At 65.9% G+C, this 56,335-nt stretch carries 50 protein-coding genes (1 of these 50 cut by a window edge); 24 read left to right on the top strand and 26 right to left on the bottom strand.

Features of this window, described 5'->3' with window-relative positions:
- From TSA1_RS25930 to TSA1_RS25920, 3 genes are all read right to left on the bottom strand, one after another.
- A protein-coding gene (locus tag TSA1_RS25930; protein WP_100178802.1) for an ArsR/SmtB family transcription factor crosses the window boundary here: on the bottom strand, positions 1–347 show its 5' portion. The gene continues 40 nt to the left of window position 1, outside the view; only the first 347 of its 387 coding nucleotides appear in the window; it begins with the start codon at positions 345–347; the stop codon falls past the left edge of the window.
- A 152-nt stretch (positions 348–499) separates the two neighbouring features.
- On the bottom strand, positions 500–1,324 hold the full coding sequence (locus tag TSA1_RS25925; RefSeq protein ID WP_100178801.1) for an outer membrane protein: 825 nt from the start codon (positions 1,322–1,324) through the stop codon (positions 500–502).
- Positions 1,325–1,592: 268 nt separating this feature from the next.
- Complete coding sequence (locus TSA1_RS25920; RefSeq protein WP_100178800.1) at positions 1,593–2,297, bottom strand: SDR family oxidoreductase; 705 nt, start codon at positions 2,295–2,297, stop codon at positions 1,593–1,595.
- Positions 2,298–2,398: 101 nt separating this feature from the next.
- Between TSA1_RS25920 and TSA1_RS25915 the strand changes: the two genes are divergently transcribed.
- Positions 2,399–3,241 (top strand): GNAT family N-acetyltransferase, encoded by an 843-nt coding sequence (locus TSA1_RS25915; RefSeq protein WP_100178799.1) that lies wholly within the window; start codon positions 2,399–2,401, stop codon positions 3,239–3,241.
- A gap of 3 nt (positions 3,242–3,244) precedes the next feature.
- Here TSA1_RS25915 and TSA1_RS25910 read toward each other — a convergent pair whose 3' ends face one another.
- Positions 3,245–3,688 carry a hypothetical protein gene (locus TSA1_RS25910; protein ID WP_174719075.1) on the bottom strand — a complete coding sequence of 148 codons (444 nt, stop codon included), beginning with the start codon at positions 3,686–3,688 and terminating at the stop codon, positions 3,245–3,247.
- A gap of 284 nt (positions 3,689–3,972) precedes the next feature.
- On the opposite strand from TSA1_RS25910, the gene TSA1_RS25905 reads away from it, so the two are divergent.
- Positions 3,973–4,254 carry a hypothetical protein gene (locus tag TSA1_RS25905; RefSeq protein ID WP_100178798.1) on the top strand — a complete coding sequence of 94 codons (282 nt, stop codon included), beginning with the start codon at positions 3,973–3,975 and terminating at the stop codon, positions 4,252–4,254.
- Positions 4,255–5,371: 1,117 nt separating this feature from the next.
- Here the strand turns inward: TSA1_RS25905 and TSA1_RS25885 are convergent.
- Positions 5,372–5,608: a DUF1127 domain-containing protein gene (locus TSA1_RS25885; RefSeq protein WP_100178797.1), complete on the bottom strand. Its 237-nt coding sequence runs from the start codon at positions 5,606–5,608 to the stop codon at positions 5,372–5,374.
- Between the two features lie 187 nt (positions 5,609–5,795).
- On the opposite strand from TSA1_RS25885, the gene TSA1_RS25880 reads away from it, so the two are divergent.
- On the top strand, positions 5,796–7,139 hold the full coding sequence (locus tag TSA1_RS25880; RefSeq protein ID WP_100178796.1) for an aminotransferase-like domain-containing protein: 1,344 nt from the start codon (positions 5,796–5,798) through the stop codon (positions 7,137–7,139).
- Positions 7,140–7,163: 24 nt separating this feature from the next.
- On the opposite strand, the gene TSA1_RS25875 is transcribed toward TSA1_RS25880, so the two are convergent.
- Positions 7,164–7,760, bottom strand: a complete 597-nt coding sequence (locus TSA1_RS25875) for a YdcF family protein (RefSeq protein ID WP_174719074.1) — start codon at positions 7,758–7,760, stop codon at positions 7,164–7,166.
- Positions 7,761–7,822: 62 nt separating this feature from the next.
- The gene (locus TSA1_RS25870; protein ID WP_100178794.1) at positions 7,823–8,404 is read right to left on the bottom strand and encodes a hypothetical protein; all 582 of its coding nucleotides are present in this window, start codon (positions 8,402–8,404) and stop codon (positions 7,823–7,825) included.
- A 79-nt stretch (positions 8,405–8,483) separates the two neighbouring features.
- Between TSA1_RS25870 and TSA1_RS25865 the strand changes: the two genes are divergently transcribed.
- Positions 8,484–8,918 carry a hypothetical protein gene (locus TSA1_RS25865; protein ID WP_100178793.1) on the top strand — a complete coding sequence of 145 codons (435 nt, stop codon included), beginning with the start codon at positions 8,484–8,486 and terminating at the stop codon, positions 8,916–8,918.
- A 61-nt stretch (positions 8,919–8,979) separates the two neighbouring features.
- Here TSA1_RS25865 and TSA1_RS25860 read toward each other — a convergent pair whose 3' ends face one another.
- Complete coding sequence (locus tag TSA1_RS25860; RefSeq protein ID WP_100178792.1) at positions 8,980–11,379, bottom strand: bifunctional diguanylate cyclase/phosphodiesterase; 2,400 nt, start codon at positions 11,377–11,379, stop codon at positions 8,980–8,982.
- 223 nt (positions 11,380–11,602) lie between these two features.
- Positions 11,603–12,109 (bottom strand): YciE/YciF ferroxidase family protein, encoded by a 507-nt coding sequence (locus TSA1_RS25855; RefSeq protein ID WP_100178791.1) that lies wholly within the window; start codon positions 12,107–12,109, stop codon positions 11,603–11,605.
- 429 nt (positions 12,110–12,538) lie between these two features.
- On the opposite strand from TSA1_RS25855, the gene TSA1_RS25850 reads away from it, so the two are divergent.
- The 8 genes from TSA1_RS25850 (at position 12,539) to garD (ending at position 23,985) form a co-directional block, all read left to right on the top strand.
- Positions 12,539–13,621: a lysylphosphatidylglycerol synthase transmembrane domain-containing protein gene (locus TSA1_RS25850; RefSeq protein ID WP_100178790.1), complete on the top strand. Its 1,083-nt coding sequence runs from the start codon at positions 12,539–12,541 to the stop codon at positions 13,619–13,621.
- 84 nt (positions 13,622–13,705) lie between these two features.
- Positions 13,706–15,658 carry an SGNH/GDSL hydrolase family protein gene (locus TSA1_RS25845; protein ID WP_100178789.1) on the top strand — a complete coding sequence of 651 codons (1,953 nt, stop codon included), beginning with the start codon at positions 13,706–13,708 and terminating at the stop codon, positions 15,656–15,658.
- Between the two features lie 318 nt (positions 15,659–15,976).
- Positions 15,977–17,329, top strand: a complete 1,353-nt coding sequence (locus tag TSA1_RS25840) for an MFS transporter (RefSeq protein ID WP_100181346.1) — start codon at positions 15,977–15,979, stop codon at positions 17,327–17,329.
- A gap of 123 nt (positions 17,330–17,452) precedes the next feature.
- A complete protein-coding gene (locus TSA1_RS25835; RefSeq protein WP_100178788.1) occupies positions 17,453–18,358 on the top strand; it encodes a LysR family transcriptional regulator in 906 nt (301 codons plus the stop codon).
- Between the two features lie 134 nt (positions 18,359–18,492).
- The gene (kdgD, locus tag TSA1_RS25830) at positions 18,493–19,437 is read left to right on the top strand and encodes a 5-dehydro-4-deoxyglucarate dehydratase (protein ID WP_100181345.1); all 945 of its coding nucleotides are present in this window, start codon (positions 18,493–18,495) and stop codon (positions 19,435–19,437) included.
- A gap of 26 nt (positions 19,438–19,463) precedes the next feature.
- The gene (gene gudD, locus TSA1_RS25825) at positions 19,464–20,822 is read left to right on the top strand and encodes a glucarate dehydratase (RefSeq protein ID WP_100178787.1); all 1,359 of its coding nucleotides are present in this window, start codon (positions 19,464–19,466) and stop codon (positions 20,820–20,822) included.
- 48 nt (positions 20,823–20,870) lie between these two features.
- The gene (locus tag TSA1_RS25820; RefSeq protein WP_100178786.1) at positions 20,871–22,319 is read left to right on the top strand and encodes an aldehyde dehydrogenase family protein; all 1,449 of its coding nucleotides are present in this window, start codon (positions 20,871–20,873) and stop codon (positions 22,317–22,319) included.
- 124 nt (positions 22,320–22,443) lie between these two features.
- The gene (garD, locus tag TSA1_RS25815; protein WP_100181344.1) at positions 22,444–23,985 is read left to right on the top strand and encodes a galactarate dehydratase; all 1,542 of its coding nucleotides are present in this window, start codon (positions 22,444–22,446) and stop codon (positions 23,983–23,985) included.
- 59 nt (positions 23,986–24,044) lie between these two features.
- Here garD and TSA1_RS25810 read toward each other — a convergent pair whose 3' ends face one another.
- A complete protein-coding gene (locus TSA1_RS25810) occupies positions 24,045–24,785 on the bottom strand; it encodes a hypothetical protein (protein ID WP_100178785.1) in 741 nt (246 codons plus the stop codon).
- A 3-nt stretch (positions 24,786–24,788) separates the two neighbouring features.
- The gene (locus tag TSA1_RS25805; protein WP_174719073.1) at positions 24,789–25,682 is read right to left on the bottom strand and encodes a MipA/OmpV family protein; all 894 of its coding nucleotides are present in this window, start codon (positions 25,680–25,682) and stop codon (positions 24,789–24,791) included.
- A 344-nt stretch (positions 25,683–26,026) separates the two neighbouring features.
- Here TSA1_RS25805 and TSA1_RS25800 point away from each other — a divergent pair, with 344 nt between their 5' ends.
- The 3 genes from TSA1_RS25800 to TSA1_RS25790 all read left to right on the top strand — a co-directional run bounded on the left by TSA1_RS25800 (position 26,027) and on the right by TSA1_RS25790 (position 28,533).
- Complete coding sequence (locus tag TSA1_RS25800) at positions 26,027–26,707, top strand: response regulator transcription factor (RefSeq protein ID WP_100178784.1); 681 nt, start codon at positions 26,027–26,029, stop codon at positions 26,705–26,707.
- Entirely contained in the window at positions 26,704–28,068 is a 1,365-nt protein-coding gene (locus TSA1_RS25795; RefSeq protein ID WP_100178783.1) for a sensor histidine kinase, read from the top strand. The genes TSA1_RS25800 and TSA1_RS25795 overlap by 4 nt, the downstream gene beginning before the upstream one ends.
- A 195-nt stretch (positions 28,069–28,263) precedes the next feature.
- Complete coding sequence (locus TSA1_RS25790) at positions 28,264–28,533, top strand: hypothetical protein (RefSeq protein ID WP_174719072.1); 270 nt, start codon at positions 28,264–28,266, stop codon at positions 28,531–28,533.
- Between the two features lie 53 nt (positions 28,534–28,586).
- Here the strand turns inward: TSA1_RS25790 and TSA1_RS25785 are convergent, their stop codons facing one another.
- The 3 genes from TSA1_RS25785 to TSA1_RS25775 all read right to left on the bottom strand — a co-directional run bounded on the left by TSA1_RS25785 (position 28,587) and on the right by TSA1_RS25775 (position 30,924).
- Entirely contained in the window at positions 28,587–28,943 is a 357-nt protein-coding gene (locus tag TSA1_RS25785) for a hypothetical protein (RefSeq protein WP_100178781.1), read from the bottom strand.
- A gap of 250 nt (positions 28,944–29,193) precedes the next feature.
- Positions 29,194–29,790, bottom strand: coding sequence for a DUF2147 domain-containing protein (locus TSA1_RS25780; protein ID WP_100178780.1), 597 nt, complete (start codon positions 29,788–29,790; stop codon positions 29,194–29,196).
- Positions 29,791–29,895: 105 nt separating this feature from the next.
- Positions 29,896–30,924 (bottom strand): NAD(P)/FAD-dependent oxidoreductase, encoded by a 1,029-nt coding sequence (locus TSA1_RS25775; RefSeq protein WP_100178779.1) that lies wholly within the window; start codon positions 30,922–30,924, stop codon positions 29,896–29,898.
- 182 nt (positions 30,925–31,106) lie between these two features.
- Between TSA1_RS25775 and TSA1_RS25770 the strand changes: the two genes are divergently transcribed.
- Positions 31,107–31,577 carry an acyl-CoA thioesterase gene (locus tag TSA1_RS25770; RefSeq protein ID WP_100178778.1) on the top strand — a complete coding sequence of 157 codons (471 nt, stop codon included), beginning with the start codon at positions 31,107–31,109 and terminating at the stop codon, positions 31,575–31,577.
- Positions 31,578–31,593: 16 nt separating this feature from the next.
- Here TSA1_RS25770 and TSA1_RS25765 read toward each other — a convergent pair whose 3' ends face one another.
- Positions 31,594–31,914, bottom strand: coding sequence for a 2Fe-2S iron-sulfur cluster-binding protein (locus TSA1_RS25765; RefSeq protein ID WP_100178777.1), 321 nt, complete (start codon positions 31,912–31,914; stop codon positions 31,594–31,596).
- 164 nt (positions 31,915–32,078) lie between these two features.
- A complete protein-coding gene (locus TSA1_RS25760; RefSeq protein WP_100181343.1) occupies positions 32,079–32,453 on the bottom strand; it encodes an Hpt domain-containing protein in 375 nt (124 codons plus the stop codon).
- A 397-nt stretch (positions 32,454–32,850) separates the two neighbouring features.
- On the opposite strand from TSA1_RS25760, the gene TSA1_RS25755 reads away from it, so the two are divergent.
- The gene (locus tag TSA1_RS25755; protein ID WP_100178776.1) at positions 32,851–38,559 is read left to right on the top strand and encodes an apolipoprotein A-IV repeat region-like domain-containing protein; all 5,709 of its coding nucleotides are present in this window, start codon (positions 32,851–32,853) and stop codon (positions 38,557–38,559) included.
- 280 nt (positions 38,560–38,839) lie between these two features.
- Here TSA1_RS25755 and TSA1_RS25750 read toward each other — a convergent pair whose 3' ends face one another.
- From TSA1_RS25750 to TSA1_RS25740, 3 genes are read right to left on the bottom strand one after another with little or no spacing between them, the layout of a single operon-like run.
- Positions 38,840–39,712, bottom strand: coding sequence for an MlaD family protein (locus tag TSA1_RS25750; RefSeq protein ID WP_100178775.1), 873 nt, complete (start codon positions 39,710–39,712; stop codon positions 38,840–38,842).
- Positions 39,713–39,741: 29 nt separating this feature from the next.
- On the bottom strand, positions 39,742–40,524 hold the full coding sequence (locus TSA1_RS25745; protein WP_174719071.1) for an ABC transporter ATP-binding protein: 783 nt from the start codon (positions 40,522–40,524) through the stop codon (positions 39,742–39,744).
- A 2-nt stretch (positions 40,525–40,526) separates the two neighbouring features.
- Positions 40,527–41,660 carry an MlaE family ABC transporter permease gene (locus tag TSA1_RS25740; RefSeq protein WP_100178773.1) on the bottom strand — a complete coding sequence of 378 codons (1,134 nt, stop codon included), beginning with the start codon at positions 41,658–41,660 and terminating at the stop codon, positions 40,527–40,529.
- Between the two features lie 133 nt (positions 41,661–41,793).
- On the opposite strand from TSA1_RS25740, the gene dgcA reads away from it, so the two are divergent.
- On the top strand, positions 41,794–42,789 hold the full coding sequence (dgcA, locus tag TSA1_RS25735; RefSeq protein WP_100178772.1) for an N-acetyl-D-Glu racemase DgcA: 996 nt from the start codon (positions 41,794–41,796) through the stop codon (positions 42,787–42,789).
- Here dgcA and TSA1_RS25730 read toward each other — a convergent pair.
- A complete protein-coding gene (locus TSA1_RS25730) occupies positions 42,759–43,955 on the bottom strand; it encodes an MFS transporter (RefSeq protein ID WP_100178771.1) in 1,197 nt (398 codons plus the stop codon). The genes dgcA and TSA1_RS25730 overlap by 31 nt on opposite strands.
- Positions 43,956–44,030: 75 nt before the next feature.
- Between TSA1_RS25730 and TSA1_RS25725 the strand changes: the two genes are divergently transcribed.
- Complete coding sequence (locus TSA1_RS25725) at positions 44,031–45,488, top strand: hypothetical protein (RefSeq protein WP_174719070.1); 1,458 nt, start codon at positions 44,031–44,033, stop codon at positions 45,486–45,488.
- Between the two features lie 231 nt (positions 45,489–45,719).
- A complete protein-coding gene (locus tag TSA1_RS25720; RefSeq protein WP_100178769.1) occupies positions 45,720–46,073 on the top strand; it encodes an ADP-ribosylation/crystallin J1 in 354 nt (117 codons plus the stop codon).
- 17 nt (positions 46,074–46,090) lie between these two features.
- On the opposite strand, the gene TSA1_RS25715 is transcribed toward TSA1_RS25720, so the two are convergent.
- Entirely contained in the window at positions 46,091–46,450 is a 360-nt protein-coding gene (locus TSA1_RS25715; RefSeq protein ID WP_245448411.1) for a hypothetical protein, read from the bottom strand.
- A gap of 141 nt (positions 46,451–46,591) precedes the next feature.
- On the opposite strand from TSA1_RS25715, the gene TSA1_RS25710 reads away from it, so the two are divergent.
- The gene (locus tag TSA1_RS25710) at positions 46,592–46,984 is read left to right on the top strand and encodes a VOC family protein (protein ID WP_100178767.1); all 393 of its coding nucleotides are present in this window, start codon (positions 46,592–46,594) and stop codon (positions 46,982–46,984) included.
- A 40-nt stretch (positions 46,985–47,024) separates the two neighbouring features.
- Here TSA1_RS25710 and TSA1_RS25705 read toward each other — a convergent pair whose 3' ends face one another.
- Positions 47,025–47,468: an RbsD/FucU family protein gene (locus TSA1_RS25705; protein ID WP_100178766.1), complete on the bottom strand. Its 444-nt coding sequence runs from the start codon at positions 47,466–47,468 to the stop codon at positions 47,025–47,027.
- Between the two features lie 164 nt (positions 47,469–47,632).
- Between TSA1_RS25705 and TSA1_RS25700 the strand changes: the two genes are divergently transcribed.
- Complete coding sequence (locus TSA1_RS25700; protein WP_174719069.1) at positions 47,633–49,441, top strand: caspase family protein; 1,809 nt, start codon at positions 47,633–47,635, stop codon at positions 49,439–49,441.
- A gap of 115 nt (positions 49,442–49,556) precedes the next feature.
- Here TSA1_RS25700 and TSA1_RS25695 read toward each other — a convergent pair whose 3' ends face one another.
- The 4 genes from TSA1_RS25695 to thiD form a co-directional block, all read right to left on the bottom strand.
- Complete coding sequence (locus TSA1_RS25695; RefSeq protein WP_100178764.1) at positions 49,557–50,540, bottom strand: threonine/serine dehydratase family protein; 984 nt, start codon at positions 50,538–50,540, stop codon at positions 49,557–49,559.
- A gap of 158 nt (positions 50,541–50,698) precedes the next feature.
- Positions 50,699–51,742: a glycosyltransferase family 4 protein gene (locus TSA1_RS25690; RefSeq protein WP_100178763.1), complete on the bottom strand. Its 1,044-nt coding sequence runs from the start codon at positions 51,740–51,742 to the stop codon at positions 50,699–50,701.
- 13 nt (positions 51,743–51,755) lie between these two features.
- Positions 51,756–52,568, bottom strand: a complete 813-nt coding sequence (locus TSA1_RS25685; protein WP_100178762.1) for a UDP-2,3-diacylglucosamine diphosphatase — start codon at positions 52,566–52,568, stop codon at positions 51,756–51,758.
- Between the two features lie 342 nt (positions 52,569–52,910).
- Positions 52,911–53,711, bottom strand: a complete 801-nt coding sequence (thiD, locus tag TSA1_RS25680) for a bifunctional hydroxymethylpyrimidine kinase/phosphomethylpyrimidine kinase (RefSeq protein ID WP_100178761.1) — start codon at positions 53,709–53,711, stop codon at positions 52,911–52,913.
- A 349-nt stretch (positions 53,712–54,060) separates the two neighbouring features.
- On the opposite strand from thiD, the gene TSA1_RS25675 reads away from it, so the two are divergent.
- On the top strand, positions 54,061–56,004 hold the full coding sequence (locus TSA1_RS25675; protein ID WP_430649776.1) for a PAS domain S-box protein: 1,944 nt from the start codon (positions 54,061–54,063) through the stop codon (positions 56,002–56,004).
- 76 nt (positions 56,005–56,080) lie between these two features.
- The gene (locus TSA1_RS25670) at positions 56,081–56,326 is read left to right on the top strand and encodes an Lrp/AsnC ligand binding domain-containing protein (protein WP_018317369.1); all 246 of its coding nucleotides are present in this window, start codon (positions 56,081–56,083) and stop codon (positions 56,324–56,326) included.
- Positions 56,327–56,335 lie beyond the last annotated feature (9 nt).

The raw sequence follows: 56,335 nt of genomic DNA, 5'->3' as shown, positions 1-56,335 counted from the left end.
GCGGCCGCCTGCTCCTTCTCTTTCTTCAGCTTCATCACATAGGCTTCGAACCGGTCGAGCCGTGCCTCCCAGATCGCGCGCTGCTGCTGGAACCAGTCCTCCGCGCCGAGCAGCGCATCGGGACTGAGCCGGCAGGTGCGCACGCGGCCGCTCTTCTCGGATTGGACGAGCCCGCTCGTCTCCAGCACGTGGATGTGTTTCATGAAGCTCGGCAGCGCCATGGCGAAGGGATCGGCGAGCTCGCCGACAGAGGCTTCGCCGGCACACAACCGCATCACGATCGCCCGCCTTGTGGGATCGGCGAGCGCTGCGAAGACCTGGTCGAGCTGGGATAATTTGTTAGCCATGAAGCTAACTATACACGCCGTGCGGCGTGCGTCAATGATTGTTAGCTGATTGGCTTAGTTTGTATCTGCCGGCTTCGCACGCGAGCCGAGCTGCAAAATGAAAAGCCCCGGCCGAGCCGGGGCTTTCCGCACCAGGATGGGACCGGGACAGATCAGTACCTGGCGACGACGGGTCCGCCGAACTTGTAGTTCACGCCGACGCGCGCGATGTTCGACTTGAGATCGACCGAATGTGTGAAGGTCTGGGCCGGCAACGGCCCACCGACGTTGAGATTGTTGCTGGTCACGCTGCTGCGGCCGAGATCGACGTAGAGATATTCCGCCTTCAACGACCAGCCGTTGCCCACGGCGTATTCGCCGCCAAAGCCTGCCGTCCAGCCAACGCGGGTATCCCGGATCGCTCCGGATTCGGTCGCGCCTGCGAAGCTGTCGGTGAAGTTGAAATTGCCCTTGACCTCGGCGATGGCGGCACCGCCGGTGGCGTAAATCAGCCAGCTCGGTGTCGCGAGGAAGCCGATGCGGCCGCGAATGGTGGCGAGCCAATCGGCCGAGACCGAGGAATTAATGGTGAAATTATCAGGCGCGCAGCAGGGATACACCCCCGTGCGGCTCGCACTGCCCTTGAAGCCGAAATAGTTGATGTCGCCTTCGAGGCCGAGCACGGCGTTGTTGACCTGCCAGTTGTAGCCGGCGGTAAAGCCGCCGGTCACCCCGGAGCTGTTGATGTGCTGGGCGCCGACCGCTGCGATCGCGGGCACGCTCGAGTTCGCGAAATAGGCGGCCACCGGAAACAGCGTGGTGGTCTCCGGGTTCGCGCTGCCCCATTGCCCGCCGACATTGCCGCCGACGTAGAAGCCGGTCCAGTTATAGACCGGCGCCATCACCGGCGCCTTGGTGTAATGCGCCGCAAGGTCGGCCGCCTGCGCGGATGCGGCACCCAGTACAACCGACGCGATCGCCAGCCAAAACTTGTTCATTCCAATCTCCTTGCCCCACGCGATTGACCTCGCGTTTCGAATGCGCGCCGATAGAAACCGGCGCAGTGAGGGCATAGGGCGAGCGCCGCGGCTCGTCTTGGGCAGCGACGAAGTTCATAGGGACTGTGGCGTAGTGTGCGCCTTACCTCATGCGAACAGATGAGGAGTGTGCCCCGAGAGCCACGCCTCACCCTTGATCGGCGACGCACCACGCGCGCCCCTGTCGCATCACGACAAGGAGGCGCGAACGCGATTCAAATCTCCCGGCTCAGACCGAGCGCGTCAGGCCGCCATCGACGCGGATGTTCTGGCCGGTGATGTAGGCCGCGCCGTCGGAGGCCAGGAACGCGATCGTCGCCGCGATCTCCTCGACCGTGCCGTAGCGCTTCATCGGCACGCTGTCGCGGCGCGCATCCTGCTGCGGCAGGCTGTCGATCCAGCCCGGCAGCACGTTGTTCATGCGGATGTTGTCGGCCGCATGGGCGTCGGTGAAGATTTTTGTGAAGGCGGCGAGCCCGGCACGGAACACCGCCGAGGTCGGAAACATCGCGCTCGGCTCGAACGCCCAGGCCGTCGAGATGTTGATGATGGCGCCGTCCTTCTGCGCCTGCATGATCGGCGTCACCAGCCGCGTCGGACGGATCACGTTGAGCAGATAGGTGTCGAGCCCGGTGTGCCATTGCTCGTCGGTGATCTCGGTGATGGGCGCCCGCGGCCCGTGGCCGGCGCTGTTGACGAGAACGTCGATGCGTCCCCATTTCGTCATGGCGCCGTCGACCAGACGCTTCAGGTCGTCATTCGACTTGTTCGAGCCGGTGACGCCGAAACCGCCGAGCTCGGCCGCGAGCGCTTCGCCCTTGCCGGAGGACGACAGGATCGCGACGCGGAAGCCGTCGGCCGCCAGCCGCCGTGCAGCCCCTGCCCCCATGCCGCTGCCGCCCGCGGTGACGAGCGCGACCTTCTCTGCTGCCATGACCGATCATCCCTTGTGTTGAGGCGAGCCGCCGGCCCGGCCTATCATGGGGCCTTCTACCGCCAGACCTGTCAGCAGGTCCATGGTCGAAGGGATCCGTCATGAGTGATTTGCTGATCCGCAATCTGCGCGCCGAGGAGATCTCCCTCGCCATCGACTGGGCCGCGGCCGAGGGCTGGAATCCGGGCCACTGCGATGCCGCCTGCTTCGCTGTACCCGACCCGCAAGGCTTCTTCGTCGGCGAGATCGACGGCGAGCCGGTCGCGACCGTCTCCTGCGTCAATTACGACGACCGCTTTGCTTTCCTCGGCTTCTACATCGTGCGCGAAGACTTTCGCGGCTCCGGCCACGGCCTGCGCATCTGGAACGCGGCGATCGCGCATGCCGGCGCGCGCGTGATCGGGCTCGACGGCGTCGTCGCACAGCAGGACAATTACAGAAAGTCCGGCTTCCAGCTGGCCTATGCCAATATCCGCTATGGCGGCATCGCCGCCGCGCCCGTGAAGCCGCCCGCCGATGTCGTCACGCTCGACACGATCCCCCTTGCGCTCGTGGAGGCCGACGACGCCACCGTCTTCCCGGCCCGGCGCAGCACCTTCCTGCGCGCCTGGATCAACACCTCGGGCCATGTCGGCCGCGCGCTACTGCGTGACGGCAAGCTCAAAGCATGGGGCGTGATCCGGCCCTGCCGGACCGGCTGCAAGATCGGCCCGCTCGTCGCCGACGACGGCGCGGCGGCGGAGGCGATCGTGCAGGCCTTGCTGCCGCGTGCTGGTGGCGGCGAAGTCTTCCTCGATGTCCCCGCCGTCAATCCCGAGGCCATCGCTCTCGCAGCCACGCTCGGGCTTAAGCCCGTGTTCGAGACGGCGCGGATGTACACCGGGCCGATCGCGCCGCTGCGCATCGACCGGGTCTTCGGCGTAACCAGCTTTGAACTTGGCTAGATCTCAGTAGCAGCGCGTGATGTTGACGGTGTGCTCGACCCCGCCGCGGCCGGGAACCGTCACCTGCTCCGTCGGGCAGCTCGGCACATAGGGCCGGTCGGACGGCACGACGTTTGGCGGGAAGCGATGCGACCAGTCCCACGGGACGTCATAGGTGTAGGTATAGCGGACGTCGGTGGAGACCGGCGGCTGCGCATCGACGAACGGCTGGCTGTAGCCGGCGCCGTCGTAGTAGAAGCCGCCGCCGCCAGGCCAGTACACGAAGGGGTTGCGCCGGTGGAACCGGGCACCCGGCGCAATCGGCGGACGCGCGACAGTGCCGGAGGGCACAGCCGCGAGGCCCTGCGGTGCGGCGCCGCCGGGTCTGGCAAAACTGTCAGTGGAACTGAGAAGCAGCGCGGCTGCGCTGAACGAGGCGAGCAAGGCCCCATGCATTCGATAGGTCATGATACGCACCAACTCGTTTGGCTTAAGCGATCGCGGCTCCCCGCAGCTACGCTAGGCCGGGCTGTCACCCACCCGCAAACCTATAATTAATTATTGGTTAAGGCACGGGATTAACGCGGGAACCGGTGCGGCAAGAACGCCCGCGACCGACCGCTGACGTCGCTTCGTTCGGGTGCCCGCGCTTCATAACCAGTTGATCGGAGTTGATCGCGCCCGCCGGCCCGGTTCCGGAACGCCCCCGCAGTGCAACCGTTGGCTCCCGACACAAGCAAGGAGCACCTCGCATGCAGAACAAGTCAAAACTCCTCTGCCTGATCACGGCATCACTCGTCGCCGGCACGGCGGCAGCCTCGGCGCAGGGCTATGATTGGAACGGCTCACGCGCCGGCTGGGACCGCACCGCGCCCGCCTACGAACCGGTTCAGCCGCGCGCATACTATCCTGGCGTCGCGGAGCCCTATGGCGCGCTCAACGGCACCAACCATCCGACCCCGAGCTCGACACAGGGCGATGTCGGCCCTGAGGGCAACAACAACGGCACGCTGACCGGCGGCTATCGCTGGTAAGCACCGCCCGCGATCGGGCCCACCGTTCGTCACGAACGGTGGGCCTTTCGTTTGTGCCGACGGCCGGTTCGACCGGGCCACAATCCCTTGCGTTGCCCGACAGGCAAAACACCCAATTGGTCGGTCAATCCACGCGCCCGAAAATATTCTACTTTACCGAAATTCGGAAAGGGCGTATGCATCGCCGCAACCCGGCCCAACGAAGAGGGGCGTATCGCGATCGTCACGAACGCGGGCTGGGCGGCGGTGGACGCCGATGGCATCGGCGCGAAGGGTTTTGCAGGGCAGGCAACTGTGAGCAAAGCCGTCGCGCACACGACCGGTGCGATCGGCGTACGGCAAAATCGTGTGGTCCTGGCGCCCGGGGGTCTGTGCGCCAAGTCTTGTGGTGATGTGTATTGCTCAACCGGGCAAGCGCGTCAGCCATCCGCAAGGCGACGGGGGCAATAGTGCAACGCTCCCCGGGGAGAGCACGACATAAGCCGTAAAGCCACTGCGCAGGGAAGGCCGGGATGCTCCGGTTGCCCTGTTCTCCGCTATGCACGAAGCGCACGCAGTCTGCCCTTGGCATGGCGGTCCATGGGAGCCAACCGGCTCCCGGTCTTCCCTGCGCCCTCTTTCATGAGAGGGTGAGGCATCGAAGCAAAGCTCGGGCGAAATGCGCCGCGAGGATGCGAAGGCATGTCTGGAAGCCGTAGGATGGGTAGAGCGAAGCGAAACCCATCACCTTTCGTCCGCAGGGAAAGCATGATGGGTTTCGCAAGTGCTCTACCCATCCTACGAACCGTCTGCAGAGTGAGATGCGAGTTGAAGGATCGACGCCATCACCACGTCATTGCGAGGAGCTCTTGCGACGAAGCAATCCAGGGTCTTTCCGCGGAGGGATTCTGGATTGCTTCGCTGCGCTCGCAATGACGATGTTGAGACAGTGCGTCTTCAAACGATGCGCTCGTGCCCCGGACGCAGCGCAGCGCTACTTCAGCGGTGCGCTGCAGAGCCGGGGCCCACGTTGCAGCGAATGCCGTGGCCTGCTGGGTCCCGGCTCTGCGGAGCGTCACTACGTGCCGCACCGCGTCCGGGACACGAGAGCGAGCAGCGACGCCCGCTCAACCCAAGCTTAGAGGTAGCGCGTCAGCTCGGTCTTGAACTGGCCGTACACCGCGTCCTCGATCTGGCTGCGCGTGATCCCGATGTCGCGCAGGGCGCGGTCGTCGAGCTCGTTCAGCGTCTTGACGGCGGTACGGCGCTCCAGGCGATCGAACAGCGCATAGGCGGCGGTGACGAGCGTTGCAAGAAATCCGCTCGAGGAGGATGGGCGTAAGCTCCGCCCGGCAGTTTGCGAGATGGTGGTCATGTTTCTTCTCCGGCCTGTCGGTCCACACGGCGAAGCAATTGCCGTTGGCGCGGACGCTTGTCAGCGTCTGCACCTCATTTGCCGTCGGATTGCTCTCGCTCTCCTCGGCTCAATCATGGACCTTGATGGAACTTAAATGCTCCAGTACACTTCTCGGAGCAAGTAAAACATTGCTCTCGGTGCAATAATGTCCAAGTTCGAGTACGTGAAGCTTGCCGATGCCATTGCCTCGGATATCTCTAACGGCACGTTAAGGCCCGGCGACCGGCTGCCGCCGCAGCGCAATTTTGCCTATGACCGTGGCATCGCGGTCTCGACTGCGAGCCGTGTTTATACGGAATTGCTTCGTCGCGGCCTCGTCGTCGGCGAAGTCGGACGCGGCACCTTCATCTCCGGCGCCATCAGGCGCGAGGTCGAAGCCTTGAGCGAGCCGCGCGATGCGCGGATCGACTTCGAGGTCAATTATCCGTTATTGCCGCAGCAATGGGCGATGATCGCCAAGAGCCTTGCGGGGCTCGAGCGCGTCGACGCACTGGAATCCGCGCTGCGCGTCTCGACCAGCACCGGCACCAAGAGCGCGCGCAATGCCGCCGCCACCTATCTCGCCCGCAAGGACTTCGCGCCGCAAGCCGAGCAGATCGTGTTCACCGCCAACGGCAAGCAATCGCTCGCGGCCGCGCTCGCAGCGCTCGTCCCCACCGGCGGCCGCTGCGGCGTCGAGGCGCTGACCTATCCCTACGTCAAGAGCATCGCCGCGCGGCTCGGCATCACGCTGGTCCCGATCCCGATGGATGAATTCGGCGCGCGGCCCGACGCCATCCAGAAGGCACATCGCGAGGCACATCTGTCGGCGCTGTATCTGCAGCCGATCATCCAGAACCCGCTCGGCGTCACCATGAACGCGACGCGACGCGCCGACATCATGCGCGTTGCCGAGAAGCTCGATCTCACCATCATCGAGGATGCCGTCTATGGCTTCCTCGCCGACGACACGCCGCTGGCAGCCCTCGGGCCGGACCGCTGCATCGTGATCGACAGCCTGTCCAAGAAGGTCGCGCCCGGCCTTGCGCTCGGCATCCTGGTCGCGCCGCCGCATCTGCGCGAAAGCGTGATGAGCGCGGTCCGCACCGGCGGCTGGATCGCCTCCGGCCACGCCCTTGCCTCCGGACAACGGCTGATGGCCGACGGCACCGTCGCCGAGCTGACGCGGCTCAAGCGCATCGACGCCGCGCGCCGCCAGCAGACCGCGGCACGGCTGCTCGCCGGCTACCAGATCACCGCCGACACCCGCGCCTATCATCTGTGGTTGACGCTGCCGCCGCATTGGCGCTCGCAGACCTTCGTCGCCGCGGCGGCCCGGCGCGGCATCGCGCTGACGCCGTCCTCCACCTTCGCGATCGCCCACGGCCATGCCCCGAACGCGGTGCGCCTCGCGATCGCCCCGCCCACCTTCGAGCAACTCGATTCCGGCCTGCGCACGCTCGTGTCGCTGCTCGGCACCAAGGAAGAGGATTTCGACTCGACGGAGTAGCTCGCGAGCGCGCCCTTGTGCCGGTTACGCCGGCCATTCGGCGATGAAGCCTTTCGCCTTGTATGGCTCGATCTTGTCCCATTCGTGCAGCACGCGCCGGCGAAATTCGGCGTCGGTATGCCACAGTGAGCGAGGCGTTGCGAAGCTGTCGACGGTAAGCAGCATCTTCTCGACCTCCGGCCAGTGCCGGTGCAGCGTCATCGGGTAGCGCCGCGCGGTCCAGGTATTGCCGAGGCAGATCACGCTGCGGATGTTTGAAAGCCCTAGCGCCGCATCAAGGATCGGCAGCGAGAAAATCACGTTCTCGCCGGTGTTCATGGCGCGATGCTCTTCGATGACAAGTTCCGCCGGAACTCCCGCCGCAATCATCGCCGCCTTGATGATCGTGCACTCGGATTGCTCCGAGCCAGGCGTCACGCCGCCGCTCACAATCGACCAGCGGAAATAGCCCTCGCGCCACAGCCGAGCGGCGGTGTCGGCGCGCAAACCGACGTCCTCGCGGGTGCCGAACATGAAAAGCAAGTCGGCCGGCCGGAGCGGCGTATCGACCAGATGAGCGCGGTTGATTCCATCGATCTCATCTGCCGTCGGCAGACGTGTACTGCGGTCCATGACTGACATGGCGGCACGATGCGGCATCGGCGCAGTTGCGCGAAGTCACGTTTGATTGCGACCGATTGCACCTAGGGCAGCAGGGCGCGCGGCACCTGATCGAAGCGATAGCTCTGCGGCTGGTTGCGCCGCACGAAGCCGCCGACCTGCCAGGCGAACAGCGCGGCAAAGCCGAGGATGAACAGCGCGCCGGCAAACTCGCCGATCACCAGGGCGCGGATCAACAGGCCCGCCATCGCCACGGTCAGCACCGCGAGGAATGCCAGCACCGCCGCATATGTGCTGCGGCCGAGGCCTGCGGTCAGCACCGCGCGGCTGCCGGCCTTGGCCATCCGCGCATGCAGTTCGACGATGAAGGCGCGAAAGCCATTGTCCTGCGGCGCCATCAGCGCCGCGGTCTGCCAGCTCGTCGACAGGATCGCGATGCGGCGGCCGCTGCTGTGAGTGACATCGGCGCGAAAGCGGTGCTGCTGCATCGAGACCGGGCGGAACGACAGCCGGATCGCGCCGATCTCGTCATAAGGCCACAGGCCAGATCGGCCGCCGATGTGCCAGGACAGCCCCTGCTCGGTCAGCTCGAAGCGATGCGCCGAGCCGATCAGCGACGCCTTGTAGGCGTAGCTCGTGGCCGGATCGGCATCTGAAACCTGCATCGCGACAATCTATCCCGTCCGCGCCATCCCCTCGGCGATCCGCTTGCGCGATCGCCCTCGCCCATCCTACAAGCGAGGCATGGTTGAGACGACCTTTTTTCCGCGCCGCCTGATTCTCGGCGCCGCCATGATCTCCGGCGTGCTGCTGGCACTCGCGGTGCACATGCTGGGCGCGCGCTACGGGCTCGACCTCGGCGGGCTCTGGCGCTCCGACACGCACGAGTTCATCCCCGCCGGCGCTGCGATCGCCTGGTGGCTGATCGCCACGGTCGGATTCTCCGGCGGCTATTTCACCGCGACGTTGATGCAGAGCGCCGCCGACGGCCAGATTCCGCAGCGGATGCGCCAGTTCCTGATCGCGGTCGGCGTGCTGCTGCTCGCAGGCGCAGGTCAGGCGGCCTCCGCGCCGAGCCCGATCCCGACCGTCTCGGGCGTGCTGGCCGGCCTCGCCGCGCTGTGCCTCGGCGCCGTCATGGCTTTCTGCGGCGCCCATTTCGCGCTGCGCCGCGGCTAGAGCATGATCCGGAAAAGCGTGAAGCGGTTTTCCGGACAGATCATGCTCAACAATAGTCGCCTCACGCCGACGCCAGCAGCCGCGGGCGGCCCAGCATGATCGACACGTCGGAGGCCGGACGCGGCTTGCTGAACAGATAGCCCTGGGCCTGGTCACAGCCCTCGCGCCGGAGCAGCTCGAGCTGGGCGTCGTTCTCGACGCCTTCCGCCGTGGTGACGATCCCGAGGCTGCGGCCAAGGCCCGTCACGGCACGGATGATCGCCATGGAATCCTCGCGCGTCGCCAGCTCCGACACGAAGCTGCGGTCGATCTTGATCTTGTCGAACGGGAAGCTGCGCAGATAGCTCAGCGAGGAATAGCCGGTGCCGAAATCATCGAGCGAGATCCGTAGTCCGATGCCGCGCAGCTCGTGCAGGGTTGCCAGCGTCGCCTCGCTGTTCTGCAGCAGTACCGATTCGGTGATCTCGAGCTCGAGGCGCCGCGCATCGAGTCCCGAGGCGGCCAACGCCTCGGTCACCGATGCGATCAGGTTCGGATTCTTGAACTGGACCGGCGACAGGTTGACGGCGAGGTCGACGTCGTCTGGCCAGGTGGCCGCGTCGGTACAGGCGGCGCGCAGCACGAATTCACCGAGCTGGACGATCAGCCCGGTCTCCTCGGCGAGCGGGATGAAATCGATGGGAGAGATCAGGCCGCGCTGCGGATGATTCCAGCGCAGCAGCGCCTCGAAGGCAACGACGCGACCGCTGACGACGTCGCGGATCGGCTGGTAATAGGCCTCGAACTCGCTCCGTTGCAGCGCCGTCCGCAGATCCATTTCCAGGAGGCGCCGCGCCTGCGCGCGGGCATCCATACCGGTTTCGAAGAAGCGATAGGTGCCGCGGCCGTCCGCCTTGGCGCGGTAGAGCGCGAGGTCGGCGTTCTTCAGGAGTTCGTCCGGATTGCTGCCGTCCTGCGGCGACAGCGAGATGCCGATCGAGACGCCGATCAGGATCTGATGACCGTCGATCTCGTAAGGCGCCGAGGTGACCTCGACCAGACGGCCGGCAAGGGATCGCGCAGCGGTCTCCTCGGACCGGCCGATCTGGACCACGGCAAACTCGTCGCCGCCAAGCCGGGCCACGGTGTCGCTGTCGCCGACCGTCTCCATGAGCCTGCGGCCGACCTCCTTCAACAAGGCGTCGCCGATGGGATGGCCGAGCGAGTCGTTGATGTCCTTGAAGTGATCGAGATCGAGACAGAGCACCGCGAGCTGATCGCCCGAGCCGGCCCGTCGCAGCCCCTGCTCGAGCTGCTCGTGGAACAGCACGCGGTTCGGCAGACCGGTCAGCGCGTCATGGCGCGCCATGTGCGAGATCTTGGCCTGCGCCTCCAGCCATTCGGTGATGTCCTCGAAGGTGGCGACCCAGCCGCCGCCCTGCATCGGCTGATTGACCACCCGGATCGAGCGGCCGAACCGGCTGACGACGTCGGTCGTGGTGCGGCCCTCGCGCGCGTCGGCGACGAGGCGGGCGAAGAACTCGTCCGCGTCGCCCTGCCACTCGCCCCTGGCCTGCTCGTCCCTCAGCACGTCGATCAACAGACGGCCGGTCAGCGCGACGTCGGTGCGGCGAAGCATTGCCGCGTAGCGCTCGTTGAACAGGATGACCTTGCCGTCCGCGTCGAACATGCAAAGCCCCTGCGACATGTTCTCGAGCGCCGAGTCCAGCACCATTTGCTGGGCGCCCAACTCGCTCCTGGCGCGGCGGTCGAGCAGCGCGGCCACGAGCGCGATCGCAATGATCGCGACCGCAGCGCTGGCGGTGAGGAAGGACAGCGAGGCCGGCGCGATCGACAGGCCGCTGATCGCACGCGTCGGATCCGGCGTCAGGTGCACCGCGCCCATGGCGGTGAAATGATGCGCGACGATGGCGATCGTCAGCAGGGCCGTCGCCGTCAGGGCATGAGGGAGGTCGTCGCGTCGCGCGGCCACGAACAGTGCGAGCGCAGCGAAGAGAATTCCTGACAGCACCGAGACGGCGACCGTGCTTCCGATCCAGCCCACCCGCGCCGGTATCTCCAGCGCCGCCATGCCGGTGTAATGCATCGCCGCGACACCGCTGCCGACGATGGCACCGCCAACGACGATCCACACCGCGCGCGAAGACGAGACGGCAATGCTCAGCCCCACGAACGTGACGGAGATCGCAAAGATCAGCGACAGGATGGTCACCGGGATGTTGTAGGCGCCCGCGCCTCCCGGTCCGTAGGCGAGCATCGCGATGAAATGCGTCGCCCAGATGCCACATCCGCTGACGGCGGCGTCGAGACCGAGCCAGACCAGACGCCCGAGGCCGCGCGTCGCGCGCGCCCGGTGGAACAGGCTGATCGCCGCCGCGCTGGCGAGCAGACAGACCGCGCCGCCAAGCGCGACGAGCCGTAAATCGTGCTCTTCGGTGAGACAGTAGAGAACTTGATGCATTGCGGGCCTCTGGTGGACCCGCACTTGACCCGATCAATGTGGACAGGTGGTAACCGGCTACGCGACTGTTGCGGCAATGGTGAACGGAAGATGTGTTCAATCACTCGGATTGTTCATCCCTCGCGGGAACACCGAGACCGATTATGATGAACGGACGATCCCCGTGGTAAGGGGCGCGCCGCGCAGATGACGACCGCGCGGCGCTTCCATCACTAGACCTTCATCAACTGGCCGCGCGCAGGTTCACCTTGCTTTCGGCAAGCGTCGTCAGTTTCTTGTCGGTCGCCTTTTCCTCCTCGAGCGTCTTGGCGAGCACGCTGGCGCAGTCGTTGCGGCCGAGCTGCTTGGCCCAGGCGATCAGGCTGCCGTAGCGCACGATCTCGTAATGTTCGGCGGCCTGCGCCGCGTTGATCAGCGCGGCGTCGAGCACCGCCTTGCCGGCGACCTCGCTTGCGGTCTCGACGGCTTCCTCGATGATGCCGTCGATCGCCGGGCAGTCGACCGCCTTCGCAGCGACGCCGTGCATCTTGAAGACTTCCTCGAGCCGCGTGACGTGCTGCTTGGTTTCCTCGAGATGCGTCAAAAAGCCCTGCTTGAGTTGCGGATCGGTGGCCTTGCTGGCCATCTTCGGCAGCGCCTTGGTCAACTGCAGCTCGGCGTAATAGATGTCCTGGAGCTGATGCACGAACAGGTCGTTCATGGTTTTGATGTCTTTTGTAAACAGTCCCATCGTTCCGATCCTCTATGGTTTCGGGAACACGGAGGCGCCGGCGTGCATGAAAAGCCGGTTATTCCTGCCATGTTCGATTGCTGATGGAGGCTAACGAGCGCGCGGGACCGGCGTTCCAAAAATGCCGGTGTCGCTTGCGCTGGAACAATGCCGGCGGCGCCAGAATCTGAGATGGTGCTGGCCGTACGGACACGCGATCCGAGCCCGGTATCTCGACTCATATGCTTAACGCGCCTTCGATGTGAACCGCATATGACAAAAGCGCCGGTCCAGCGCAGAACCTATTGTTGTCAAGGGCTGCACAAGCCGCTGTTTTTGCATTAAATGAGCTGGATCATGCCTAGCGATCGATGCCTGCCTTTGGCCGTGATCGCGCCCGACTGGCCAATGCCTGGCCCGGTCGGTCTTTGCCCCCCGCCGGGAGGATGAATGCACGGATTGCTGCCCGCGCTGCAACGCGGCTTCAAGAGATGGATCGGCTGGCGACGGCTTGGAGTTGCCGCGAGCATCTTCATCATCGCCTTCGCGATCACCTCGCTGGTGCGGACCCTCAAGGGCATCGATACCGGGGTCATCCTGACGGCGTTGACCGAGATTCCCCGCGGCAGCATCGGGCTGGCGGCGGTGTGCGTGTTTTTCGCGTTCTGCACGCTGACCTTTTACGACTTTTTTGCATTGCGAACGATCGGCAAGAAGCACGTGCCTTATCGCATCGCCGCGCTTTCCAGCTTCACGTCCTATTCGATCGGCCACAATATCGGCGCCACCGTCTTCACCGGCGGGGCGATCCGTTTCCGGATCTATTCGGACTACGGGCTGAACGCGATCGACGTCGCCAAGATTTGCTTCCTGTCGGGCCTGACCTTCTGGCTCGGTAACATCTTCGTGCTCTCGATCGGCATGGCGATCCACCCGGATGCGGCATCCTCGATGGATCAGCTGCCGTCGTCGCTCAACCGGCTGATCGCGCTCGGCGGGCTCGCCTCGATCGGAGCCTATCTCGTCTGGCTCGTCATGGGCGAGAAGCGGCGCGAGCTCGGCCAGAAGGGCTGGAAGGTGGTGCTGCCCTCGGCGCCGCTGACGCTGGTCCAGATCCTGATCGGCGTGGTCGATCTCGGCTTCTGCGCCACGGCGATGTACCTCCTGATGCCGGCCAATCCGCCGATCGACTTCCTGTCGCTCGCGGTGGTGTTCATCCTGGCGACGCTGCTCGGCTTCGCCAGCCACGCGCCCGGCTCGATCGGCGTGTTCGATGCCGCCATGCTGCTGGCGCTGCCGGAATTCGGCCGCGAGCAGCTTCTGGCGACGCTGCTGGTGTTCCGCATCCTCTATTTCGTGATCCCGTTCGGCCTCGCCATCTCCATCATGGGCACGCGCGAGCTCTGGATGAACGTGGTCGAACCCTGGCAGGAGCGGCGGCGGCTGGCGGAAGCCTGCGCGCAGGCCAATCTGCCCAAGCAGGTGGCGGCCATGGAGCGCGAGCGGGCGCTGCGGCAGGCCAACAAGCGGTAAGGGCGGGCGCCGAGACGAAGGTTGCGGACGGGCGCGCAATCCTCTCTTATTTCCGCCTCAACTTTGCCGTTGAAGACGCGGGCCATGATCCCTGTATTGCTTCGTAACCTTTCCGCCGGCGCCCTGCTGCTGGCCGGGCTTTTGACCGTCTTGCCGGCCGAGCATGCCGCCGCTCAGGATGCCGGCCCCCTGCAGATCAGTTGGGAGGTGCGTAACCGCTTCCGGCTGTTCCGCGAGGAGCGCGACTTCCTGCTCCATGTCGAGAACGCGCGCAACCGCAGCATCCTCGCCGCCGAACAGTCGCTGGAGCTCCAGAGCGAGGGCCGCGGCTGGGCCCGCAACATGGTCAATCGGCTCTGCATCGACCTTCAGGGCCGCGTCAACCAGCCCTGCACCCGCGACAACACCAAGGAAAACTACCTCACCCCGATCGACCATCCCGTCACCGTGCGCCTCACGGGCGCCGTGCCGGTCGGCGCCACCTGCGCCTGGTCGTTCGACGACGGCGATGGGCCGCAGCAATCGACCTTCGACTGCGCCGAGCCGATCAATCTGCGCGTCCGCTACGGCAAGCAGACGGTCGCGACCGTCGACGTCTCCTCCGGCGCCGATCCCAGCCAGCGCATCCAGACCGAGATCCAGGTCCGCGACATCTTCGTCGCCGGCCTCGGGGACAGCATCGCCTCCGGCGAAGGCAATCCGGACCGGCCGCTCGCCCTGTCCGACGAAGGTTTCTGCTTCCGCTCCTATCTGGGCACTGCGGGCGCGCAGTACTATCGGCCGAGCCGGCACGGCTTCAAGGGCGGCCGCGCCTGCGAGGCACCCGACACGCTCGCCAACTGGCAACGCTACAGCGCGCTCTGGTTCAACTCGCCCTGCCACCGCTCGCTCTACAGCTACCAGACGCGCACCGCGCTCGCACTCGCGGTGCGCTACACCCACATCGCGGTGACCTATCTGCCGCTCGCCTGCACCGGCGCAAGCATCGGCGACGGCCTGCTCGGCTCGCAACGCGCCCGCGAATGCCCGCCCGGCAAGACCGGCGTCTGCAACACCAGCGTGAACGCGCAGGTCGCCGAGCTGCGCGAGGCGCTCACCGCGGCGAAGAAGCGCCAGCCCGACCGCACGCTCGATCTCGTGCTGCTGTCGGTCGGCGCCAACGACGTCTATTTCTCGGGCCTCGTCGCCGACGTCATCGTCGAGACCGCGACCGAACGGGCGCTGTTCCGCCGCTCCGGCGTGATGGCGAGCGTCGACGATTCCCGCGACGCGCTGGCGCGCGAGCTGCCGCAGAATTTTGTCAAGCTGCGCGAGGCGCTGAAGCCTCTGGTCGGCGGCGACCTGTCGCACGTGGTCTATACCTCATACGCCAACCCTGCGCTCGCCGACGGCGGCGTTCCCTGCCGCGGCGGCCGCGCCGGCTTCGACATCCATCCGGCCTTCAACGCCGATCCGCAGCGCCTTGCCCGCGTCTCGACCTTCGTCGACACTGAATTCCTGCCGCAGCTGAAGGGCCTCGCCACCTGCACGCGCGGCGCGCTGTGCCGCGATCCCGAGGCCGACCGCATGACCTTCGTCGATGCGCATCAGGCCGCGTTCGGCGATCACGGCTTCTGCGCGCATTCCGGCAACGACCCCGAATTCGATCGCGCCTGCTTTGCCGAGAACGGCCAGAGCTTCAACCCTGACATCGTCAGCGCGGCGAGCCAGCCGATGCTGTGCGGCCGCGGCGCCTCGGAATACCGCGCCTATTTGCCCCGCGCGCGCTGGATCCGCGACGCCAATGACAGCTATTTCGCCGCGATGACCTATCCGCAAGGGTTGCCGGCGGCGAGCCAGCCGACCGACATCCACGACGCGACCTGGGGCGTGCTCTCCGCCGTCTATGGCGGCGCGGTGCATCCGAGCGCGGAGGGGCATGCGGCGATGGCGGATGCGGCCCTGCCGGCCGCGAGCGCGGTGCTCGGTCTCGATGCCGCGCCGCCGGGCGTGACGCGCGGGTTTTTGCCGCAACTGTTGCCGAGCGCGCAGCAGTAGTTCACGCTGCCTCCACACAATCAGCGTCATCGCCCGACTTGATCGTGCGACCCAGTACGCCGTGACGGTCGTGATGAATCGAGGCGCCGCGGCGTACTGGATTCCCCGCCTTCGCGGGGAATCCAGCGGAGTGTGTGGTGCAGCGCGGCGCGACTATTGGCTGCACTCCCGCATTCGCCATCGCCGCGATCTTCCCCTCCCCTGCCGTTCCATCAATCCAAAAACGGCATTGATCGATACTCCCTTGAACTTGGACACTTCGCCGCGCGCGCCTCTAGGAGTCGCCTTGAGGAAATGTTCGACTTCAAGGAGGCGCCGATGAGCGCAGTGGTGTCCGCAGCGGACGCGAGGAGGTCTCGCGTCAGGCTGTTCATCGTGACCATGTTGTTCCTGGTCACCACAGTGAATTATGCCGACCGCGCCACGCTGTCGATCGCCGGCCCCGCGCTCTCCAAGGAGCTGCATCTCGATCCGGTCGCCATGGGCTGGATATTCTCGGCGTTCGGCTGGTCCTATGTCGCGGCGCAGGTACCCGGCGGCTGGCTGCTCGACCGCTACGGCTCGCGCCTCGTCTATGCCTTCAGCATCATCATCTGGTCGCTGTTCACGCTGATGCAGGGCTGGGTCGGCTTCCTCAGCGCCGGCACGGCCGTCGTCGTGCTGTTCGCACTTCGCCTGCTCGTCGGCGTTGCGGAAGCACCATCCTTCCCAGCGAACGCCCGCATCGTCGCGGCGTGGTTTCCGGGCAACGAGCGCGGCACCGCGTCAGCCTTCTTCAATTCGGGGCAGTATTTCGCCACCGTGATCTTCGCCCCGCTGATGGGCTGGATCGCGCATTCCTACGGCTGGCGCTTCGTGTTCTTCGTGATGGGCGCGCTTGGCATCGTCATGGGCTTCGTCTGGCTCAAGACCATCTACGGCCCGAAGGAGCATCCTTCGATCAACGAGGCCGAGTTCGACTACATCAAGGACGGTGGCGCGCTGGTCGATCTCGACGCGCCCAGGGACGATCTGCCGCGCGTGCGTGCGCCCGAGGCCGGCTCCGGATGGGACCACATCCGCCAGCTGCTCTCCAACCGCATGATGCTCGGCGTCTATCTCGGCCAGTACTGCATCAACACGCTGACCTATTTCTTCCTGACCTGGTTTCCGGTCTACCTCGTCAAGGAGCGCGGCCTGTCGATCCTGCAGGCCGGCTTCGTGGCGACGCTGCCCGCGCTCTGCGGATTCATCGGCGGCGTGCTCGGCGGCGTCATCTCGGATGCGATCCTGCGCCGGACCGGCTCGCTGACCATGGCGCGCAAGATCCCGATCGTCGGCGGCATGCTGCTCTCGATGTCGATCATCGCCTGCAACTATGTCGACGGACAGGCGCTGGTGGTCGGCTTCATGGCCCTCGCCTTCTTCGGCAAGGGCATCGGCGCGCTCGGCTGGGCGGTCGTCTCCGACACCTCGCCGAAGGAGGCCGGCGGCGTCTCCGGCGGCCTGTTCAACACTTTCGGCAACCTCTCCTCGATCACCACCCCGATCGTGATCGGCTACATCCTGGCCGCGACCGGCTCGTTCAACGGCGCGCTGGTGTTCGTCGGCCTCAACGCTCTGGTGGCGGCGTTCGCCTATCTCGTCATCGTCGGCAAGATCGAGCGGGTGACGCTCAAACGTTCCTCCTGAGGGCTCCCATGGGAGCTTGACCAGGCAACTCAACGGCGGCCCAAAAAGCCGCCGTCTTTGTTTTGGGGGTGATCGATGCTAGAAGTCCCGGGGAAACGCCTTATTCATCTAAGGCATGTATCGATGTTCGACCTCAACCAGCTCCGCTGTTTCGTCACGGTGGCGGAGGAATTGCATTTCGGCCGCGCCGCTCTGCGGCTGAACATGACCCAGCCGCCGTTGTCCCGGCAGATCCAGGTGCTCGAGCACATCATCGACGCGCCGCTGCTGGAACGCACCAGCCGGTCGGTACGCCTGACGCCGGCGGGGCGCAGCTTCCTCCCCGAGGCGCGGCGCATCCTCAAGCTTGCGGAAAGCGCTTCGCAAGTCGCCCGCCGCATCGCGCTCGGCAAGACCGGCTCGCTGAAGATCGGCTTCACCGCTGCCGCCGCCTACGGTTTCCTACCCGAGCTCGTCGCGGCGTGCCGCGCCAAGCTGCCCGAAGTCGACTTCTCGCTAAAGGAGATGGTGTCGGGCGACCAGTTCGAGGCGCTCACGTCAGGCCAGATCGACGCCGGCCTGCTCAGGCCGCCGATCGCGCGTCCCGAAGTCGCCAGCCGCCGCGTCGTCGCCGAGCCGCTGCTCGCCGCCATCCCGAAGAAGCATCCGCTGGCGAACGCCGAGAGCATCACCATCAAGGATTTCGACGACCAGCCCTTCGTGATGTATTCGCCGTATGAGAGCCGCTACTTCCACGATCTCCTGGTGGCGCAATTCACCCGCGCCGACGTGCTGCCGCGCTATGTCCAGCACCTCAGCCAGATCCACTCGATCCTGGCCATGGTGCGCGCCGGTCTCGGCCTTGCCATCGTGCCGGCTGCGGCCGCGGGCCTGAAGATCTCCGACGTCCGGCTGCGGCCGCTGAAGCTGCGGGGCCGCGTGCCGGTCGAGCTGTTCATGGTCTGGCGCCGCGACGACGAGAATCCGCTGCTCTCGGCGCTGGTCAAGATCGCCGGTGAATTGTCGTCCGCGGAGGTGGTGGAGGATTGATGCTCAATCCGCATCGGTCGATATAGGCTTTGGCTTGGACCCGCATCGAACGGTCTCTTAAACCACGGCGCATGGACGCGCCGGCCCTTAAGGCCCGCGTCCGCCACAACACGCTAATCAAGGGAGCAGCGCCCGTGAGCAAGATGACCCCGCAGGAAATGGCCCAGAAGATCGGTTCGGGCCTCCTGTCCTTTCCCGTCACGCCGTTCAGGGCGGACTACTCCTTCGACGAGGCGACCTACCGCGCCAACATGGACTGGCTGTGCGGCTATGATGTTGCCGGCCTGTTCGCCGCCGGCGGCACCGGCGAGTTCTTCTCGCTGACCCCGACCGAGGTTCCTGAAGTCGTCAAGGTCGCCGTCGAGGAGACCAAGGGCCGCGTGCCCGTGCTCGCCGGCACCGGCTACGGCACCGCGATCGCCCGCGAGATCGCGATCGGTGCGGAAAAGGCCGGCGCCGACGGCCTCTTGCTGCTGCCGCCCTATCTCACCCATGCCGAGCAGGACGGCCTTGCCGCCCATGTCGAGGCGGTCTGCGCCGCCGTGAAGATCGGCGTCATCGTCTACAACCGTGACAACGCCATCCTGCAGCCCGACACGCTGGCGCGCCTTGCCGAGCGCTGCCCGAACCTGGTCGGCTACAAGGACGGCATCGGCGACATCGAGCTGATGACCCGCGTCTACACCAAGCTCGGCGACCGCCTCACCTATGTCGGCGGCCTGCCGACCGCGGAGACCTTTGCGTTGCCCTATCTCGACATGGGCGTGACGACCTATTCCTCCGCCGTGTTCAACTTCGTTCCGGAATTCGCCACCAATTTCTACGCCGCCGTGCGCAAGCGCGACCATGCGACGATCCATGCCGGGCTGAAGGACTTCATCCTGCCGCTGATCGCGATCCGCAACCGCAAGAAGGGCTATGCGGTCTCGATCATCAAGGCCGGCATGAAGGTGATCGGCCGCGACTCCGGCCCGGTCCGTCCGCCACTGACCGATCTCACCGAGCAGGAGATTGCAGAGTTGGCCGCGTTGGTGAAGAATCTGCCCGCCATCCGATCGACACAACAGGCGGCGGAATAACTGATAACAACAGTGAGGAGCGTAGGATGGCCCTGACCGAGATTTCCGGCGCGCAAGTCGCTGGCGCACCGGTCGTAACAGCGATGCAGGTGATCCCGGTCGCGGGCCGCGACAGCATGCTCCTCAACCTCAGCGGCGCGCATGCGCCGTTCTTCACCCGCAACATCGTCATCCTCACCGACAATGCCGGCCACACCGGCGTCGGCGAGGTGCCGGGCGGGCAGAAGATCTGGCAGACGCTCCAGGACGCCCGCGACCTCGTGATCGGCAAGACCGTCGGCGCGATGAACAACATCCTCGCCGATATCAGGACCGCCTTCGCCGACCGTGACGCCGGCGGCCGCGGCAAGCAGACGTTCGACCTGCGCGTGATGATCCACGCGGTCACCGCGGTCGAATCCGCGCTGCTCGATCTGCTGGGTCAGCATCTCGGCCTGCCGGTCGCGGCCCTGCTCGGCGAAGGCCAGCAGCGCAACAGCGTCGAGACGCTCGGCTATCTCTTCTTCGTCGGCGACCGGCGCAAGAGCAAGCTCGACTACGTCACGGGCGAAACTGGCAAGCCTGAGTGGTTCAACCTCCGCCATCAGGAGGCGATGACGCCGGACACCGTGGTGCGGCTCGCGGAAGCCACCCACGACCATTACGGCTTCGCCGATTTCAAGCTGAAGGGCGGCGTGCTGCGCGGCGAGCAGGAGATCGAGGCCGTCACCGCCATCGCCAAGCGTTTTCCGAACGCGCGCGTGACGCTCGACCCCAACGGCGCCTGGTCGCTGGACGAGGCGATCAGCCTCTGCAAGGACATGCACGGCATCCTCGCCTATGCCGAGGACCCCTGCGGCGCGGAAGGCAGCTTCTCCGGCCGCGAGATCATGGCCGAGTTCCGCCGCGCCACGGGCCTGCCGACCGCGACCAACATGATCGCGACCGACTGGCGTCAGCTCTCCCATGCACTACGCCTCGGCGCGGTGGACATTCCGCTGGCCGATCCCCATTTCTGGACCATGCAGGGCTCGGTGCGGGTCGCCCAGACCTGCCGCGACAACGGCCTGACCTGGGGCTCGCACTCCAACAACCACTTCGACATTTCGCTGGCCATGTTCACCCATGTCGGCGCAGCCGCCCCCGGCAAGGTCACGGCGATCGACACCCACTGGATCTGGCAGGACGGCCAGGCCCTGACCAGGGAGCCGCTCCAGATCAAGGGCGGCAAGATAGCCGTCCCTGATAGGCCGGGCCTGGGTATCGAAATCGACAGAGCCGCCATCGATGCGGCGCATGACCTCTACAAGCAGCATGGACTTGGCGCCCGTGATGACGCTATTGCCATGCAGGACCTGATCCCAGGCTGGACCTTCGACGACAAGCGTCCCTGCCTCGTGCGTTAGGCGTGATCCTGATAAGGATCCTGCCCCTTAAATGACTTGGAGGAAACGATGACTGCGATCCTGAAGAACTTCATCGGCGGCGAGTGGGTCGACGGCTCCGGCGTCACCAGGAACATCAATCCCTCCAACACCAACGACGTCGTCGGTGAATACGCCAAGGCCGACAAGGCGCAGACCGAGAAGGCCATCGCCGCCGCCAAGGCCGCCTTCCCCGCCTGGTCGCAGTCGACGCCGCAGGCGCGCTTCGACGCGCTGAACAAGATTTCGCTCGAAATCCTCGCCCGCAAGGAAGAGCTCGGCCGCCTGCTCGCGCGCGAGGAAGGCAAGACGCTGCCGGAAGGCATCGGCGAGGTCGCCCGCGCCGGCCAGATCTTTGCGTTCTTCGCCGGTGAAGCGCTGCGCCTGATCGGCGAGAAGGGCGCTTCGGTCCGGCCCGGCCTCGACGTCGAGCTCACCCGCGAGCCGGTCGGCGTCGTCGGCATGATCACGCCCTGGAATTTCCCGATCGCGATTCCCGCGTGGAAGATCGCCCCGGCGCTCTGCTACGGCAACACCGTGGTGTTCAAGCCGGCTGAGCTGGTGCCGGGCTCGGGTCACGCGCTGGCCGAGATCATCACCCGCTCCGGCATTCCCGCCGGCGTGTTCAACCTCGTGGTCGGCTCCGGCTCCGTCGTCGGCCAGACCCTGCTCGATCACCCGGATGTCGCCGCGATCTCCTTCACCGGCTCGGTGCAGACGGGGCGCAAGATCGCGCAGGCCTGCGTGCTGTCGAACCCGATGAAGAAATTCCAGCTCGAGATGGGCGGCAAGAATCCGCTGGTCGTGCTCGACGACGCCGACCTCAAGACCGCCGTCGAGGTTGCCGTCAACGGCGCCTATTTCTCGACGGGCCAGCGCTGCACCGCCTCCTCGCGCCTGATCGTGACCGAAGGCATCCACGACCGCTTCGTCGCGGCGGTGGCCGAGCGGCTGAACAGCCTGTCGGTGGACGACGCACTCAAGGCCGGCGTGCATATCGGCCCCGTGGTCGACCAGAGCCAGCTCGACCAGGATCTGCGCTACATCAAGATCGGCCAGGACGAAGGCGCCAAGCTCGCCTTCGGCGGCGAGCTGCTCAAGCGCGAGAACCCCGGCCATTACCTCCAGCCGGCGCTGTTCACCGAAGCCAACAACAACATGCGCATCGCGCGTGAGGAGATCTTTGGCCCGGTCGCCGCCGTCATCCGCGCCAAGAACTACGAAGAGGCGCTCGCGATCTCCAACGACACCGAGTTTGGCCTGGCCTCCGGCATCTGCACCACCAGCCTGAAATACGCCTCGCACTACAAGCGCAACAGCGAGTCCGGCATGGTGATGGTCAATCTGCCGACCGCCGGCGTCGACTATCACGTGCCGTTCGGCGGCCGGAAGGGCTCGAGCTACGGCGCCCGCGAGCAGGGCTCCTACGCGCGCGAGTTCTATACGACGGTGAAGACGGCTTACACGTTCCCGGGCTGACCACGGGGAAGATCTCGTAGGGTGGGCAAAGCGAAGCGTGCCCACCGCTTACGTTCGATGTGAAGCATGGTGGGCACGGCGCATTGCGCCTTTGCCCATCCTACGGCTGCGGAGGCAAGTGTACATGGACCAGGACGTCGCAGCAAAAGAACAGCCCCGCTACATCAAGCTCAACGAGCGCGACAATGTCGCGATCGTGGTCAATGATTTCGGGCTTCCCGCCGGCTCCCGCTTTGCCAGCGGCCTGACGCTGCGCGCCTTCGTGCCGCAGGGGCACAAGACGGCGCTGGTCGATATCGCGGAAGGCGCACCGATCATCCGCTATGGCGAGATCATCGGCTACGCACTGTCGCCGATCCTGGCCGGCGAATGGGTCGACGAGGCCCGCATCCGCATGCCGGAGGCCCCCGACCTCGACAAGCTCGAAATCTCCACCGCCGTACCCGCGCCGCTGCCGCCGCTCGAAGGCTTCACCTTCGAAGGTTATCGCAATCCGGACGGCTCGGTCGGCACGAAAAACATTCTGGGCATCTCCTCCTCCGTGCAATGCGTCAAGGGCACGATGGAATATGCGGTCAAGCGCATCCGCGCCGAGCTGCTGCCGAAGTATCCCAACGTCGACGACGTGGTGCCGCTGACGCATGCTTACGGCTGCGGCGTCGCGATCAATGCTCCCGATGCCGTCGTTCCGATCCGCACGCTGCAGAACATCGCGCTGAACCCGAATTTCGGCGGCGAGATTTTGGTCATCAGCCTCGGCTGCGAGAAGCTTGCCCCCGAACGCCTGGTGCCGGAAGGCGTCAGCGATGCCATCGTGCGCATGCAGGACGAGGCCTTCGACGGCTTCGGTGCGATCGTCGATGCGATCATGACGCAGGCGGAAGCCCGCCTGAAAATCCTCGACAAGCGCAAGCGCGAGACCTGTCCGGCCGCCGATCTCGTCATCGGCCTGCAATGCGGCGGCAGCGACGCCTTCTCCGGCGTCACCGCCAATCCCGCCGTCGGCTTTGCCGCAGACCTCCTGGTGCGCGCCGGCGCCACCGTGATGTTCTCCGAAGTGACGGAGGTGCGCGACGCCATCCAGCTGCTCACCCGGCGCGCCATCAACGAGGAGGTCGGCCGCGCGCTGGTGCGCGAGATGGCCTGGTACGATTCATATCTGGCCCGCGGCGGCGCCGACCGCAGTGCCAACACCACACCCGGCAACAAGAAGGGCGGCCTTGCCAACATCGTCGAGAAGTCGCTCGGCTCGATCGTCAAGTCCGGCTCCACCGCGATCACCGGCGTGCTCTCGCCGGGCGAGAAGGCGACGCAAAAGGGCATGCTGTTCGCGGCAACGCCCGCGAGCGATTTCATCTGCGGCACGCTGCAGCTCGCCTCCGGCATGACGCTGCAGGTGTTCACCACCGGCCGCGGCACGCCTTACGGCCTCGCGGCCGCGCCCGTGATCAAGGTCGCGACCCGCAGCGAGCTGGCGCGGCGCTGGAAGGACCTGATCGACTTCGATTCGGGCAGCATCGCCACCGGCGAGAAGACCATCGAGGAATGCGGCTGGGACCTGTTCCGCCTGATCCTCGATGTCGCCTCCGGCCGCACCAAGCCGTGGTCGGACCGCTGGGGCATCCACAACGATCTCACGCTGTTCAATCCGGCGCCGGTGACCTGAAGCGTTTTCGAGCGAAGTGGATACCGGTTCGCTTGAAGAAAACGCGTCAAGATGGAACCTCACTGGCTGTCGATCAGGTGCATGTCGCCCAGCGTGACAGGAAGGCTGCGCGTGATGAGGTCCACGACCGCGGCGCGCAGCCGCTCGCTCGACGCTGCCCCCCCAAGCGTCTCGTCGACCGGGCCGCTCGGGCCGGCAATCCGCACGGTCCCGGTGTTGTCGAGCGGCGCGGCCGCACGCTTCTCGATCACGTCTAACGCCTTGCCGTCGATGATCCGGACTTCGTACAGCGCATGAATCAGGCCGTAATCCGCCAGCAGCGTCCGGTATTCGGCGAGCCCGACGCCCTCGACGTTGCGGCCGTTGCCGAGCTTCGATCTTGCCCGGGTGATGACGACGTAGGCATCGAGCCCCTGGGGCGTTACATCGCTGCGAACCAGCTCCTTGAACGGATCGCTGCGCAGTAGATTGACGGGCGCAACCGCCGAATCCCTGACGGCGGCGAACGCGGCGCGCCTGTAGCTCACCGGTTGCACGCGAAAGCGTCCGCTCAAGAGCTTCGTCGCCTGCTGGACGATCAGCTCGTCCAGTCCCCAGGCGCTGATCGAGAGGCTTTGCGCGGTGTTGCCGAGCCCGGTCAGGCCGGCTTGCGTCAGGCTCATCTCCTCGCCGATGGCCGAGACGATGCCGAGGGTCTTGATCGCCTGGAGTTTCGTCGCGCGCGTCTCGAACGCCGCGGCAGCACCGAGGACGGCGGACGCGATCGCACAGGCGAGAGCCAGGATAATTCTGCTGCGCATCGCCTATCGAATCCTGAAGTCGAACGAATAGGACGCACCGATGCCAACGGTGGTCTGGTTCGACGACCCCCGCAGCTTCACCAGCGGGCTGTCCGCGGCATCGCCGAGCAGCTTCTCGTATTCGACATAGGCGTGGACCTCCCACTGCGGATTGATGCGATAGGAGACCTGGCTGCCGAAGCCGACCGAATGCGCGCCGCCCTTGGCATCGTATGTCGGCAACCCCGACGCCAGCGCCTGCGCCGCGTCGACGCCGAAATAGGGAGCGGTCGCCTTGGTGCTCTTCCAGGTGAAGCGCGGGCCGGCCGAGATCGTGAGCCTCTGGATCAGCGGCACGATGACGTCGGCGGAGACATCGGCCACCGTCCCGGTATGGCCGCCCATGCCCTGGCGCAATTCGCTGCGCAGGCGCAGCCAGTCGACCGGATAATATTCGACGAAGCCGCCGAGCTCGTACGCTGCCTTGACGTCGCCAAGGCCAGTCAGCTCGGCATATTTGTCGGCCTTGCGCGAGGCGACGTATTTGAACGCGGGCCCGGCGCGGAAATTGCCGACGTCGAGCAGCGCGATGCTGGCGCTGTCGCGCGGCCCGCGAAACTGGTCGATCGATCCGGCGCGGCGGATGGTGAAGATCGGGATCGGGACGAACTTCCCGTTCTTCGCCCCGACGAAATCGGGCGTGTACTCTCCGCCGATGCCGACCATGACGGTCCAGTTGCCGGAGGGCGAAGGCAGCAGCGGCAGGTCGAACGGCGGAGCCGGCAGCGTGAACGCCGTCTGCGCGCGGGCGGATTGAGGGATCGCGATGACCGCGCCGAGTACGGCGAGAAAAGTGGTCAGCGATATCTGCCGCGCGCTCCCCGCAGGGTCGAGAGCGGCTTCGTCAAGATGCTTCATTTACAGGGCCCCGGACCGGCCATGCTGGCCTGGTCTGATACGTGTGGCTGGAGCCCCAGCATATGATCCGGCTAAATTGCCCCAAGATTGCAGGGCGAAACCGCCGCCTTCGTCCATTGCCGACACGCGCGCCGCAGGATCAACATTGCCCGAACATTGCCGGGGCGTGCCCCTGTCCGGAAACTTCGGCCGGCGGCGTCTGTCCGCGCCCGCGTTCCTGCCTTCGATTCGCCCAGCTCGCTGCCTTAATGGGAACTCTGCGCACGAGCCGAAGCACCCAGACGTCGGCCAGGGAGCGTTACGCTCGGGGTCTTGTCACCCAGCAGAGTCAAGGACCGACCCGCGTGCGTTCCCTCGTGATCGAAGACGAACCGCAGATCGGCGCCTATGTCAGCCGCCTGCTCGGGCAATTGCACGGCGTCGTGGACGTCGTCGGCTCGATCGCCGATGCCCGCCAGGCGCTGGAGAATTTCAAATACGATCTCGCAATCGTCGACCGGATGCTGCCCGACGGCGATGCGCTCGAGGTGGTCGCGGCGCTAAGTCAGTCGCCGGAGCGTCCCGCCATCATCATGCTGACGTCCAAGGACACCAAGGAGGACGTCGTCGACGGCCTCAACGGCGGCGCCGACGATTATCTCGGCAAGCCGTTCGAGCCGCAGGAGCTGATCGCACGGGTGCGTGCAGTGCTGCGGCGGCCCCGGTTGCTCGCGCCTTCCGTGCTGTCGCTCGGCAATGTCGAGCTGCATCTCGGCAGCAACGAGGTCGTGGTCGCCGGCAGGAAGATCCTGCTGCGGCGGCGCGAGGCGCTGATCCTCGGCGCACTGCTGATGCGGCGCGACCGCGTCATCACCCGCGCCGCCCTGATCGAGGAAATCTACGGTTTCGACGACGAGATCGAATCCAACACGCTGGAAGCGCAGGTCTCGCGCCTGCGGAAGAAGCTGGCCGCGTTCGGCGGCGACGTCGAGATCCGCAGCATGCGGGGCATCGGTTACATCCTGCGGCTGGCGACGCCGCGATGACGTCGATTGCCCGGACGTTCGCGATCTCGCTCGGCATCGCCGCGACGACGATCTTCCTGACCATGCTCGGCGTCTTCATCTGGCGATATCCGACCGAGGAACACGAGTTTAGGTCCTGTCAGGTCGTGGCTGCCATTCTCGATCGCGCGACGGTCATAGAAGGGCAAAAACTGACGGTACGTCCGACTCCTGCCCTCGAGGAATTGAAGGCGGACAGCCCGAACCTCTGGTACGTCATGTCCGCGGGCGAACTGCTCAGCGAGTACGGCAGCGAACATCGGCCCGCCCTCCCCTTCGTGTTTCCCTACCGCGGGCCCGTCGGCTCCTCCGTCTTCAGCACGCTCGACCAGAACAGCACTTTCTGTCTCTCCGCCGTACAGCGGGGCTCGTTGCGGCTCGGGATGATGGTTGGCGAGCCTCAGGTCCGCTTTGGCCGGATTGCACGGACGTTTCTCCTCCGCAGGGTCTTTTCGATCATGCTCGTGGCGCTGGCCTTTGCAGCGACCGTTGCCGTCGGCTCGGCGCTTGCTGCGCGTTTCGTCTCACGTAGCATCGAGCGGGTCGCGCGGCGCGCGCTCGCGATCGATCCGTCGGCGCCGCAAGGCTTGATATCCTTGTCGGAGGTCCCCTGCGAGCTAAAGCCCCTGGTCGAGGCGCTGAACCGCGCCTTCGGCGAGATCGATGCCTATATCAGGATGCAGCGCCGCTTTCTCGGCAACGCCGCCCATCAACTGCGCACGCCGCTCACGCTTCTGCGCGCGAAGATCGAGGACGTGCCCGAGCCCGCCCTGAGGGCCGAGTTGGTGCGCGACGTCAGGCGCCTGACGTCGCTGGTGTCCGCCATGCTCGACCTCGCCCGGCTGCAGAATCACGCGGTCGAGAAGCGGCCGATCGATCTCGCCCAAATCACGATCGAGGTGCTTGCCGATTTCGGTCCCTCGGCGCTGGACGCCGGCATCGAGCTCGCGCTCGACCAGGCCGAGAAAGGTCCGGTCCTGGTGCTGGGCGTCGACGCCGCAATCCGCAGCGCGCTGGCCAATCTCGTCGGCAACGCGCTGATCCATGCCCGCGGCGCGCGCCGCATCGTCGCCACGCTGGGCCCCGACGGCGTCTCGATCGACGACGACGGCGCAGGCCTGCCCGATGGCGCCGAACACAAATTGCTCGAGCCGTTTCAGACCGGCAATACCGCCGGCGACGGTGCCGGGCTCGGCCTGTCGATCGTCCGCGAGATCATGGCGGCCCACAACGGCGAGTTGATCATCTCGTCCGCACCCGGCCGTGGCACGACCATGAGCCTGCGCTTTCCGGCGACCGTCGCGCCGACCGGACCTGCGCAGCTGGCGTTGCAGACAAGCTAGCTGCGAGCTGCGTCGATCGATGCCGCGAAACCGTCCTGAAACATTGACGCGAAAAACTTCGTCATCGTTTCGTCCTGTCGCATCACGCAACCAATAGGTTCGCCCACGGACACACGAATGTTCGCACACGAGCGAACCTCCTTGTGCATCGCCACGACCAAACCTCCGATTGACATCTTCAACGGAGATTTTCCAATGCGTGGTCTCACAATGATTGCCGTCGCCGGCGCCTTGATTGCAAGCTCCACCGGCGCCTTCGCGGGTGAGCTTCCCTCTTACGAAGTGAAGTCGTTGCCGATCTCGGCGATGCAGGTGCAGGTGCTCGGCAGCGCCGGCGTCGAGGAGCAGTCGGCCGCGCCCGCGATGACCGTCGCCGGCATGCCCGCCTCGCCCGCGCAGGTTTCAGTGTTGTCCCCGCGCGTAAAACGGCTTGCCAGCGCGGGTTCGGGAAGCGAGGCGCGCTGAGCCTTTCACATCGCTTGCGGCGCCTGCATCCGAAGCGGGCGCCGTCAGCGTTTTCAGGTCATGCTGCCGGGCATGAAACAGCGCACGCGCGGATGACCGTCGATGTAGTGCTTCCACACCATGGTGCGACCGATCTTGTTCGGCACGGTGATCACGGCGCCGTCGGGCACCACCACCCATTCGTCGTCGATGCGGACGCGGAAGCGGCCGTGATCGGACTCCCAATCGACGTCGGCAATGACATAGCCGTCGGCGTCGGTGCAGCATTGACCGAATTCGCTGTGCAGGCTCTCGAACCAGGGTTTTAGCGGCGAGTTGGCGTAGCGTCCGTCGTCGCGCGCCTGTGCCGGGATGGCCAGGAGCGCCGTCGCGCCCAGCAGCGTCGCCGCGCATAATCTTGAAGATTTCATCTCGTCGTCCCGCGATCAGAATCATTCGTGCGGGAGACAGACAATGTCGTCCGTTGTCCGTGCCTTGGCTCAAGGCACGGCGCCGGCGACTCGTTCCTCCAGCACCCTGGCGATAGCTATGCAAATCCGCTGCCAGCGCGCATTCCGGGGAACTACTGTCGCACGGCGCAACGGCATGCGCCTTTCGACGAATGCGGCGTAGGATCAAAATCCGACGCCGACGGGACGACTCTCAGAAATGGGACCGAGGTTACTGCTTGGGCGCCGGAGCCATCATCATGCCGCCGCTCTTCTTCGTCGCGGGCGCCGGCGGCTTGGTGGCCGCAGCCGGCGCGGGCAGATATTTCGCGACGATGGCGGGATCGACCTGGGCGATGTTGGCGTCGGGCAGGCGCATCCAGGTCTCGTCCTTGCCAAGCAGCGAAATGCCGAGATAGCCGCGCAGGGTCAGGGTCTGTCCGTCGGGGCTGACCTTCATGTTGGCCTTCCAGATCTGGCCGTCGCGGGGATTGAGCACGTTGCCGCCTTCGTACTTCAATCCTTCGCGCTTCATGTTGCGGACGAAGGAAATGCCGAGCACCGGCGCGTTCTTGCGATCGTCGGTGCACTTGCTGCAGATCTCGTTCGGATCGTCGCCGGGCCGCGGGAAGGTCTTGGCGATCACGCCTTCGAAGATGCCGTTATGGTCGATGAAGAGAAACCATCCGACCGTCTTGCCGTCTTCGACCTTCTGCCACAGGCCCGCCGCCGTGGGCTCGGTGGTCTGCGCCGCAGACGGCGTCACCGTCGCGAGCGACAATGCAAGCGCAAGGAAGGGGAGCAGCCGAAAGCTGGAAGAAATCCGCATTAGATCACCTTGTAATTCCACGACCGGAATGGCCGCAGACTACGGCGATTTCGCGAACGGTTCCAGCACCAGAAACATGGGGCATCCCCGCCTGCGCCGCTGCCGTCAGTTGACACCCAGCTTCTTTTGCAGGCTGGAGGACGAGGTCGTGTACTGGAACACGAGCCGCTTCTCCGGATAGACGTAGCGATGTGCTTTTTGCGACATCAGCGCGCCCTCGTGGAAGCCGCACAGGATCAGCTTGATCTTGCCGGGATAGGTGTTGATGTCGCCGATCGCGAAGATGCCGGGAACATTGGTCTCGAATGCACTGGTCTCGACCGGCACCAGATTGTTCTCCAGCGCAATGCCCCAGTTCGCGACGGGACCGAGCTTCATGGTCAGCCCGAAGAACGGCAGCATGGTGTCGCAGGCAATCTCGGTGATGCTGTTGTCGTTGCCCTTGACGGTCGCACCGGAGAGCTTGCCCTCGGCGCCGGACAACGCCGTGACCTGGCCGAGCCGCAGATCCATCTTGCCGCCGGCAACCAGCGCGCGCATCTGCTCGACGCTGTGGGGCGCGGCGCGAAACTCGTCGCGCCGGTGCAATAGCGTGATGCGCTTCGCGATCGGATGCAGATTGAGCGTCCAGTCGAGCGCGGAATCGCCGCCGCCGACGATCAGCACGTTCTTGTCGCGGAACGTCTCCATCTTGCGCACGGCGTAATGCACCGACGTACCCTCATAGGTCTCGATGCCCGGCACCGGCGGACGCTTGGGCTGGAAGGAGCCGCCGCCGGCTGCGATCACCAGCACCTTGCATTCGAACACCTTGCCCGCGTCCGTGGTGCAGCGAAATGCGGGATCGCCGATCTTCTCCACGGTCTCGACCATCTCGCCGAGATGGAAGGTCGGATGGAACGGCTTGATCTGCTCCATCAGCGCGTCGGTGAGGCCCTGCCCCGAAACCTGGGGAATGCCGGGAATGTCGTAGATCGGCTTTTCCGGATAGAGCTCGGCGCACTGGCCGCCGACCTTGTCGAGGATGTCGACGAAATGCGTCTTCATGTCGAGAAGGCCAAGCTCGAAGGCGGCGAACAGACCGCAGGGGCCGGCGCCAATAATCAGCACATCGGTTTTGATCACGTCGCTCATGTCGTCTCTTTATCGATCGTTATCGGTTGGACGGCGCCCGGCGGGCAGAGGTGACCCTGCCTGTCTAGCCAACGGGGATGAATCAGGGAAGGCATAAAAGCAGGAGCCCCCCGCAGCCGCGCCCACTTGCCGGGTCAGGATAACTGGGTTGTAACGGGGATGGATATGACGGAGATCAATCGGTGAACGCACCAAGCCGCCTCGACACGACGCCGCGTCTGGAGGACTTCCCCTTCCGCCTCAGCGACAATGTCCGCTTTGGCGATCTCGACCCCAACCAGCACGTCAACAACGCGGTCTACGCCACCTATTTCGAGACCGGCCGCGTCACGCTGATGAAGCTTCCCCAGTACGGCTTGACCCCGCCGGGCCTCGCCTGGATCATGGTGCGGCTCGACATGCATTTCCGCGCCGAACTGCACTGGCCGAACACGATCGAGTTCGGCCTCGGTGTGGTGAAGCTGGGACGGACGTCCGTGACCTTCGAGCAGGTCGTGTTCTCGGAGGGGAAATGCATCGCCTCGGCGATTTCGGTCGGCGTCCTGCTGGACGAGGCGACGCGCCGGCCGGCCCCGTTGACTGCGGAGGTGATCGAGAAATTCAGACCCTGGCACAAGCGCGGCATCGAAGTCGCGCCGCCGAGTGCATCGTAAATTTTGGGAAGGCGGATCAGGCCTGACGTTCCGGCGTCGTCACGATGAGACCGTCGAGCTCGTCGGAGACCTTGATCTGGCAGGACAGGCGCGAATTGGGGCGCACGTCGAAGCCGAAATCGAGCATGTCCTCTTCCATCGGCGTCGGGCTGCCGACCTTCTCGCGCCAGGCTTCGTCGACATAGACATGGCAGGTCGCGCAGGCGCAGGCGCCGCCGCATTCGGCCTCGACGCCGGGAATGCTGTTGCGGATCGCGGCTTCCATCACGGTTGCGCCGTTCTCGATTTCCACCGTACGGGTTTCGCCCTTGTGGTCGACAAAGTGAATCTTGGCCATGTGTGCTCGTGCTGCCGCGGTGCTGGGAATGAAGGAGGGTCCGGGCTGTCCTATAACGGGTCGATCAGCCCGGCGCCATAGGGTTTTGCTGCGAAGTGAATCCCGCTTTGCGGCAAGAAAATGCGTCAAAACAAGAGACTAGAATCCGGCTCGGCCGCTTGGCCTCAAGGCTTCAGGATCGCCTCGATGGCGGCGCGGGCCTCGGTGACCGCCTCCTTCAGCGCGGCGAGGGCGTGGCGCTGGTTATGGCCGGTCAGGATCGCAGTCTCGAGGCTTGCCGCGGCATCTGCCACCGCAAAGGCGCCGACCCCGCGGGCCGAGCCCTTGAGCTTGTGGGCCAGTGCGCCGGCCTCGGCCGGCAGGGCCGCCATCGCCGCCATCAGGCGGACCGCCTGCTCGGCGAACATGGCCAGCACTTCCTGTTCCAGATCCGCGTCGCCAAGCGTCATCCGGGAGAGGTGGTCGAGGTCGAGCGGGCTGTCGATGGGTGCAAGCGGGGGCGAGGGCATCCAGTCCATCCGTTGCAGTTCAGGCATCATGGCGCAGGCCCCGGCATCGCGCGACGGTTCCGCCGGTCCGGCGGCGAATTCAGCCCAGCCAAGCATGGAAATGGTTAACGAAATGTTTGGCTTCTTGAACGCAGTTCTGCCGGTTTATTGACGAAAAGTTGCCGCAATCGGGCGAGTCCGGTGGAGAATTACATTTAATGCTAAGGCGTTACGCCGCGATCCTGTTAACGATGATTAAGAATGTCTTAATCGCGGGCATTTCATTCGCATCGCTCTGCCAATAGGATGTTGCAGAAATTGGCGGACAAGCCGTCCGGGTGGGGACGGCTAGGAGATCCGCGTAAGCGGCATGATCCGGTCTGTGGGCTTGCGCAGCGCGCAGGGCTCGCGGGGGGACGCGTACAAGTAACGAGGGCTCGGACTGAACATGGCGAACACTCCGAAAAAGGTCAAAGACCCGACAGAAGTTGCGCTTTCTGCGATCCAGGAAGCCCTGAACATCAGCGACACGGCTGCCGACACCAGCCGCAACGCCGCCATGCGCAACGAGACCGCGCCTTCGGTGGCGCCGCCGCCCCCGATCTTCGACGAGCCGAGCTTCGAGCCGCGTCCTGCCGCCAATGAACGTGCAAACGTGTTCGACCCGGTCGAGGAGCCGCGCGCTTCGCGCCGCGCCGCCAACGACGACCGCGAGACCATCGGCCAGTTGCTCCAGGCGTTGCAGACGGGTCGCCCTGCCCGCAGCATCTACACCGGCGCGACGATCTTCACCGTGATCTGGCTCGCGGCCTGCGCCGCACTGACGATCGGCTTCCTGCCCTCGATCCAGGCCGCCATGGGCCAGAGCGGCGGCGTGCTGGCCATCGCCGGCCTCGTCACCATGTTCTTCGCGCCCATCATGCTGTTCTACTTCCTGGCGAGTTTGGTCTGGCGCGGCCAGCAGATGAGCTCGGTCGCCCAGGCGATGGCGCAGGTCGCGATCCGCTTCTCCGAGCCCGAGGGCTCGGCTTCCGATTCCATGGTCACCGTCGGCCAGGCCATCCGCCGCGAGGTCGCGGCGATGGGCGACGGCATCGAGCGCGCGATCGCGCGTGCCGGCGAGCTGGAGACGCTGGTCGCCAACGAGGTCGCCGCACTCGAACGCGCCTATTCCGACAACGAGGTGCGTATCCGCGCCCTGCTCCAGGACATCGCCCATCAGCGCGACAATCTGGTCGGCCAGGCCGAGCAGGTCCGCAGCGCCATCTCCGGCGTGCAGATCGATCTGCGCCACGACATCGCGCTGATCTCCGACGCGATCGCCTCGCGCGTCGACGAGGTCGCCAAGTCCATCACCGGTGCTCTCGAAGAGCGCGGCGCCCACATCACCAGCGCCCTGAGCAATGCCGGCGACAACATGATCCTGGCGCTCGGCGAGCGCGGCGGCGACCTGCTCGACCGCCTCGAGGAGGCCAGCAACGAGACCACGCGCGCCGTGCTCGACGCCAGCGAGCGGCTGACCACCAGCCTCAACTTCAAGACCGGCCACGTCCACGACGAGTTCGTCGACCTCGCCGACCGCGTCCACGAGATGCTGAACGAACGCATCGACCGCATCACCGGCGAGTTCGAGCAGCGCTCCGCCGCGATCGTCGACGGCATCTCCGAGCGCACCGAGCAGGTGCACGACAGCCTGAAGAACTCCTCGGACTCGCTGCTGCTCGAGCTCGAGCTGCGCTCCAACGACATCTCGGCCAAGATCGACGACGCCGGCAACCGCCTCGCCGGCCAGATCATGACGAGCGGCGACAAGGCGAGCGAGGCGCTCGACGCCACCGTCAACACCCTCGTCGCCAAGGTCGTGAGCCAGACCGAGACCGCGCACGACTCGCTGTCGCTGCAGATGAGCGCGTTCGACGAGCTGGTCAGGAACCAGGGCACCGAGCTGGTCGAGAAGTTCGCCCGCGACTCCGGCACGCTGGGCGCCCTGATCACGCGCCACATCTCCGAGTTCGACCGCACCGTGAAGACCTTCGGCGGCGAGATCGTCGAGCGCATGGGCCAGCGCACGCAGGAAATCCATGAATCGCTGAAGACCTATGTCGACAATTTCGACACCCGCTTCACCGCCAACGGCGGCGAGATCACGGCCGTGCTCGACCAGCGCCTGCTGCAGTTCGAGACCACGGTCGGCGAACGCGTCAGCAATCTCGACGCCTCGCTGAACGGCAAGATCGCCAGCCTCGACGGTACGATCGGCGGTCACATCAAGACCTTCGACGAGCAGCTCGTCGGCCGCGTCGCCGCGCTCGAACAGTCGTTCGACAGCCGCGCGAAGTCCATGACCGACACCATCGACGGGCGCATCAACACGCTGGCGACGTCGCTGACCGACGGCGCCGCGCAGGCGATCCAGTCGATCGACTCCCGCCTCACCCACCTGACGACGTCGCTCACCGGCGGCGCCTCGCAGGCCATCGAGACCATCGACGCGCGCCTCAACCACCTGACGAGCTCGCTGACCGATGGCGCCTCGCAGACCATCCAGTCGATCGATACCCGCCTGACCCACCTCACGACGACGCTGACGGGCAATGCGACGCAGGCGCTCGAGTCCATCGACTCCCGCCTCACCTACCTGACCACGGCCGTCACCAACGGCGCCTCGCAGGCCGTGCAGTCGATCGACACGCGCCTGACCCTGCTGACCTCGACGCTCACCGACGGCACCGCGCAGGCGATCGAGGCGGTCGACCGCCGCATCACCGGCGTCACCGAGATCATCGACGGCCGCAGCACGCATCTGACCGACACGGTCACGGCGCGCTTCCAGGAGATCCATCAGGCCATCGAGACCAAGGTCGGCTCGGTCGCGAGCGACATCGACGTGCGCGTGGCGCAGTTCGAGGACCTGCTCGGCTCGCGCGTCGAGGCCGTCGCCGGCCGCATCGAAAGCAGCGGCCGCCAGGCCAGCGAGGACATGATGTCCCGCGCCGAGATGATCTCGACCGCGATCCGCTCGCATGTCGAGGACGCCGAGCGCTCGCTCACCAACCTCGTCGTCAACACCAGCGAGACGATCCAGACCGGCGCCCGCACCGCCCAGCAGTCGCTGATGACCGTCTCCTCGGACGTCAACGCCCAGCTCAAGATGACCTCCGCCGAGGTCGAGCGCGCGCTGACCGCGGTCGGCACCGGTTCGGCGAACTCGATCCTGAGCAGCGCCCGCGAGGCGCAGGCGACGCTGGTCGCGGCGTCGGGCGAAGCCTCCAACCAGATCAAGGCGCTGTCGGCCGACGTCGAACGCACGCTGTCGGCGGCAGGCTCTGCCACCGCGGCCTCGATCCTGGCCGGCGCCCGCGAGGTGCAGACCACGCTCGTCACCGCGTCCTCGGATGCGGCCAACCACGTCAAGACGCTGACCGCCGACGTGCAGCGCTCGCTGTCGCTGGCCGGCACGACCACGGCGGAATCGATCACCGCCGGCGCCCGCGACGCGCAGAGCGCGCTGATCGCGGCCTCGACCGAGACCGCCAACCAGATCAAGGCGCTGTCCTCGGACGTGCAGCGCTCGCTCACGATGGCCGGCACCTCGACCGCCGAAACCATCGTGACCGGCGCCCGCGAAGCCCAGAGCACGCTGGTCACCGCGTCCTCGGACGCGGCGAGCCAGGTCAAGTCGCTCGCGGCCGAAGTGCATCGTTCGCTCTCGCAGGTCGGCCAGTCGACCGCCGAGACGATCACCACCAGCGCCCGCGACGCCCAGAGCACCCTGCTCACGGTCTCGGCCGAGCAGACCAGCCAGGTCCGTTCGCTCGCCGCCGAGATGCAGCGCGCGCTGGCAACCGCCGGCGGCGCCACCATCGAGGCGCTCACCAGCGGCGTGCGCGAAGCCCAGGGCTCGCTGATCTCCGCCTCGACCGACGCGGCTAGCCAGATCAAGTCGCTGACCACGGACATCGAGCGCACGCTGACCGCTGTCGGCGCCGACACCGCCTCGACCATCCTCAACAGCGCGCGTGAGGCCCAGATCTCGCTGACCTCGACCTCGGCGGATGCCGCGAGCCAGATCCGCACGATCTCGACCGAGATCGAGCGCACGCTGAGCACGGCCACCGCGAACGCGACCAACGACATCCAGACCAGCGCGCTCAACGCCCAGAACGCGCTGATCACCGCCTCCAACGAGGCGAGCTCGCGGGTCAAGTCGAGCTCGGCCGACGTCGAGCGCTCGGTGCTCGCCGCCTCGAGCAGCTTCGGCCAGGCCATGACCGGCAAGACCGACGAGATCGTCACCTATGTGCAGCAGCAGGCCGACCGTCTGTCGAACATGATCGACGCCAAGCGCGGTGCGCTGGTCGACGCGATCGGCTCGAAGACCAGCCAGCTCACGCTCGACATCGACCGCGTCACCTCGGACGCGCTGAAGTCGATCGAGACGCGCGGCCAGGCCTTCTCGCAGACCATGATGGGCAACGGCTCGGAAGTCGCGCGTACCATCAACGCGGCCAGCGAGATCGCGACCAGCGCGGTCGGCAAGTCGCTCAAGGACCTCGAGCAGGCCTCGCGCTCCGCGATCGACCAGTCGCGCCAGGTCTCGATCGCGGCCGTCACCGAGATGCAGGAGACCAGCAAGATCCTGCGCACCGACACGGTGGCACTGTTCGAACGGCTGCGCGAAGGCAACATCCTGCTCCAGGAGGTGCTGACCGGTGCGCACGACAACCTCAACTCGCTCGAGCGGGCGCTGGTGACGCGTGTCGCCGACTTCGTCTCGGCGATGAACGACGTCACCTCCCGCAACGGCGCGGCGACGCAGAACCTGGAAGACCAGCTCAACGTCTTCAACAGCAAGACCACGAAGGCGCTGCAGGATCTCGGCGAGCTGTCGACCCAGTTCGACGCGCACGGCAAGGCGCTGGTCGAGGCCGCACAGGTCGTCGAGCAGAGCAACAAGAACACCACCGCCTCGCTCGCCGAGCGCAAGCAGGCGCTGGAATCGCTCGTCACCACGATAGACCTGCGTACGGCCGACCTCGACCAGCGGCTGTCGCGCTTCACCGGCCTGCTCGACGAATCGCTGGCGGCCGCCGAAGAGCGCGCCCGCGACATCGCCCGCGTCGTCGCCGAGACCGCCGGCGCCGGCTCCGCCGCGATCACCCGCCAGTTCGAGGCGGTGCGCGTGGCGTCCGAGGAGGAGCACCGCCAGACCATCGAGGCGATGCACGACATCTACCGCCAGACCACGGACGAGGCGGATGCGATGTTCAAGCAGTCGACCGAGAAGTTCACCAACCTCGTCTCCAGCATGAAGCAGATGGCCTTCGAGATGCACAACGAGCTCGAAGCCACCCGCAACGAGCTGCGCCGCGGCGTGCTCGAGATGCCGCAGGAGGCCGCCGAGAGCACGGCGCAGATGCGCAAGGTGATCGTCGACCAGATCGAGGCTCTCGCCGAGCTCAACCGCATCGTCGCCCAGCACGGCCGCGGCCTCGACGTCACCACCGCGGGCCGCGCGTCCGTCGCCGTCCAGCGCCAGGAAGAGCCGGTGATGGCCATTGCCGGCGGTCGTGGCACCGAGACCCGCATGCGCGACACCGGCAGCGCTTCCACGCTGCCGCCGCCGGACCTCGGCATGCCGGCGCCCTCGCGTCGCACCGAAGCGCCGCCGGTCGCGCCGTCCAGCAACGACCAGGGCCGTGACGGCTGGCTGTCGGACCTGCTCAACCGCACGGACGCCAATCAGGGCGCCCCGACCGGTCAGGCTCCGCGTGGCCGCGCCGCCCCCGCGCCGCAGCCGCAGGCCCCGCAGGCCAGCAGCAATCCGCTGGAATCGCTGTCGCTCGACATCGGCCGGCTGATGGACCGCAACCTCGCGGCCGAGATGTGGGACCGCTACCAGCGCGGCGAGAACAAGGCCTTCACCAAGCGCCTCTACACGCCCGCCGGTCAGAAGGCCTTCGACGAGGTCGCCCGCAAGTACCGCGCCGACCGCAACTTCAAGGGCACGGTCGACCGCTACGTCGCCGAGTTCGAGCGCCTGCTCGACGAGGTCGCCCGTGACGGCCGCGGCCCGCAGGAGCTGCGCGGCCACCTGACCTCGGAGACGGGGCTGGTCTACACGCTGCTCGCGCATGCGGCGGGCCGGCTGGGGTAACGGGCAAGTCATCAACGAATGAGAAAACGGAGGCCTCGCGGCCTCCGTTTTTGTTTGGGCGCGTCACTTCGAGAGGGGCTCGTAGCCCGCATGGAGCGCAGCGCAATGCGGGGAGCTCAGCAAAAAGTCCCGGATTACGCTTGCGCTCCATCCGGGCTACCAAGGCGGCTTCTACAAGCTCCATCATTGCGAGGAGCAAAGCGACGAAGCAATCCAGACCGACTGGATTGCTTCGCTACGCTCGCAATGACGTGGAGAGAGAAGCGCGAACGTGCCCCTCCTACCGTCTCGGCGCCGGTGCCTGCCTCGGCGGCTCCGGCGGCGGCGCGGGCGGTGGCGCGCTGCTGTTGCTGGCGCCGAACAGGACGCGGGTCGGGTTGCGGTCGAAATTGTTCACGGCGCGGCTGATGTCACCCAGCGTGCGGCGACCGTCGGCCATCAGCGCACCCGAGCGCTTGTCGAAATCGTCGGCGAGCTCGCGGATCGACTTCACCGCCTGGAACAGCTCGCCGCCGTCCTTGCCGCCGGCGAGCGTATTGAGGCCGAGCATGAGATTGTCGGCCTTGAGCACGACGCCGTCGACCTTGGCCATCACGCCGTCGATCTTCTCGGAATTGCGCGCGAGCGAACTGGTGAAGGTCTCCAGATTCTTCAGCGAGTTCTTCACCGATTCCTGATTGTCGGCGACGATCTTGTTGATGTTCTGCAGCGTGCCGCGGATCGCCTCGGTGACGTCCTGCAGCTTGTTGGGGTCAGCGGTCAGCGTCGGGATGCCGTCCTGGTCGAGCGGCGGCGGGGCCGCGGCTTCGTCGCCGCCCTTGAGCGAGATCGCGGCAACGCCGGTCAGGCCCTGGAATTCGAGGCCGACCAGGGTGTCCTTGCGGATCGGGGCGTTGTTCTCGATCATGGCGAGTGCGACAACCCGCCGCGGGTTGTCGAGCTTCACCGAGACCACCTCGCCCACCCGGATACCGTTGAAGTTGACGCTGCCGCCATTGCGCAGGCCGGCCGCCGGGCCCTCGAACACGACGCGCAGCGGGCTGCGCTGCTTGGTGGTGTGCAGCGACTGGAACCACAGCACGAAGCCGATCGCCGCCGCGATCACCGCCAGCGTGAACGATCCGATCAAAACGTAGTTCGCCCGCGTTTCCATCAGGTGCTCCGGCTACTCATCCCAGCTACTCAAGTCATGACCGCGCGGGCGCGCTTGCCATGGAAATACTGCCTCAACCAGGGATGCTGCGAGGCCTGCATGTCGGCGATCGACCCTGCCGCAATGATCTTACCGTTCCCTAAAACGGCGATGCGGTCACATGCGGTGTAAAGGCTGTCGAGATCGTGGGTTACCATGAAAACCGTCAGCCCCAAAGTGCGCTGGAGCGTCCTGACCAGGTCGTCGAAGTCGCCGGCGCCGATCGGATCGAGGCCCGAGGTCGGCTCGTCCAGGAACACGAGATCCGGATCGAGCGACAGCGCGCGGGCGAGCGCGACGCGCTTGATCATGCCGCCCGAGAGCTCGGAGGGAAAGCGTTCGGCGACCTCCGGCTTGAGCCCGACCATGGTGAGCTTGGCCATAGTGATCTCGTCCATCAGCCGCTGCGAGACGCGAAGATATTCGCGCATCGGAAACTGGATGTTCTGCCGCACCGTCAGCGAGGAGAACAGCGCGCCCTGCTGGAACAGGACGCCCCAGCGCCGCTCGACGTTGCGGCGCTGCGAGGTGTTGGAGGAATCGAGGTCGACGCCGAACACCTCGATGGAGCCCGCAACCTTCGGCACGAGGCCGATGATGGTGCGTGTCAGCACCGACTTGCCCGCGCCGGAAGGGCCGACAAAGCCCAGGATCTCGCCGCGCTTGACGTCGAGGTTGAGGCCGTCGAGCACGCGTGTCGCGCCGAACTGCACGGTGATGTCGCGGACGCGGATGATGGGATCTGAGGTTTCGCGTTGAGCTTCTCCTGCCATCGTCACATCCCGATCGAGGCGAAGAAGATGGCGAACACGCCGTCCATCACGATGACGAAGAAGATGCCCTTCACCACTGAGGCCGTGGTGTGCTGCCCCAGCGATTCCGCGCTGCCCTGTACGGCAAGGCCTTCGACGCAGGCGACGATGCCGATCACGGCGGCCATGACCGGGGCTTTCACGATGCCGACGATGAAATGGTCGATCGAGATGGCGTCGCGCAAGCGCAGCAGGAAGGCCTCGGGCTCGACCCCGCCATAGAGCCAGGCCACGAGCCCGCCGCCATAGAGCGCGGCCATCGCGCCGAGGAAAGCGAGAATCGGCAGCGCCAGCACGAGGGCCATCATGCGCGGCAGCACCAGCACCTCGATCGGATCGAACCCCATGGTGCGCAGCGCGTCGATCTCCTCGCGCATCTTCATCGAGCCGAGCTCGGCGGTGTAGGCGCTGCCCGAGCGTCCCGCGACCATGATCGCGACCAGCAGCACGCCGATCTCGCGCAGCACCAGCACGCCGAGCATGTCGACCACGAAGATGTCGGCGCCGAAGCGGCGGAAATGGAAGATGCCTTGCTGGGCGATGATGCAGCCGATCAGGAAGGTGATCAGCACGATGATCGGCACCGCCCGCCAGCAGACCTGCTCCATGTGATGCACGGTCGAGGTCAGACGGAACGAGCGCGGATGGATCAGGACGCGAAACCCTGCCGCGAGCACGGCGCCGAGCATGTCGACGAGGCCCGCGACCGTCCCGCCGACGCCGGCCACGGCCCGGCCGATCTGCTCCAGCATGCCGGTGATGGTGACCGGGCTGCTGTCGACCACCGCCGTCGCCCGGACCCGCCGCACCTCGTCCACGAGGCTGGAATAATTGGCGGACAGTCCCGCGATCTGGGCCTCGACGGGCCCTTTCGTCAGGCTGCGGCGCAGCCGCTCGATCAGCCAGGCGCCGAAGGTGTCGAGCTTGGCGACCTCGGAGACGTCGATGAAGATGCTTTGGGGGCTGCCGGCGAGCTTTTCGGCGTCGGCCACCATCCGCTCCAGGACCGGCGCGAAGCTCGCGGTCCAGGTCCCGGTGGCGCAAAGTGCCAGCGCGTTGCCCTTGGCAATCCGTTCCAGCTTCGGATCGCTATTCAAATGTCCGCTCCCGTGCCGGGGCGGAGAAAATCAGATGGTTGCGCACGCGCCCTTACCCAGAGAAGGTATCCCCAAGTGGTTAATGTTAGTTGCTAGAGGTAACTAGCAGGTTCAGATTTCGCCAGAGTTCAAAATGACTTCCATGAAATTTGCGTCCCTGGCGGCGCGAATCGAGCGCTTCCCGATCGCAGGCAGCTTTACCATCAGCCGGGGGGCCAAAACCGAGGCCGTGACGGTCGTTGCGGAGGTCAGCCGGGACGGCCTGACCGGCCGCGGCGAGTGCGTGCCCTATCCCCGCTATGGCGAGACCCCCGAGGCCACGCTCGGCGCCATCCAGGCGATGCAGCAGGCCGTCGTGGACGGGCTGACGCGGCAGGCCCTCCAGGCCGCCATGGCACCCGGTGCGGCCCGCAACGCCCTGGATTGCGCCCTGATCGACCTCGAGGCCAAGGCGGCGGGACAACGGGCCTGGAACCTGCTCGACCGCCCGGCGCCGGGCGAGCGCACCACGGCCTACACGATCTCGTTGGGGACCCCCGAAGCCATGGCCGCCGCGACCGCCAAGGCGGCGCACCGGCCGCTGCTCAAGATCAAGCTCGGCGGCGCCGGCGATCCAGAGCGGATCGCCGCGGTGCGCAAGGCCGCACCCGAATCCGAATTGATCGTCGATGCCAACGAGGCCTGGACCGAGGCCAACCTGGAAGCCAACCTCGCCGCCTGCAACGCCGTCGGCGTCACGCTGGTGGAACAGCCGCTGCCATCAGGCAAGGACGAGGCGCTGGCAAGAATCAAGCGGCCGCTCGCGGTCTGCGCCGACGAGAGCGTGCACACGCGCAGCTCCCTCGCCTCATTGCGCGACCGCTACGACGCCGTGAACATCAAGCTCGACAAGACCGGCGGCCTCACCGAGGCGCTGGCCATGGCCGATGCCGCGCAGGCGCTCGGCTTCGAGATCATGATTGGCTGCATGGTCGCGACCTCGCTGTCGATGGCGCCTGCCATGCTGGTGACGCCGCAGGCGCGCTTCGTCGATCTCGACGGACCCCTGCTGCTGGCGCGCGACCGCGATCACGGCCTGCGCTATGACGACAGCCTGGTCTATCCGCCCGACGCCTCGCTCTGGGGCTGAGCCTTGAGCCGATGCCGCGCCGACCAGATCAGGGCAGCACCGGCGGCGGCCATCGCCGCCATGACGTAGTACACGCCCTCACCGTAGCGCGCATAGATCGCGCCTGACGCGATCGACGTCGTTGCGCCGAGCAGCCCGTTGCAGGCGGCGTAATAGCCCTGCCCGCGCGCGATCTGATGCGCGGGCACACGCTGCACCAACAGATTCATGGTGCCGAGGATGGTCATGCCGAAGCTGAAGCCGTGGCCGAGCTGGGCGATCGCGAGCAGCGCGAGCGGCGGCTCGCTGGCGGTGACGATCCAGCGCACGACGGCGCTCAAGCCCCCGATCGCCATCAGCGTGGACGGATGCAGCGAGAAGCGCGGCGACAGCGCGAACACCACGATCTCGGCAATCACGCCCAGCGTCCACAGCGCCGCGATGGTCAGCCCGCTGAGGCCATGGAGCTGCCAGTTGATGGCCGAGAAGGTGTAGAACGCGATGTGGCTGCTCTGGATCAGTGCCGCCGATGCGATCACGGCCCAGAAGCCGGCATCGCGCAGCAGCGCCTTGCCGGCATGCCTCTCCGGCGCCCTCCGCCCGAGATCGTCAAGCGGCTGAAGCAGCAGGCTGGCGAGAACCGCAACGACGGCCCAGCCCACGATGACCCAGATCAGGTCGCGCGGCGCGATGCTGTCGACGAGATAGCCGCAAGCGAGCGATCCGGCCGCGAAGGCTGCCGAGCCCCACAGCCGCAAGGGTCCATAGTCGAGCCCGTAACGGGCGACGCCGCGCAGCGCATAGGCGTCGGTCAGCGGCATCGTCGGCGTCCACATCATGCAGGTCAGCGCGTAGATCAGGAACAGCGCCAGCGGCTGCTGCTGCAGGCCAAGGACCGAGAATCCGATCGCCGTCGCCAGCACCGAAACCATGATGCCGCCGCGAATGGCATGTCGCTTTTCGGCAAAGGCCGTGACTTGCGGCAGCGTGGTGAAGCGCGTGATCGCCGGCAGCGCGTTGATGAGGCCGATCCAGGCCGCGTCGATGCCGATCGCCTTCAGCCACACCGGAAAGAACGGCATATGCGTGCCCAGAACCGCGAAGAAGGCCGAGTAGAACAGGGCCAGGTTCACGGCGAATCGCCGCTTCTTCGCTGCCGCGATGGGGATTTGTGATTCGGACTGCATCAAACCAATTGCGATTCGGTCGATATCGTGGTGATCGTTACAATAACGCGCAGTGATTTGCGCGACGAGATCGCCATGGCCAACGAAGCATTCGCCCTTTCGCCCATGTCTGCCCGCGCGGCCGAGCCGAACGAGCAGGATTACGACGCGATCCGCGAAGCCTTCATGGAGACCGCGCGCGGCCGCTGGTTCCTCGGCGAATACGCCAAGCGCAACCGCAATGCCGACACGCGCATGGTGCTCGACGCAGTCGCGAAGATCGAAGAAACCCTTGCCGCGCAGCGACAACCCGTCGTCGAAGATCGCCTGCCCGAAGCGCTGGTCGAGATCCGCCGCGCCATCCGCGAAGCCGAGACGATCGCGCTTGCAGCGTTCGACCCCGGAGCGATCGAGGCGAGCCTTGCGCCTATCCCGCGCGGGGTGCGCATCATCAAGGAGATCTCCTGGCGCTGGCGCGAGATCGGCGCCGACGGGCGAATCTGCGACCTGATTGATTCGCAGCTCGCCTCGATCGAGGCCGCCTGCGGACAGGCCACGACCATTGACCCCCGCGTCGAGCTCAGGATTGCGTTTGATCTGCTGAAGGACCGGGTCGAACAGACTGACGGCGGCACAACGCCGCAGGCACCCGCTCCGGTGCAGGAGGCACCCTCATTCGTCGCCGAGGCCGCGCCCGTCGAGACCGCGCCCGCGGCGATGGCCAGTGATGCGCCCGCGACTGCAGAAGCACCCGTGGCTTTTACGGAGACGCCGCAGGACATCGCGGCAGCTGGCGAGCCGGAAGCTGCCATGGAAGCGGCCGGTGCTGCCGAAGCGTTTGCCGCTGCCGAGCCGGCATTGGACGCCGCAGCGGCGCCGGAAATCGCGACCGAAAGCCAGATCGCGATCCAGGAGATCGCGGTCCCGGACATCGCGCCCGACCAGGCCGCGCCCGAGACTATCGCGACCGAAGCGCGTGAAGACGTCTCGTTCGAGGAGCCGGCCCCCGAGCCTGCCGCCTTCGCGGAAGCCACAGGCGCATTCGCGCTCGACGCGGCCGCGCAAGCCGAAGACGACGCCGTGCTCGAGGCCATCGCGCTGGAGATGGCCGCGCCCGATCCGGAGTTCGACGAGATCATTGCACAGGCCGAGATGGACACGGCCATCCCGGAGCCGATGGCTGCGGAGGCCGCAGCACCCATCGCCGCCGAGCTGCCGGAGCCGGTCGCGTCTCAGCCGGTCGTCGCCCCCGTGGTGGAAGAGCCCGCCGCCGACGCGCCGATCGCAATGGACTCGCTCGCGCGCCTCACCGACGCCATTGCGGAAGCTGCCGCCGAAGTGATGGAGCAGCCGGCCCCGGCGATGGCCGCGACGGCAAATTTCGCCGCAGCACCGACGACGCCGCTGCCCAAGCTCTCGCCCGTTCCGGAGCCCTCGCTCGGCGCCACCATCCTCGCCAGCGGCATTCTGCAAAAGCCCCGCGCCCCCGCGAACGATCCCCTCGCCCCGATCCGTCGCATGACCCAGGCCGAGAAGATCGCGTTCTTCTCGTAAGGGGTGTGCTCCCCACCTATCAATTCCGTCATCCTGAGGCGCGAAGCTTGCGATGCGCACGCATCGTAAGCGGAGCCTCGAAGGATGAACGGCCGAGATGCAGCCGGGCCGTCGCCCTTCGAGGCTCGCTCAACGGCACGATGCGCCGCAGAGCGCGCGCCTAAGGGTGACGGTGATAGAGCGAACGGATCGGTGTATGTAGGGACCCACTAGAACCCGCTCACCACAGCCATGTCCCTCACCGAAGACACCCTCACCCTCTGGCGGCCCGTCGGCCCAAAGGAGCTGGAGCTGATCAGGCAATCCGGCATGCGCGCGTTCCCGCCGCGCCTGCCTGACCAGCCGATCTTCTATCCAGTATTGACCGAGGACTACGCCATCAAGATCGCGCGCGACTGGAATGTCCCGGCGAGCGGATCGGGCTTCGTGACGCGCTTTGCGGTCAAGCGGAGCCTCATCGAAAAATATGACGTGCAGGAGGCCGGCGGACGGGCGCATCTGGAGTATTGGATTCCCGCCGAAGATCTCGATGCGTTCAATGCCGCGATCGTAGGACCGATCGAGGTCATCCGCAGCTTTCCCTAGCCGCCGTCAGCGCCCCATCACCCGCAATTCCACACCGCACCGATCGGCGTGCGCGTCCAGCACGGGCCATAGCTGCCGCCGTTGTAGCGACCCCCGTTGAAGCCGGGGCGGCCGAAATAGTGCCACTCGCCGTCCCAGCGGTAATATTGCGGAACCGGATCGATGTACCAGTGGCGGCGGTCGTTGCGCGCGAGGCGCCGCATCGCGTCCTTCTGCTTGTAGAGCGGAATGCTGTTGCTCAGCGGCTGGCGATAGCCCGGCAGGAAGCCGTAACCGTGCCAAGCCTGCTTGGGACGCTTCTGCACGGGCTCAGCGGGCGCGACCGCGGGCAGCAGCGACAGGATGACAGCAACGAATAGACACAGAAGGCGAGACATGGATCGACGATAGACGCTCGCCTGCGGGATGGCCATTCAAATTCGAGTGGGAGGCATTTTTGCCGCTTCGACATGTCGGCCTGCCCCGATAAGCTTGCCGGGCGCAGCAGGAGCTGCGCGAATAATTTGCGGAGTGAACGCATGCCTGAAACCCCGCACGTCGGCGCTTTCGCCATCGTTCCAAGCAACGATCTTGCCGCTGCAATTCCGTTCTGGGAACGCCTCGGCTTTGCGCGCAGCGGCGGCGATGCCGGCTATGTCATCATGCGGGGCTGGGGATGCGAGGTGCATCTCACGCAAGCCGGCGACGGCCCATGGCGCGTGCCCGAGCACAATCCCTTCGGCATCTTCATTCGCACGCCCGATGTCGAGGCCATTGCCGCGCGCGTCGACGATCTCGTCATCCGGCCCGGCGGCGTGCTGCGTCACCGCGAATGGGGCATGTATGAAGTGGGCATCAACGGACCCGACGGTCTCCTCGTGCGGATCGGCTGGCCATCTCAGCTGATGCGAGCCTCTGGTGTTGGAGCGTGATCTTTTCGGAAAACCGCTGCACACTTTTCCGGATCGTGCGCTAGCTGATCACGCCCTTCCGGATCAGGAAGCAGCCGTAGCCTCTGCTGTCGCCGACCTGCACCACGCCAAACCCCGCAGCCGCCGCGCGATAAAAATCCGGCCGCGACAGCTTGCCGGGAGCAATGGGGCCGCCGCTGGCGCGTTCGATCTCGGCCAGCACCGCGCGCTGCACGTCGGGCACACGGTCGGGATCGTCGACCGGCGCCATCACGCGCACCGGATCGGGATCGAAATCGTCGAGCGGATAGACCGACATGATGGCGCGGACGGCCGTCTCCATCGTCATGCCCGGCAGCTGGATCAGGCGCTGCGACGAGGTCGAGCGGGCGATGTGCGTGGCCGGGTGGTTGGCGTCGACGACCACGAGATCGTCGCCGTGGCCCATGGAGGCCAGCAGCCAGAGCAGATCGGGCGTCAGGATCGGATCGATCGATTTCAGCATGTGACGGCGGTTCCCTCAGCGATCGCTAACCATAGCAGGTTCCAAGCGTGATTCAGATCACGCTGGGGCACCATGGTGATCGCAATCACGGAGTTCAAGCTCGAACGCGGCCAGGCTTCCCCGCAACCAATCTCGCATCGAGATCAGTGCCAAAGGAGCACGCCATGTTCCGCCTAAAGCCGTTGCTGATGACAGCCAGCCTCGTGGGAAGCCTGTTCGGCTTCGCCTGCGGCCCCGTTTCCGCGCAAGTCGCCCCCGTCGAGCCCGCTCCCACCGCGCTGCAGGGCCCGGAGCAGCGGGTGGCGCTGGTGATCGGCAATTCGAACTACCAGAACGCCCCGCAGCTCGCCAATCCCGACAACGACGCGCAGTCGATGGCGCAGTTCCTGAACTCCGCCGGCTTCGAGGTGGTTGCCGCCACCGACCTCACCCAGAACGACATGCTCCGCGTGGTGCAGGATTTCTCCGCCAAGGTTTCGGCCCGCGGTCCGAACACGGTGGCGATGGTCTATTACGCCGGCCACGGCGTGCAGCTCGCGGGCGAGAACTATCTCGTTCCCGTCGACGCCAAGGTGTCGAGCCAGACCGAGCTCGTCAACAATTCGGTGCGCCTCGTCGACGTGATGTCCACGCTGGAGACGATCCCGAGCCGCATGCGCATCGTCATCCTCGATGCTTGCCGCAACAATCCCTTCCCGAGCGTCAATGACGCCGGCCGCGGCCTTGCCATCGTCGATGCGCCGAACGGCTCGATCGTCGGCTACTCGACTGCGCCGGGTGCCGAAGCGCTCGACGGCACGGGCGGCCACAGCCCCTATACGCAAGCCTTCCTGAACGTCGCGCGCGAGCCCAACGTGCCGATCGAGCAGTTGTTCAAGCGCGTGCGCCTGCAGGTGAACCAGACCACCAGCGGCGCGCAGATCCCGTGGGAAAGCTCCTCGCTCACCTCAGATTTCACCTTCTTCGGTGACACCGCTGTCGCCGCCAACCGCGCGCCGGTGAATACGCCTGTGGTGCAGATGGCCTCCAACCTGCCGAGCCGCTCGACCCGTCAGGCCTATGACTACGTCGTGTCCGAGGGACGCCCGGAATACTATCAGGAGTTCATCCAGATGTATCCGCACGACCCGCTGTGCGACCACGTCCGCTGGCTGCTCAACAACATCCTGCTGTCGCAGGCCTGGCACAAGGCGGTGCTGGCGAACTCCCCGCTCGCCTACAAGAACTTCTACAACAGCTACAGCAACACGCCCTATGCGAAGGTTGCGCTGAACCTCGAGGCCCAGCCGAAGCAGATCCCCCTGATGCAGGCGACCAAATTCCTGGCGCCGCAGAACATTGCTCCGACCTTCAAGATCGGCAATCTCGGCCAGCCCAAATACATGCCGCTGCAGCAGGGCAATAATGGCGGCCAGATCAACGGCAACCTGCCGGTCGTGCAGAAGCTGGGCGACAGCAACGGCATCGGCAAGCTCGGCAATGGCGGCCAGATCGTCAATCTGCCCTCCGGCAACAACAACCAGCCGGGCCAGCCCAATGGTACGCCGTCGCAGACCCCGGGCAAGATCGTCACCCTGCCCGCGCCGACCAACACCACCAACAACAATGGCGGCATCGGCAAGATCGTGACCCTGCCGGCGACCAACAACAAGCCCAACGGCGGCAATGCCAGCGACAAGCCGGGCAAGATCGTGAGCATGCCGGTGAATGTCGGCAAGGGCGGCACGAATACCGAGACGAAGCCGGTGAACGTCCAGACGCAGAACGACCCGATCCGCGTCAACAACGGCGTGAAGATCAACAACAACCCGGTGAACAAGGTGCAGGTCCAGAACAACGTCCAGAACAACAACCGCCCGCAGTTCACTACGACCAACCGCATGGTCAACAGCGGTGGCAACAATTTCCGCCAGTCGATGAACCAGGCCCCGAGCATGGGCGGCGGCAACAACCACCGTGGCTTCATGCACTGATCGCAGCGGGTCAACAACAAAGGGGCAGAGCGGAAACGCTCTGCCCCTTCTTCATGTCGCCCCTTGAGGATCGTCATTCCGGGATGCGCCGTGAGGCGCAGGCCCGGAATGACGGCTAGGCCACCAGCTCGGCGAACAGATCCGCATCGACATTGCCGCCGGAGAGCACGATGACGACGTTCTTGCCGGCGACATCGAGGCGGCCCGCGAGCAGCGCGGCGAGCCCGACCGCGCCGCCCGGCTCGACCACGAGCTTCAGCTCGCGATAGGCAAAGGCGACGGCGGCGCCGACTTCCTTGTCCGAGGCCGTGACGCCGCGCGCCAGCAGCTTGCTGTTGATCGCAAAGGTCATCTCGCCGGGGATCAGAGCCATCAGCGCATCGCAGATGGTGCGGCCCGCAGGCCCATGCGGCTCGCGATGGCCCGCGGTCAGCGAAAGGCCGTGATCATCGAAAGCTTCGGGCTCGGCCACCACGATTTCGGCCAGCGGATAGCGCGCTTTGACGGCCGTCGCGACGCCCGCGATCAGGCCGCCGCCGGAAGCCGGCGCCACCACGATGTCGGGGCTGAGGCCAAGGCCCGCCATGTCCTCCGCGATCTCGCGCCCGGCGGTGCCCTGCCCTGCGATCACGAACGGATCGTCATAGGGCCTCACCAGCGTCGCGCCGCGCTTCTCGGCGATGCCTCGCGAGATCGCCTCGCGATCGTCCTTGTCGCGATCATAGAGCACGACCTCGGCGCCGTAGGATTTGGTGCGCTCGCGCTTGGACAGCGGCGCATCCGCGGGCATCACGATGGTCGCCTGCATGTCGAGGATCTTTGCCGCCGCCGCCACGCCTTGCGCATGGTTGCCGGAGGAGAACGCGACCACGCCGCCGGCGCGCTTGTCCTGCGGGATCGAGAACACCTTGTTGAAGGCGCCGCGGAACTTGAAGGAGCCGGTGCGCTGGAGCATCTCCGGCTTCAGAAACACCTTCGCACCGACGCGCTCGTTGAGCACGGGAAAGGACAGCAGCGGGGTGCGGATGGCGTAGGGCGCGATCACGCGCGCTGCGGCGTCGATATCGGCGGGGCCGATCGGGAGGAGCTGTTCGGTCATGGCCGATGTTATCGCGGCCGATGAGGCCCGGGCAAGGCATCTCCGCGCGAGGATTGTCGCCCAAGGCGTTTTCAAGCGAAATCGACGCCGGTTCGCGTGAAGAAAACGCGTCAAAACAAGAATCTGGAGCTATTTCGATCCATCGGATCGAGATAGCTCTAGGCCACGAAGCGGGGCTGTTCCGCGCCGTTTCGACCCGGCAGCACCGCGCCGACCGCCAAAATGCTGTCGATGAAGACCCGCGCCGAGGCCTCCCAAGTGTAGTTGGCGGCGAATTCGACGCAATCCTGCCGGGAGACGCCGAGCGCCGTGAAGCAGGCATTGCGCAGATCGTGATCGAGCGCGCCGACCGGGGCATCGCCGATCACGTCGCGCGGACCCTTCACCGGGAAGGCCGCCACCGGCAGGCCGCTGGCGAGTGCTTCCAATAGAACGAGGCCAAAAGTGTCGGTCTTGCTCGGGAAGACGAAGACGTCAGCGGCCGCGTAGATGTCCGCCAGTTCCTCACCGTGCTTCTCGCCCAGGAAGATCGCGTCGGGATAGGCCTCTTCCAGCGCGGCGCGTGCCGGGCCGTCGCCGACGATCACCTTGGTGCCGGGCAGGTCGAGGTCGAGGAAGGCCTCGAGGTTCTTCTCAACCGCGACGCGGCCGACCGACAGGAACACCGGTGCCGGCAGGCAGAGATCGACGGCGCGCGGATGGAACAGGCCGGTATCGACGCCACGGGGCCACAGCAGCACATTGTCAAAGCCGCGCTCGGTCAGCTCGCGCGCGAGCGCCGGCGTTGCCGCCATCACGGCACGGCTGGGCGCATGGAATCTGCGCAGCGCCCGCCAGATCAGCGAGCCCGGCACCGGCACGCGGGCGCGGACATATTCGGGGAAGCGGGTGTGGAAGCTGGTCGTGAACGGCAGCTTGCGCTGGCGGCAATAGCGGCGGACCATCAGGCCGATCGGCCCTTCGGTCGCGATGTGGATACTGTCGGGCCGCGCCTCCTCGATCAGCTTCGCGATCCGGGCCGGGCGGGGCATCGCCAGGCGCACGTCGCGATAGCTCGGCATTGCGAAGGTGCGGAACGATTGCGGCGTGAGGAACGTGAACACAACGCCGAGCCCTTCGGCAGCGTCTGCAAGCTTGGTCAGCGTCCGAACCACACCGTTGACTTGCGGGTGCCAGGCGTCGGTCGCGACCAGGATGCGCATCAGGCGGCCTCTGTTATGCAGCTCTGGCTGCAACCTGCGGGACGGCTGCCGGCTTCTGCAGATGATCCGCCCAGGTGATGATCTCGAAATGACCGTCGTCGTGCTCGACGAGCGCCGTGCAGCTCTCGACCCAGTCGCCGCAATTCATGTAGCGGATGCCGCCCTCGTCGCGGATCACGGCGTAGTGGATGTGGCCGCAGATCACGCCGTCGGCGTCGTGACGGCGCGCCTCGGCGGCCAGCGCCTGCTCGAACGCGCCGATATAGTTGACGGCGTTCTTGACCTTCTGCTTGGCCCATTGCGACAGCGACCAATAGGGCACCTTGAACATACGTCGGAAGAAGTTGACGAAGCGGTTCATCTGGATCGCGAAGTCGTAGGCCTTGTCGCCGAGATGGGCGAGCCAGCGCGCGTTCTGCACCACGAGATCGAAGATGTCGCCGTGGATGACGAGATAGCGCTTGCCGTCCGCGCCGGTGTGGACGGTGTTTTCGACGACGTCGATGCCGCCGAAATGCGTGCCGTAATAGTTGCGCAGGAACTCGTCGTGATTGCCGGGGATGTAGATGACCTTGGCGCCCTTCCGCGCCTTGCGCAAAAGCTTCTGCACGAGGTCGTTGTGGGATTGCGGCCAGTGCCAGCTCGATTTCAGGGCCCAGCCATCGACGATGTCGCCAACCAGATAGATCGTGTCGGCGTCGTGGTAGCGCAGGAAGTCGAGCAGAAGATCGGCTTGAGAACCGCGGGCTCCGAGATGAACGTCGGAGATGAACAACGTGCGAAAGCGCCGTTCCGGGCTCTCGTCACTCACATCGTAACTTCCCATGCGCGCCAGCCTGTAACAATGTCCCGTGACAGGGGGATGACCGATTGAACTTTTGAGGCACCTTCAGATACGAATCAAACTTCGCCTCGCCCTCCCTGCGAATATCAGCCGCATGCGACAATCAGGCGACATGGTGCCGCGGGAGCGCCGGGCCCCTGTTCGTTTCCGAGGCAATCTGCCCGCGGCACATCCTTCGAGACGCCCGCCGTTGGCGGGCCCTCAGGATGAGGCCGAGTGTGCGGCCCTAGTTTCAACGGGCACAGTGCTGCTTAGCCTCATCCTGAGGAGACCGCGTAGCGGTCGTCTCGAAGGACGAGGCGCGCGTTCAGGGGCAAGCCCGCGTCAGTAGAACTTGTGAAAATGATGGATCGGCCCGTGGCCGTGACCGACGCTGAAGCGGTCGGCGGCGCCGATCGCCGCGCTGATCCAGGCCTTGGCCTTGCGCACGGCGGTTTCGAGATCCTCGCCCTTGGCGAGGCCCGCGGCCACCGCCGAGGAGAGCGAGCAGCCGGTGCCATGGGTGTTGCGCGTGGCGAGGCGAGGCGCGGTGAGCGCGAGCGTGCTGTCGGCATCGACGAGATAGTCGGTGCTCTCGGCGCCCTCGCCGTGCCCGCCCTTGATCAGGACCGCCCGGCAGCCCAGCGCCAGCAGGCGCCGTCCCTGGCTCTCGATCTCCGCCTCGCTTGCCGCGACCTTCTCGTCGAGCAGCGCCGCGGCCTCCGGCAAGTTCGGTGTGATCACCGAGGCCAGCGGCATCAACCTGGTGCGCAGGGCGTCGACGGCCTCGGATGCCAGCAGGCGGTCGCCGGAGGTTGCGACCATGACCGGGTCGAGCACGATGTGCCGCGGGTTCCAGCGCGTCAGCGCCGCCGCAATCGCATCGATGCTGGCGACCTGGGCCACCATGCCGATCTTCACGGCCCCGACGTCGAGATCGGAGAACACCGCATCGATCTGCGCGGTGACGAAATCCGCCGGCACGGCGTGGATGCCGGTGACGCCACGCGTGTTCTGCGCGGTCAAGGCCGTGATGGCGGACGCGCCATAGACGCCGAGCGCGGCAAAGGTCTTCAGGTCGGCCTGGATGCCGGCGCCGCCGCTCGAGTCGGAACCGGCGATGGTGAGTGCGACCGGGGTCGTCATCGACGGGCACATTTGCTGGATTGGGACGCCATGGCCCGTCCTAGCGCGACCGTGGAACTCCAGCAAGCGCTGCCGAGCCGCGACGAGCCGTGATTCGCGACACCCGCGTGTTCCCGGGGGTCGGGCGGGCAGAGCACGGCCTCCGTACCCCAAGGGTGCGGGCATGAAAATGCAACCACGCCGAACCCTTGGTATAGTCGCGAACCTGCTTCGCCGATGCGTGAGACGTCAGTGGTGGAACTGTCCGGCGACACCGACGTCGCGGGCCGCCCCGGCCCGCAAGCTGCCTGACATGGAATCCTGGGGTGGAATGATGTGGGCCTTTTTTGAACGTCTCCTCGACTCGTCCATGCTCTCTCCGCACGGCATCTGCCTGTTGTGGGAGCCTGAGCTGATCTGGCTTCACGTCGTATCCGACGCCTGCATCGCCGCCGCCTATTTCTCGATCCCGTTTGCGCTCGCAATCCTCGTCACCAAGCGGCGCGATCTCAAATTCGGTTGGGTCTATTGGGCCTTCGCGATCTTCATCATGGCGTGCGGCCTCACGCATGTGCTGTCCATCTACACGCTCTGGGTGCCGGTCTACGGCATCGAGGGCATCGTCAAGGCGGCGACCGCGGTGGCGTCCGTGATGACGGCGGGCGCGCTCTGGCCGCTGCTGCCGAAGATCCTGACGATCCCCTCGCCGTTCGAGCTGCGTCAGGTCCAGGCTGCGCTCGAGGAAGAGGAGATCAAGAGTCGGGACGCCACGCTGCTGCTCCAGCAGGTCAGCGACGCGCAGCGCGCGATGCGCGACAGCATGGCGCGCCTCACGGCCATCGTCGAGACCGCGGTCGACGGCGTCATCCTGTTCGACGCGCAGGACCGCATCCTGCTGTTCAATCCGGCCTGCGCGCGCCTGTTCGGCTACTCGGCCGACGAGGTGATGGGCCGCAACGTCCGGATGCTGATACCCGAGGCGGGCGCCGCGCCAGACGGTCAGGGGAGGCAATTCGCGACCGCCGGCGAGGCCACCGGCCTGCGCAAGGACGGATCGACCTTTCCGATGGAGCTGTCGGTCGGCCAGGCGCGACAGGACGGCGAATTGATCTTCGTCGGCATCGTCCACGACCTGACCGCGCGCAAGCTGACCGAGCAGCAGCTTCAGCAGGCGCAGAAGATGGAGACGGTCGGCCAGCTCTCCGGCGGCATCGCTCACGACTTCAACAACCTGCTCACCGTCATCATCGGCAACGCCGAGCATCTGAGCGAGCAGTTGAAGGCGAGGCCCGACCTGCGGCGCTTTGCCGACGACATCGCCCAATCGGGAGAACGAGGCGCCGAGCTGACGCAGCGCCTGCTCGCATTCAGTCGCCGTCAATTGCTGCAGCCGCAGACGATCGATTGCCGGAGCCTGCTCGAATCCATGTTCAAGCTGCTCAAGCGCACCTTGCGCGAGGACATCGAGATCAAGACGAGCTCCGGGCTCGGCACCATCCAGGCCTTCGCCGACCGCGCCCAGCTCGAATCCGCCGTGCTGAACCTTGCGCTCAACGCCCAGGATGCCATGCCGGCCGGAGGTCACCTGACCCTGAGCACGGAATTGACCACGCTCGATGAGGACTATCGCGTCCTTCATCCCGAAGTCGCAGCCGGAGCCTACGCGTTGATCTCGATCACCGATGACGGCGAAGGCATGACGCCGGAGGTCGCCCGGCGCGCCTTCGAACCGTTCTTCACCACCAAGGAGGTCGGCAAGGGCTCCGGGCTCGGCCTCAGCATGGTCTATGGCTTCGCCAAGCAATCGAACGGCCACGTCACGATCTACAGCGAGGCAGGGCTCGGCACGACGGTCCGGCTCTACCTGCCGCGCGCGGATGCCGGGTCATCACAGGGCGAGCTTTCCGATAGCGAGGACGCGGCGCCGCGCGGATACGAGACGATCCTGATCGCCGAGGACGACCCGTTCGTTCGCTCCTCCGCCATCCGCAGGGTGGAAGCCCTGGGATATCGCGTCGTTGCCGCGGTCAACGGCAAGGAGGCCCTGCAGCAGCTGCGCACCGACCCCAGCATCGACATGCTGTTCACCGACATCGTGATGCCCGGCGGCATGAGCGGCTGGGACCTCGCCGACCAGGCCCGGCGGATTCGCCCCTCCCTGCCGGTCCTGTTCACCTCGGGCTACGCGCTGGAGACCCTGGTCGAGCAGGGCCAGGCGCATGCGCAGGCGATCGTTCTGACCAAGCCCTATCGCAAGATCGAGCTCGCCCAGCGGCTCAGAGAGGCGTTCGCGGCCACGACCGTGGCGTCTTGAAACCCGGCAAGTGTGCTTGCTAAATCCTGCCGGTTTTGGCCTATTGGCCGCCAGATATGCTCTTGGAGTGCCCGCGATGGTTCCTTTTTTCGTCCAGATCAAATGCAAGCTCGGCCAGTCCTACACGGTCGCCAATGCGCTTGCCGAAGCCGAGATCGCGTCCGAGATCTACTCCACGGCCGGCCAATACGACCTCCTCGTGAAGTTCTACGTCGACAAGGACACCGACATCGGCCATTTCGTCAACGAGAAGGTGCAGGTGCTGCCCGGCATCCAGGACACCCTCACCATCATCACCTTCAAGGCGTTTGGCGCGAGCTGAGCTCTTGGG

The sequence above is a fragment of the Bradyrhizobium nitroreducens genome, assembly GCF_002776695.1.
Lineage (GTDB): Bacteria > Pseudomonadota > Alphaproteobacteria > Rhizobiales > Xanthobacteraceae > Bradyrhizobium > Bradyrhizobium nitroreducens.
The sequence above is the reverse complement of the archived record's forward strand: the minus strand, read 5'-3'. Positions and strand labels throughout refer to the sequence as shown.

Excerpts from the sequence above, each read along its gene's own strand:
- TSA1_RS25700 (WP_174719069.1), top strand. The coding sequence starts at position 47,633 with ATGTTCCGCCTAAAGCCGTTGCTGATGACAGCCAGCCTCGTGGGAAGC.
- TSA1_RS25705 (WP_100178766.1), bottom strand. The coding sequence starts at position 47,468 with ATGCTGAAATCGATCGATCCGATCCTGACGCCCGATCTGCTCTGGCTG.
- TSA1_RS25710 (WP_100178767.1), top strand. The coding sequence starts at position 46,592 with ATGCCTGAAACCCCGCACGTCGGCGCTTTCGCCATCGTTCCAAGCAAC.
- TSA1_RS25780 (WP_100178780.1), bottom strand. The coding sequence starts at position 29,790 with ATGCGGATTTCTTCCAGCTTTCGGCTGCTCCCCTTCCTTGCGCTTGCA.
- TSA1_RS25860 (WP_100178792.1), bottom strand. The coding sequence starts at position 11,379 with ATGCATCAAGTTCTCTACTGTCTCACCGAAGAGCACGATTTACGGCTC.
- thiD (WP_100178761.1), bottom strand. The coding sequence starts at position 53,711 with ATGACGACCCCGGTCGCACTCACCATCGCCGGTTCCGACTCGAGCGGC.
- TSA1_RS25805 (WP_174719073.1), bottom strand. The coding sequence starts at position 25,682 with ATGAAGCATCTTGACGAAGCCGCTCTCGACCCTGCGGGGAGCGCGCGG.
- TSA1_RS25920 (WP_100178800.1), bottom strand. The coding sequence starts at position 2,297 with ATGGCAGCAGAGAAGGTCGCGCTCGTCACCGCGGGCGGCAGCGGCATG.
- gudD (WP_100178787.1), top strand. The coding sequence starts at position 19,464 with ATGGCCCTGACCGAGATTTCCGGCGCGCAAGTCGCTGGCGCACCGGTC.
- TSA1_RS25785 (WP_100178781.1), bottom strand. The coding sequence starts at position 28,943 with ATGAAATCTTCAAGATTATGCGCGGCGACGCTGCTGGGCGCGACGGCG.
- TSA1_RS25820 (WP_100178786.1), top strand. The coding sequence starts at position 20,871 with ATGACTGCGATCCTGAAGAACTTCATCGGCGGCGAGTGGGTCGACGGC.
- TSA1_RS25850 (WP_100178790.1), top strand. The coding sequence starts at position 12,539 with ATGCACGGATTGCTGCCCGCGCTGCAACGCGGCTTCAAGAGATGGATC.
- TSA1_RS25750 (WP_100178775.1), bottom strand. The coding sequence starts at position 39,712 with ATGGAAACGCGGGCGAACTACGTTTTGATCGGATCGTTCACGCTGGCG.
- TSA1_RS25675 (WP_430649776.1), top strand. The coding sequence starts at position 54,061 with ATGCTCTCTCCGCACGGCATCTGCCTGTTGTGGGAGCCTGAGCTGATC.
- TSA1_RS25910 (WP_174719075.1), bottom strand. The coding sequence starts at position 3,688 with ATGACCTATCGAATGCATGGGGCCTTGCTCGCCTCGTTCAGCGCAGCC.
- TSA1_RS25690 (WP_100178763.1), bottom strand. The coding sequence starts at position 51,742 with ATGCGCATCCTGGTCGCGACCGACGCCTGGCACCCGCAAGTCAACGGT.
- garD (WP_100181344.1), top strand. The coding sequence starts at position 22,444 with ATGGACCAGGACGTCGCAGCAAAAGAACAGCCCCGCTACATCAAGCTC.
- TSA1_RS25765 (WP_100178777.1), bottom strand. The coding sequence starts at position 31,914 with ATGGCCAAGATTCACTTTGTCGACCACAAGGGCGAAACCCGTACGGTG.
- TSA1_RS25925 (WP_100178801.1), bottom strand. The coding sequence starts at position 1,324 with ATGAACAAGTTTTGGCTGGCGATCGCGTCGGTTGTACTGGGTGCCGCA.
- TSA1_RS25795 (WP_100178783.1), top strand. The coding sequence starts at position 26,704 with ATGACGTCGATTGCCCGGACGTTCGCGATCTCGCTCGGCATCGCCGCG.
- TSA1_RS25845 (WP_100178789.1), top strand. The coding sequence starts at position 13,706 with ATGATCCCTGTATTGCTTCGTAACCTTTCCGCCGGCGCCCTGCTGCTG.
- TSA1_RS25915 (WP_100178799.1), top strand. The coding sequence starts at position 2,399 with ATGAGTGATTTGCTGATCCGCAATCTGCGCGCCGAGGAGATCTCCCTC.
- TSA1_RS25810 (WP_100178785.1), bottom strand. The coding sequence starts at position 24,785 with ATGCGCAGCAGAATTATCCTGGCTCTCGCCTGTGCGATCGCGTCCGCC.
- TSA1_RS25685 (WP_100178762.1), bottom strand. The coding sequence starts at position 52,568 with ATGGGAAGTTACGATGTGAGTGACGAGAGCCCGGAACGGCGCTTTCGC.
- TSA1_RS25745 (WP_174719071.1), bottom strand. The coding sequence starts at position 40,524 with ATGGCAGGAGAAGCTCAACGCGAAACCTCAGATCCCATCATCCGCGTC.
- TSA1_RS25885 (WP_100178797.1), bottom strand. The coding sequence starts at position 5,608 with ATGACCACCATCTCGCAAACTGCCGGGCGGAGCTTACGCCCATCCTCC.
- TSA1_RS25730 (WP_100178771.1), bottom strand. The coding sequence starts at position 43,955 with ATGCAGTCCGAATCACAAATCCCCATCGCGGCAGCGAAGAAGCGGCGA.
- TSA1_RS25880 (WP_100178796.1), top strand. The coding sequence starts at position 5,796 with ATGTCCAAGTTCGAGTACGTGAAGCTTGCCGATGCCATTGCCTCGGAT.
- dgcA (WP_100178772.1), top strand. The coding sequence starts at position 41,794 with ATGACTTCCATGAAATTTGCGTCCCTGGCGGCGCGAATCGAGCGCTTC.
- TSA1_RS25695 (WP_100178764.1), bottom strand. The coding sequence starts at position 50,540 with ATGACCGAACAGCTCCTCCCGATCGGCCCCGCCGATATCGACGCCGCA.
- TSA1_RS25835 (WP_100178788.1), top strand. The coding sequence starts at position 17,453 with ATGTTCGACCTCAACCAGCTCCGCTGTTTCGTCACGGTGGCGGAGGAA.
- TSA1_RS25755 (WP_100178776.1), top strand. The coding sequence starts at position 32,851 with ATGGCGAACACTCCGAAAAAGGTCAAAGACCCGACAGAAGTTGCGCTT.
- TSA1_RS25670 (WP_018317369.1), top strand. The coding sequence starts at position 56,081 with ATGGTTCCTTTTTTCGTCCAGATCAAATGCAAGCTCGGCCAGTCCTAC.
- TSA1_RS25720 (WP_100178769.1), top strand. The coding sequence starts at position 45,720 with ATGTCCCTCACCGAAGACACCCTCACCCTCTGGCGGCCCGTCGGCCCA.
- TSA1_RS25870 (WP_100178794.1), bottom strand. The coding sequence starts at position 8,404 with ATGCAGGTTTCAGATGCCGATCCGGCCACGAGCTACGCCTACAAGGCG.
- TSA1_RS25905 (WP_100178798.1), top strand. The coding sequence starts at position 3,973 with ATGCAGAACAAGTCAAAACTCCTCTGCCTGATCACGGCATCACTCGTC.
- TSA1_RS25840 (WP_100181346.1), top strand. The coding sequence starts at position 15,977 with ATGAGCGCAGTGGTGTCCGCAGCGGACGCGAGGAGGTCTCGCGTCAGG.
- TSA1_RS25725 (WP_174719070.1), top strand. The coding sequence starts at position 44,031 with ATGGCCAACGAAGCATTCGCCCTTTCGCCCATGTCTGCCCGCGCGGCC.
- TSA1_RS25855 (WP_100178791.1), bottom strand. The coding sequence starts at position 12,109 with ATGGGACTGTTTACAAAAGACATCAAAACCATGAACGACCTGTTCGTG.
- TSA1_RS25760 (WP_100181343.1), bottom strand. The coding sequence starts at position 32,453 with ATGATGCCTGAACTGCAACGGATGGACTGGATGCCCTCGCCCCCGCTT.
- TSA1_RS25715 (WP_245448411.1), bottom strand. The coding sequence starts at position 46,450 with ATGTCTCGCCTTCTGTGTCTATTCGTTGCTGTCATCCTGTCGCTGCTG.
- TSA1_RS25775 (WP_100178779.1), bottom strand. The coding sequence starts at position 30,924 with ATGAGCGACGTGATCAAAACCGATGTGCTGATTATTGGCGCCGGCCCC.
- TSA1_RS25790 (WP_174719072.1), top strand. The coding sequence starts at position 28,264 with ATGCGTGGTCTCACAATGATTGCCGTCGCCGGCGCCTTGATTGCAAGC.
- TSA1_RS25875 (WP_174719074.1), bottom strand. The coding sequence starts at position 7,760 with ATGTCAGTCATGGACCGCAGTACACGTCTGCCGACGGCAGATGAGATC.
- TSA1_RS25865 (WP_100178793.1), top strand. The coding sequence starts at position 8,484 with ATGGTTGAGACGACCTTTTTTCCGCGCCGCCTGATTCTCGGCGCCGCC.